This window comes from Streptomyces tuirus (assembly GCF_014701095.1).
GTDB classification, from domain to species: Bacteria; Actinomycetota; Actinomycetes; order Streptomycetales; family Streptomycetaceae; genus Streptomyces; species Streptomyces tuirus.
In genome coordinates, this window is sequence record NZ_AP023439.1 from 4508516 (window position 1) to 4562340 (window position 53825).

Genomic DNA, 53825 nt, shown 5'->3' on the forward strand with positions numbered 1-53825 from the left:
GAATACCTCTGCGCAAGGCCCATCGGGCCCGCGAGCCCCGCTCAGAGCCGAGCCGGAGAGGCCTTCCGTGATGAAGGTCATAAAGAGCTGCCGTTCGGCCTTCAGTCCGCCCCACCAACCCACGCGGCCACCCGGCCCGTCGTGCCCCACGGCATTGGCTCTGCCCGACGACCGGACGACCCGAGGGTCCGAAGGCCCGAAGCCCCAACCACCCGAAGACCTCACGACCCGAAGGCCCGAGGGCCCGGGCGATCGGAGGGCATGAACGCGTCAGATAAGCTGCCGCCCTTTCCAACAGCATTCTCTTGATGAGGTGTGAATGAAAACAGGCAGACGGACCGTCGCGGTGGCCACGCTCGTGGGGGCGCTGGGGCTTTCGGTGCTGAACGCGCCGGCGGCTTAGGCGGCGGATACCGGTATCACCGTGTCGGGCATCGTCATCAACAACGGCAAGCCGATCGTCGTCGGCACGACGAAGGAGGTGGAGCCGCCGATCCGTTTCGACATCGCCCTGCCTTCCGGCTACAGCACCTCCGACCCCTCCCGTTACGACGCCTACCCCTTCCTCTACCGCGGCAGCATCAATACGGCGGCCGACACAGGCGAGAACTTCATCCAGCCGGGCAGCTACACCTGCTACGAGACCGACTCCAAGCACGCTCACTGCGAGGGCAACCTCTACATCGACCCGCACCCGAGCCAGGAGCACGTCGACTCCAACAGCGACGCCACGACCTGGAAGGTCGGAGTCTCGCTGAAGCTGTGGAAGGCCGACGGCGGCCTCAAGACCGGGGAGTTGGAGACGCGGTCCGCGACCGCCCAGCTCAAGCGCGCGGCCAAGGCCACCACCAACGCCTCGCCGGAGCCGGTCACCAAGGGCAAGCCGATCACCGTCACGGGCAAGGTGACCCGGGCGAACTGGAGCACGAAGAAGTACGACGCCTACAGCGGCCGTACCGTCAGCCTGCAGTTCCGCGCCAAGGGCACCGACAGCTACAAGACGCTCAAGAAGGCCACCGCCAGCAGCACCGGACGGCTGAAGACCACGGTCACCGCCTCGGTCGACGGCTACTACCGCTGGGTGTACTACGGCAACTCCACGACCGGCGTCGCCACCAGCACGGCCGACTACGTCGACGTACGCTGACGCCCTGGCCCACAACGCGAACGGGCCTCTTTCAACTGCGGAGAGCGGTTGAAAGAGGCCCGTTGGCTTTGTGCCGTTACCCCGAATGAACGGCTGGGCGCGGCAAAAGGCATGGATGTCATTACGGTGTTCAGTGTTCAGTGCGACACGCAGAGCGAAGAACGCCCGCCCGGCGAGCGAACGCCGGGAAAAGAAGAACGCAGCGAGCGGCACGCCGAGAAAGATGAACGCAGCGAGCGGAACGCCGGGAAAAGAAGAGGGAGACGATGACCGGGATGCGCAGGGCCGCGCTCGCTCTGGGAGCCACCCTTTTCGCGTGGGCCGGGCCGCCTCTGCCGATGCCGCCGCCCTACCGGGAGTCGCCCTCGTGGCCCCTGCCGGCGCCCGGGCCGGTCCACCCGCGGGACAGCTCCCCGCACACCCGCCCGGACCAGGTCCGTGACGATACGGCGGCCGAGGTCGTCGACGCCGTCAACCGGCAGCGCGCCCACGCCGATTGCAGGCCCCTGCGGCTCCGCACCGCCCTCAACCGCGCCGCCCAAAGGCACAGCGCCGACATGGCCCGTGAGCAGCGCCTCACCCACAACGGAAGCGACGGCAGCAGCCCGGCCGCCCGGATGCGGGACGCCGGCTACCACCCCGGCTACATCGCCGAGAACATCGCCGCCGGTCCCGGCACCCCGGAGTCCGCAGTCCGCACCTGGATCGACAGCCCCGAGCACCGGGACATCATGCTGACCTGCCGTTACATCCACGCGGGCGTCGGTGTCGCGCACGGCCGCGGGGGACCCTGGTGGACGCTGGACCTGGCCACCGGTTACTGAGCCGGGCACTGCCCTACGCACCCCACCCGCACCTACTCCCCGGCGTGGGCGAGTTCGATGTCGTGGTCGCCCACGCCCGCGCCCGGGACCCTCAGCGACGCCGCCCGGGGCGGGTAGCCGGTCGCGATGACCGTGTACGCGCCGGTGTCCAGGTCGGACAAGGCGTACGCCCCGTCGGGACCGGTCTCCGTCGTGGCGACCACGTTGCCCGCCGCGTCCACCAGGGTCACCCGCGCGTCGCTCAGCGGCGCGCCCCCTCCGCGCACCGTGCCCCGCACCTGTGCGCCGGGCCGCAGTTCGAGCTCGACCCGGGTGATCCCGGCCGCGCCGATCTCGACGACGTGGGCCAGTGGCCGGTGCATGGGGGAGTTGACCGCGAGGGTCACCGGGCCCGGCACGAGGTCGGTGACCGTGAACTCGCCCAGGACGTCCGTCAGTCCGGTGGCCAGCACCTCCCCGCGCACGTCCGTCACGATGACCACGGCTTCGGCGACCGGTGTCCCGCCGTCCGGGGACCGCACCACACCGGCGAGGCCGCTGGTGCCGCTCAGCAGGACGTCGTACGCCACCTGCTCGCCGGCCACGACGATCGTGGAGGCCTGCGGCTGGTAGCCCTCCGACGAGGCGATCAACACGTACGTTCCGGTGCCCGGAGCGTCCACGCCGTACGTCCCGTCACCCCGCGCGACCGACCGCCCGAGCTGCTTCCCACCGAGCGAGATCAACGTCACCGTGGCCCCGCCGACGGCGGCCCGGTCGGCCCCCAGCACACGGCCCCGCACGGGAATTCCGCCCTGATCGGCTGCCACGGGCACGCCAACCACAGCGGCCGGCACGGCAACCACAGCGGCCGCCTCGGCCACCCCGACTTCCGCACCCCCGCCCTCCGCCACCTCGGCAACCACAGCGGCCACCTCGGCCACCACAGCGGCCGACACGGCCACCACAGCGGCCGGTTCAGCCACCCCGGCTTCCGTACCCCTGGCCTCCACCCCGGCTTCCTCCACCCCGGCTTCCGCCGCCCCGGCTTCCGCCACCTGGGTCACCCCCGCCCCCCACCCCCCGCTGCCCCGGAACGAACGAGGCGACCGCGAAGGCGAGCAGTGCGGCGCCGGCCCCGATGGCCAGGACGACCTTGAACCCCTCCTGGGACGGCAGGGGCGTCCCCCCGAAGTCAGTCGTCAGCTGCGCCAGGATCACCCCGGCCACCGCGCTGGCGGTCGACGTACCGATGGACCGCATCAGCGTGTTGAGACTGTTCGCCGCACCCGTCTCCGAGGCCGGCACGGCGCTCATGATCAGCGCGGGCATCGAACCGTAGGTGAAGCCGATGCCGGCGCCGATGACACAGGTGACGAGCACGAAGTGCCAGAGCTCGGACATCAGCACGATGTTCAGCCCGTGTCCGCCGGCCACGACGAGGGCGCCGACCATCAGCGTGGTCTTCGGGCCCTTGGCCTTGGACAGGGCGGCGGAGACGGGAGCCGTGGCCATCATGACCAGCCCGGAGGGTGCCATCGTCAGACCGGCGACGAGCAGCGACTTGCCTAGACCGTAGCCGGTCGCCTCAGGCAACTGCAGAAGCTGCGGAATGACCAGGGACATGGCGAACATCGCGAACCCGACGGCGATCGAGGCCAGGTTGGTGACCAGCACCTGACGGCGGGCGGTGGTCCGCAGGTCGACCAGCGGCTCCTTGACGCGCAGCTCCCACCACCCCCAGGCGGGCAGCACGACGACGGCCGCCGCGAAGAGGCCGAGCGTGGTGCCGCTGCCCCAACCCCAGTCACCGCCCTTCGAGATGGCCAGCAGCAGGGACACCAGGCCGGCCGCCATGCCGATGCCTCCGACCAGGTCGAAGCGCCCGCCGGTGCGCACCTCCGACTCCGGCACGAGGGCCGGCACCAGCACGAGGGCGACGACACCCAGAGCGGCGGAGACCCAGAACAGGGCGTGCCAGTCGAAGTTGTCCGCGATCAGGCGCCCTGCGATGGGCCAGCCCCGCAGGGGAGAGGCATGTACAGCCCGCCCGCGCGGCACACTTGCCCCATGTCCTCCCGCCGCAGAGTCTGCCCCGAGTGCCGCCGCGAGATCGCCGTCGTCGCCGGGCGGTACGCGCGCCACGACCCGCCCGGCGCCCGCGAGCACGGCGAACTCACCTCATGCCCGGGCTCCCGCCGCCAGGCCCGCCCCGGCCCTGAACAGCCCTCGCTGGACGGCTACACGGTCCCGGACTTCCCCGGCCAACTTCCCCTGTTCTAGGCCGACCTCGACCGGGCGGCCACGGTCAGACGGCCGGCCGCCGACGTCAGTTCCCAGCCACCGACTTCACCGCCACCGACACCGGCGTCGAGCCGCTGATCAGCTCCAGAGTGAGCCCGGCCGTCGCGGGGGTGTCCACCAGCTCCGCCAGTACGGCGGCCACGTCGTCGCGCGGGATCGGGCCGCGGCCGGTGCGCGCCTCCAGGCGGACGAGACCGGTGCCGGCGTCGTCGGTGAGCTGGCCGGGGCGCAGGACCGTCCAGTCCAGGGCGTTCAGACCGCGCACATACGCGTCCGCCTCGCCCTTGGCGCGCAGATACACGTCGAAGATCTCGTCCCCCTGGTGGTGCGGGTCGGCGCCCATGGACGACACGATCACGAAGCGCCGTACGCCCGCCTTCACCGCCGCGTCCGCGAAGAGGATCGCCGCAGCCTTGTCCACCGTGTTCTTGCGGTCCACCCCGCTGCCCGGGCCCGCGCCCGCCGCGAAGACCGCCGCGTCGGCGCCCCGCAGCCGCTCCGCGACCTCGTCCACGGACGCCGACTCCAGGTCGAGCACGACCGCTTCGGCACCGGCCTCCCGCAGATCGTCGGCCTGTTCGGCCTTGCGGATGATCCCCGCGACCTCGTCCCCGCGCGCGGCGAGCAGCCGCTCCAGCCGCAACGCGATCTGACCATGACCACCAGCGATGACAATGCGCATGCCTTCGACCGTACGCCTGGACACCACCGCCCGCCGCGCGACCTCACCCACACCACGCCACCCGCCCCCGGCACTTCGCCCCGCCCCACCCCAGGCCCTGCCCTACGACGCTCCTCCTGCTCCCGCTCCCCGCCCCTCTACGGCGCGTCACCCCGCCCGTTTACGGCACGTCACCCCGCCCCTCTACTGCGCGTCACCCCGCCCCTGCCGCGGCAGCCCCAGTTCCGCCGAAGCCGCCGAACTGCAGTACTCCCGCACCGCGCTGGTCCGCGCCACCACGCGCCCCTGGTGCACGACGATCCGGCTGTACGCCAGCGACAGCACCCCCGCGAGCCGCTCCCCGCGCACCGCGAGCAACTCGGCCGGGAAGCCCGCCTCCACCCGCACCTCGGGCAGCCCCAGCACCTCCCGCGCCGACGCGCTCACCGCGTCGTACGCCTCCTCGGGCGGCAAGCCGTAGCGCGAGGCCAGCAGGAAGGCCGCCTCCAGCGGGTCGCCACGCCCCACCGGGTTCGCCACGTCCCGCAGTGCACCGCTCCCGGCGGCCACCCGCACCCCGGCCGCCCGCAGCAGCCGTACCGGAGCCGCACCCCGACGGTCGACGCCGCCGCAGCCGCCCTGCGGCAGGCACACCACCGCCACTCCCGCTGCCGCGAGTTGGTCCGCCGTCCGGGAGGCCACCTCGGAGGGCAGCCGGCCGAGGTCGCCGCACGGGCTGAGGGTCACGCCGGGGCGCAGGCCGCCCGCCATCGCCGCGAGCCGGGCCAGCCGGGCCGGGTCACCGGCGTCCGTGTGCAGGTCGACCGGGCAGCCGTGCTCGGAGGCCAGCTCCAGGACCGCCTCCACGTACCCCGTCGGATCCGGGTCGAGGTCCGGCCGCCCGCCCACCACCGAGGCGCCCATCTTCACGGCGTCCCGCAGCATCGCCAGGCCGTCGGCGCCGGCGACCCCGGTCAGCACCCGGGGCATCGCCACCGTCGTCAGCTCCGCCAGCCCGCGCAGCGCGCGCCGCGCCTGCAGCACGGCCGTCAGCGCGCCCAGCCCCTGGACGTCGCCCACGCGCACGTGCGCCCGCATCGCGGTCGCGCCGTGCCCGAGCTGGAGCAGCGCGGCCTCCGTCGCCCGGCGCTGCACGTCCTGCGGTTCGTAGGAGACGGGACCTTCGGCGTCGGCCGACAGGGCCGTGTCGGCGTGGGCGTGCGGCTCGGCCGGGGCCGGCAGCAGCAGATAGCCGCCGAGGTCCACTCGTGCCCGGCACGCGCGTGTGCCGCCCGCTCCCAGGCTGCCGGCCGTGCCGACCGCTTCGATGCGCCCGCCGCCCAGCCGTACGTCCACGGTCCGGCCGTCGGTGAGCCGCGCACCGCACAGCAGCAGCGAGGACGGGTCCGCCGGGCCGGGCGAGGACGACGGGGGCGGTGGGGGCTGCGGCCGGCTGTCGGGCATCGCACTCCAGGGGCTCGGGGGCTGCGCGCGGGAGGACGCGTGATCACGCAGAGTGAGACGAGCCTAGGACGGCCTCCCGTCCGTGGCCGGGAGGAGCGCAATAGTCGTACCGGCGTGGTCCGCTCGCGGGGCGGGAGGTGCCCCACGGGGCTGCCGGGAGGACGGGCCGGGCGCCCGGGGTGGGTGCCTCGAAACGGATTTGGGTGAACGGCCGCGGAGCGTGTAATGTCTTCATCGCTCGCCCCAATAGCTCAGTCGGCAGAGCGTCTCCATGGTAAGGAGAAGGTCAACGGTTCGATTCCGTTTTGGGGCTCTGGTGTGACTGGCTCCCGTCGCAAGACGGGGTCCGGACCACATCAAAGCGGTGTAGCTCAGTCGGTAGAGCAAGCGGCTCATAATCGCTGTGTCACCGGTTCAAGTCCGGTCACCGCTACTGACAGTAGCCGATTGCGGGGTCGGTCCTTCGATCGGCTACTCTTTCTTGCGTTGAATCAGTCCATCCGTTCGTCTTAGGAGCACTCACGTGGCTGCCACCGACGTCCGCCCGAAGATCACGCTGGCCTGCGTGGAGTGCAAGGAGCGGAACTACATCACCAAGAAGAACCGGCGTAACAACCCGGATCGCCTTGAGATGAAGAAGCACTGCCCGCGTTGCAACGCGCACACCGCGCACCGCGAAACGCGATAATTCAGGCTCGTACACGAGGCCGTTCCCGAGAGATCGGGGGCGGCCTCGCGTCGTTGAGGGACCCGTACCGGTCAGTAGAGCTACCAGGAGGTACCGAGCCATGGCGCTCGACCAGTCCTTCGTGGGGCGGACGTACCCGCCCACCGCGCCCTACGAGGTGGGCCGGGAGAAGATCCGTGAGTTCGCCGAGGCGGTCGGGGACGCCAACCCGGCGTACACGGACGCGGAGGCCGCCAAGGCACTCGGTCACCCCGATGTGATCGCCCCGCCGACCTTCGTCTTCGCGATCACCTTCAAGGCCGCCGGCGAGGTCGTCCAGGACCCGCAGCTCGGCCTGGACTACAGCCGCGTGGTGCACGGCGACCAGAAGTTCGCCTACCGCCGCCCGGTCCGCGCCGGCGACCGGCTCACGGTCACCTCGACCATCGAGGCGATCAAGTCCCTCGCGGGCAACGACATCGTCGACATCCGTGGCGAGGTCCACGACGAGGCAGGCGAGCACGTCGTGACCGCCTGGACCAAGCTGGTGGCCCGCGCGGCCGAGGAGGCGTGAGCGACCCCATGACCGCGAAGATCTCCTACGCCGACGTCGAGGTCGGCACCGAACTGCCCGCGCAGACCTTCCCCGTGACCCGCGAGACCCTCGTCCGCTACGCGGGCGCCTCCGGCGACTTCAACCCGATCCACTGGAACGAGAGGTTCGCCAAGGAGGTCGGCCTGCCCGACGTCATCGCGCACGGCATGTTCACCATGGCCGAAGCGATCCGCGTGGTCACCGACTGGACCGGCGACCCGGGCGCGGTCGTCGAGTACGGCGTCCGCTTCACCAAGCCCGTCGTCGTCCCGAACGACGACCAGGGCGCCGTGATCGAGGTGGCCGGCAAGGTCGCCGCCAAGCTCGACGACAACACCGTCCGCGTGGACCTGACGGCGACCTGCGCCGGGCAGAAGGTGCTGGGTATGTCCAGGGCGGTCGTACGACTGGCCTGAGGCGGACACGACACGATGTAAGGGGCTCTCTCCTGGAGGGTGCCCCTTACGCATGGCGCGTGCCGGAACATCGCTTGACAGAGTTAGTGATTGAACACTAACTTCGAATGTATGGCCAGGATGAGTGCGGAAGAGCGGCGCGAGAGCGTCATCCGGGCGGCGACGACCGAGTTCGCCCGTGGTGGCTACCACGGCACCTCGACCGAGGCGATCGCCCGTCGGGTCGGCGTGTCGCAGCCGTACCTCTTCCGGCTCTTCCCCGGCAAGAAGGCGATCTTCCTGGCGGCGGCTCAGCGCTGTGTGGAGGAAACCATCCGCACGTTCGCGGATGCCTCCGAGGGGCTTGAGGGCGAAGAGGCGCTGCACGCGATGGGGGAGGCGTACACCAAGGTCATCGAGGAGCGCCCCGAGCGGCTCATGATGCAGATGCAGATGTACGTCGCCGTGCGGGCCGCCGAGGAGGAGGGGGACCACGAGTTCGGCGAGTCGGTGCGGGCCGGCTGGATGCGCCTGTGGGACACCGTCCACATCCCGCTGGGGGCGGACGCGGGTGAGACCACGACGTTCATGGCGTACGGGATGCTCATCAACTGCCTGACGGCCATGGGATTCCCGCCCGAGCACCGCGTCTGGGAGGGCATGTACCCGTCGGCGCGCCGCAAGGCCCGGCCGGAGGACTGACAGGGAAGGGCGAGGATGCGGCGCATTTTCATGACCGCGAAAGTTAGTAATCAATAACTAATCGATCACGGCACACACTCCATGGGGGAGCGATGTCACAGCAGACCGCACGTCGCGGGGGAGCCGCCTGGGCCCTCGTCATCACCAGCGTCGCCGGATTCATGGCGGCCCTCGACAATCTCGTCGTCACCACCGCCCTGCCCTCCATCCGCGAAGATCTCGGCGGCGGACTGCACGACCTGGAATGGACCGTGAGCGCCTACACGCTCACCTTCGCCGTCCTGCTGATGTTCGGCGCGGCCCTCGGCGACCGCTTCGGCCGCCGCCGGCTGTTCATCGCCGGACTCGCCGTCTTCACCGGCGCCTCCGCCGCCGCGGCCATGGCGCCCGGCATCGACTCCCTCATCGCCGCCCGCGCGATCCAGGGCGTCGGCGCGGCCGTGATGATGCCGCTGACGCTCACCCTGCTGACCGCCGCCGTGCCCGTCGCCAAGCGCGGCATGGCCTACGGCATCTGGGGCGCGGTCAACGGACTCGCCGTCGCCTCCGGGCCGCTCGTCGGCGGCACCCTCACCGAGCACATCTCCTGGCAGTGGATCTTCTGGCTGAACGTCCCGCTGGGCCTGGCCCTGCTGCCGCTCGCCCGGCTGCGCCTCGCCGAGTCCCACGGCACCGGAGCCCCGCTCGACGTCCCCGGCACCCTGCTCGCCAGCGGCGGCCTCTTCGGCATCGTCTACGGCCTGGTCCGCGGGCCCGTCGACGGCTGGACCGGGTCCCTCGTGCTGACGGGCCTGTTCGCGGGCTCCGCGCTGCTCGCCGGCTTCATCCTCTACAGCACCCGCGCCAAGAACCCGATGCTTCCCATGCGGCTGTTCCGCTCCCGTGCCTTCGCCGGCATCAACGCGGCGAGCCTGCTGATGTTCCTCGGCATGTTCGGCTCGATCTTCCTGCTCAGCCAGTACATGCAGGGCGTCCTCGGCTACTCGCCCACCGAGGCGGGCCTCAGGATGCTGCCCTGGACCGGCATGCCGATGCTGGTCGCCCCCATCGCCGGCATCCTGGCCGACCGCATCGGCGGCCGCCCGGTCGTCGCCACCGGCCTCTTCCTGCAGGCCCTCGGCCTCGGCTACATGGCGGTGGTGGCCACGACCGACGCCTCCTACGCCTCGCAACTGCCCGCCCTGATCGTCAGCGGCATCGGCATGGCGCTCTACTTCGCCCCCGCTTCGCACCTGGTGATGTCCAGCGTGCGGCCGTCGGAGCAGGGCATCGCCTCCGGGGCCAACAACGCGCTGCGCGAGGTGGGCGGGGCGCTCGGCATCGCCGTCATGGCGTCGATCTTCGCCGCCCAGGGCGGCTACGAGACCGGCCAGACCTTCGTCGACGGCATGCGGCCCGCCCTGGTGACGGGCTCCGCGGTGGTCGCCCTCGCCGGCATCGCCGCCCTGCTGATACCGACCCGGCGCCGCACGGAACGGCAGGAGGACCCGGCCGAACCGGCACCGGTGCTGGAGACGGCCGCCCACTGACCCCGAAGGACCCCAACAAGGAGAAGCGGCCATGCCCACTCTTCCCTGGACCGTCCCGACCACGCCGCCCCGCGACACCGAGGTGCACGTCTTCGCCTCCCGCTTCGAGACCCGCACCCTGTGGGGAGCCCTGAAGTTCCTCGCGGGGACGCCCGCCGTCTGGCGGCAGGTCCGCCGCAGCCCCGGCGCCTACGGAGCGACCCTGAAGGCGAAGCCCCTGCAACGGACCTTCTGGACCCTGTCGGCCTGGGAGTCCAAGGACGCCCTCCACGCCTTCGTCCGCGCGGGTGCCCACGGCCCCTCCTCCCGTGGCCTCGCCCCGCAGATGAGGGACTCCGCCTTCACCACCTGGCAGGCGAGCAGCGAGGACCTCCCGATCTCCTGGGACGAGGCACTCCGTCGCCTCCCCTGACAGCCCACGCGCGCGTGCGGCCCCGATCCCCCCGCGGAACGGGGCCGCACGCACGCGTGCCCGACCCTGTCAGTGCCGTCTCGTAGTCTTGAGCCCGTGCAGGAACTCCACGACGCCCCCCTCGCCCCGCTGACGACCTTCCGGCTGGGCGGCCCCGCGACCCGGCTGGTCACCGCGACGACGGACGACGAGGTGATCGCCGCCGTCCGCGAAGCCGACGAGGCGGGCACCCCGCTGCTGCTCATCGGCGGCGGCTCGAACCTGGTCATCGGCGACAAGGGCTTCGAGGGCACCGCCCTCGTCCTCGCCACCAAGGGCTACTCCCTCGACGGCACGCACCTGGAGCTCGCGGCCGGCGAGACCTGGACCGACGCCGTCGCCCGCACGGTCGAGGCGGGCCTGGCCGGCATCGAGTGCCTGGCCGGCATCCCCGGCTCGGCGGGCGCGACCCCCATCCAGAACGTCGGGGCGTACGGCCAGGAGGTCTCCTCGACGATCACCGAGGTCGTCGCCTACGACCGCCGCACCGGCGAGACGGTCACCCTGGCCAACGAGGACTGCGCCTTCTCCTACCGCCACAGCCGCTTCAAGTCCGACCCCGAGCGCTACGTGGTCCTGCGCGTGCGCTTCTCCCTGGAGGACGCCGAGGGCCTCTCCGCGCCCCTCCGCTACGCCGAGACGGCCCGAGCCCTCGGCGTGGAACCGGGCGACCGCGTCCCCCTCGCCTCGGCCCGCGAGACGGTGCTCAAGCTGCGGGCCGGCAAGGGCATGGTCCTCGACCCCGAGGACCACGACACCTGGTCGGCCGGCTCCTTCTTCACCAACCCGATCCTCACAGACACGGACTTCGAGACGTTCCGCGCCCGTGTCCGCGACCGGCTGGGCGACGGTGTGGAACCCCCGGCATACCCGGCCGGCGAAGGCCGTACCAAGACCTCCGCGGCCTGGCTGATCGACAAGTCCGGCTTCACCAAGGGCTACGGCGACGGACCGGCCCGCATCTCCACGAAGCACACGCTGGCGCTCACGAACCGGGGGAGTGCGACCACCGAGGATCTCCTCGCCCTGGCCCGCGAGGTCGTGGCCGGAGTCCACGAGACGTTCGGAATCACCCTGGTCAACGAGCCGGTGACGGTAGGAGTCAGCCTGTAGCCACCCGGCGTTGTTGCCAAGGCCGGGTGGGTCCGCAGCCCGGCGTAGCGGGGTGCCGCTGCGCCCACCCGTGCCGCCCTTAGCGGCACGCATGCCCGCAGCTAGCCCCCCCGGCGCGGCCCCGACCCACCACCCGCCGGTCAGGCGCAAGACGTCAGCTAGGACGCCAGCCAGTCGTCCACCCCCGCCAGCAGCCTCGTCTTCACATCCTCCGGCGCCGCCGACCCCCGCACCGACTGCCGAGCCACCTCCGCCAGCTCCGCATCCGTGAACTCATGATGCCGCCGCGCGATCTCGTACTGCGCCGCAAGCCGCGACCCGAACAGCAACGGATCGTCCGCGCCCAGCGCCAACGGCACCCCCGCCTCGAACAGCGTCCGCAGCGGCACATCCTCCGGCTTCTCGTACACCCCCAGCGCCACGTTCGACGCCGGACACACCTCGCACGTCACCTGCCGGTCCGCCAGCCGCTTCATCAGCCGCGGATCCTCCGCAGCCCGCACCCCGTGCCCCACCCGGTTCGCCCCCAGGTCGTCCAGGCAGTCCCGCACCGACGACGGCCCCGCGAGCTCACCCCCGTGCGGCGCCGACAGCAACCCGGCCTCACGCGCGATCCCGAACGCCCGGTCGAAGTCCCGCGCCATCCCCCGACGCTCGTCGTTCGACAGCCCGAACCCGACGACCCCCCGGTCCGCGTACCGCGTCGCCAGCCGCGCCAGCGTCCGCGCGTCCAGCGGATGCTTCATCCGGTTCGCGGCGACCAGCACCCGCATCCCGAGCCCGGTCTCCCGCGACGTCGTCTCCACCGCGTCGAGGATGACCTCGAGCGCCGGAATCAGCCCACCCAGCCGCGGCGCGTACGACGTGGGGTCGACCTGGATCTCCAGCCATCCCGACCCGTCCCGCAGATCCTCCTCCGCGGCCTCCCGCACCAGCCGCTGGATGTCCTCCGGCTCCCGCAGACACGAGCGCGCCGCGTCGTACAGCCGCTGGAAGCGGAACCAGCCCCGCTCGTCCGTCGCCCGCAGTCTCGGCGGCTCTCCGCCGACCAGGGCCTCGGTCAGCGCGTCGGGCAACCGCACCCCGTACTTGTCGGCCAGTTCCAGCACGGTCGAGGGCCGCATCGACCCGGTGAAGTGCAGATGCAGATGGGCCTTCGGCAGCTCAGAGACATCACGTACACGCTCCATCCCAAGATCCTGCCGCACGCCTCAGCCGTCCCGGTAGCCGTTTCCCCTTTCGTGGTCTTGCTCGCACAAACAAATGGGGCACATACCGGACCCGGTATGTGCCCCATGTCGCGGGAGCGGCGAAGCGGACGTCAGTCCCGCGCCTCCGCCAGCAGCTTCTGGATCCGGCTCACACCCTCGACCAGATCCTCGTCACCCAGCGCGTACGACAGCCGCAGGTACCCGGGCGTACCGAACGCCTCACCCGGCACCACCGCGACCTCGGACTCCTCAAGGATCAGCGCGGCGAGCTCGACCGTGTCCTTGGGCCGCCGGCCCCGGATCTCCTTGCCGACCAGCGCCTTCACCGACGGGTAGGCGTAGAACGCGCCCTCCGGCTCCGGGCAGACCACGCCGTCGATCTCGTTCAGCATCCGCACGATGGTCTTGCGCCGCCGGTCGAACGCCTCACGCATCTTCGCGACGGCGTCCAGCTCACCCGAGACGGCGGCCAGCGCGGCCGCCTGGGCGACGTTGGACACGTTCGACGTGGCGTGCGACTGCAGGTTGGTCGCGGCCTTGACGACGTCCTTCGGGCCGATGATCCACCCGACACGCCAGCCGGTCATCGCGTACGTCTTCGCGACACCGTTGACCACGACGCACTTGTCGCGCAGCTCCGGCAGCACCGCCGGCAGCGACACGGCGGAGGCGCCGCCGTAGACGAGGTGCTCGTAGATCTCGTCGGTCATCACCCACAGGCCGTGCTCGACGGCCCAGCGGCCGATGGCCTCGGTCTCCTGCTCGCTGTAGACCGCGCCGGTCGGGTTGGACGGCGAGACGAAGAGGACGACCTTCGTCTTCTCCGTGCGCGCCGCCTCCAGCTGCTCGACGGACACCCGGTAGCCGGTCGTCTCGTCGGCGACGACCTCCACCGGCACACCCCCGGCCAGCCGGATCGACTCGGGGTACGTCGTCCAGTAGGGCGCGGGCACGATGACCTCGTCGCCCGGGTCGAGGATCGCGGCGAAGGCCTCGTAGATGGCCTGCTTGCCGCCGTTGGTGACGAGGATCTGCGACACGTCGGGCTCGTAGCCGGAGTCCCGCAGCGTCTTCGCGGCGATGGCGGCCTTCAGCTCGGGAAGACCGCCGGCCGGCGTGTAGCGGTGGTACTTCGGGTTCTTGCAGGCCTCGATCGCGGCCTCGACGATGTAGTCCGGGGTGGGGAAGTCGGGCTCACCGGCGCCGAAGCCGATCACCGGCCGCCCTGCGGCCTTGAGGGCCTTGGCCTTGGCGTCCACGGCGAGGGTGGCGGACTCGGAGATCGCGCCGACTCGGGCGGAGACCCGGCGCTCGGTGGGAGGGGTTGCAGCGCTCATGGGGCCCATCGTTTCAGACCGGAAACGCGCGCGGCACGGGGGTTTCACAGACTGAACAACGTCGGGCAAACCCCTGAACAACAGTGCGGATCACCCGCACGGCCTGGGCGATCTTCAGCGGATTCACGTCAGTCCGCCCCCGGTTCCGCAGGCGATCTTGCGCCGACGAGGCCTCCCGCGGGCCCTTTCTGTTCGACGACCGGCCGCCGAGCACGTACACTCACACCTCGTTGGCCTTCAGCAGGCCGCGCCCGTTCGGTGCACACCAAGCATCCGGATGGATGCGGTACGTTGGGTGGCACACAAAGGGTCGTAGCTCAATTGGTAGAGCACTGGTCTCCAAAACCAGCGGTTGGGGGTTCAAGTCCCTCCGGCCCTGCTACACACACCTTCGCCAGGATGTGTGCGCATGTACGTACAGCAATGCACCGCCGTGCGGCTCAGACCGGGCGCGGCACGGCCACGACCCGGAATCAGGTGAGGACGAGTGACGGACGCCGTGGGCTCCATCGACATGCCTGATGCCCAGGACGAGGCGCCGGAGTCCAAGAAGACTCGCAAGGGCGGCAAGCGCGGCAAGAAGGGCCCGCTCAAGCGGCTCGCCCTCTTCTACCGTCAGATCGTCGCGGAACTGCGCAAGGTCGTCTGGCCGACCCGCAACCAGCTGACGACCTACACGACCGTGGTGATCATCTTCGTCGTCATCATGATCGGCCTGGTCACCGTGATTGACTATGGGCTCAGCAACGCCGCCAAGTACGTGTTCGGCTGAGCAGTCCGCGAAGAGCGCCGAGGTACCCGGCGCTCCTTTCGCATGTTCCACCCCTATGTATCCAGGAAGAAGCAGCCACCGTGTCTGACCCGAACGTGAACGACGCCATCGAGCCTGTCGAGTCCGTCGAGGACGAGCTCGACATCGTCGAGGGCGCGGACAGCGAGGACACCGAGGCCTCTGCCGAGGTCGAGGCTGCCGACGCCGTCGCGGACGACGCCGCCGAGGCGGAGACCGAGGACGCCGAAGAGGCCGCGGAAGAACTCGAGGAAGAGCCCGAGGACGACCGCGACCCGATCGAGAAGCTCCGCGAGGAACTGCGGGTCCTGCCCGGCGAGTGGTACGTCATCCACACCTACGCCGGCTACGAGAACCGCGTGAAGACCAACCTCGAGCAGCGCGCCGTCTCGCTGAACGTCGAGGACTACATCTTCCAGGCCGAGGTGCCGCAGGAAGAGGTCGTCCAGATCAAGAACGGCGACCGCAAGACGATCAAGCAGAACAAGCTCCCGGGCTACGTCCTCGTCCGCATGGACCTGACGAACGAGTCCTGGGGCGTCGTCCGCAACACCCCCGGCGTCACCGGCTTCGTGGGCAACGCCTACGACCCGTACCCGCTGACCCTGGACGAGATCGTCAAGATGCTCGCCCCCGAGGCCGAGGAGAAGGCCGCCCGCGAGGCCGCCGAGGCCGAGGGCAAGCCGGCTCCGCAGCGCAAGGTCGAGGTCCAGGTGCTGGACTTCGAGGTCGGCGACTCGGTCACCGTCACCGACGGCCCGTTCGCCACGCTGCAGGCGACCATCAACGAGATCAACCCCGACTCCAAGAAGGTCAAGGGCCTCGTCGAGATCTTCGGCCGCGAGACGCCGGTCGAGCTCTCCTTCGACCAGATCCAGAAGAACTGACTTCCGGATTCACCGCTTCCGCGCAGGTCAGGCGATCGCTCGAGCGTCCGCCTGACCTGCGCGGTTTTTGGCCGCGCATCTATACCCGTTATCGTTGTGCGGTATGCCTGCGTCCGGGTGGTCCCCGTACGCAGGCAGGACCCGAATCGAAAGGACCCGGAGAGCTATGCCTCCCAAGAAGAAGAAGGTCACGGGGCTCATCAAGCTCCAGATCCAGGCCGGTGCCGCCAACCCGGCCCCGCCGGTCGGCCCCGCGCTGGGTCAGCACGGCGTGAACATCATGGAGTTCTGCAAGGCCTACAACGCCGCGACCGAGTCGCAGCGTGGCTGGGTGATCCCGGTGGAGATCACGGTCTACGAGGACCGTTCCTTCACCTTCATCACCAAGACGCCGCCGGCCGCGAAGATGATCCTGAAGGCCGCGGGCATCGAGAAGGGCTCCGGCGAGCCGCACAAGACCAAGGTCGCGAAGATCACGCGTGACCAGGTCCGTGAGATCGCCACGACCAAGATGCCCGACCTCAACGCCAACGACCTGGACGCCGCCGAGAAGATCATCGCCGGCACCGCCCGCTCCATGGGCGTCACGGTCGAGGGCTGAGCCCCAACCACCACCAGCAGTAGTGGCGGGGCCTGCTCGGCCCGGACCACGACTCCTAAGAATCCACAGGAGCAGTAGTGAGCAAGCGCAGCAAGTCCCTTCGCGCTGCGGACGCCAAGGTCGACCGGGAGAAGCTCTACGCCCCGCTCGAGGCCGTCCGTCTCGCCAAGGAGACCTCCACGACCAAGTTCGACGGCACCGTCGAGGTCGCCTTCCGCCTGGGTGTCGACCCGCGCAAGGCCGACCAGATGGTCCGTGGCACCGTGAACCTTCCGCACGGCACCGGTAAGACCGCCCGGGTCCTGGTCTTCGCGACCGGTGACCGTGCCGAGGCCGCGCGTGCCGCGGGCGCCGACATCGTCGGCGCCGACGAGCTGATCGACGAGGTGTCGAAGGGCCGTCTGGACTTCGACGCCGTCGTCGCCACCCCGGACCTCATGGGCAAGGTCGGCCGCCTCGGCCGGGTGCTCGGTCCGCGTGGTCTGATGCCGAACCCGAAGACCGGTACCGTCACCCCCGACGTCACCAAGGCCGTCACCGAGATCAAGGGCGGCAAGATCGAGTTCCGCGTCGACAAGCACGCGAACCTGCACTTCATCATCGGCAAGACGTCGTTCGACGACACCAAGCTGGTGGAGAACTACGGCGCGGCCCTGGAGGAGATCCTCCGTCTGAAGCCGTCCGCCGCCAAGGGTCGCTACATCAAGAAGGCCGCCATCAGCACCACGATGGGCCCCGGCATTCCGGTCGACTCCAACCGCACCCGCAACCTCCTCGTCGAGGAGGACCCGGCTGCGGTCTGAGCCTGACGGCTCACCCAACCGGTCACGGGCCCCGCACCTCTTACAGGTGCGGGGCCCGTTCCCTTTTCCGGTACGTACGCCGGTGGCCTGGGTTAACGTGCGGGAACCGGATGCGAACGGGGGGACGTATGCAGGGCTCGACCGTGCGCCGCGTGGGCCTGGTGCTCGCGGTGGCGACCGCGCTGACGGGGGTGGCCTCCTGCACGTCCCAGGACCCCTTTGACGGCCCCGGCCACGAGAAACGGGCTCCGCACGGGCGCACCCTGGCGGCCCTGCGCTCCGCGGAGCGCGCCACCGAGCACGCGGAGTCCGCCCGGGTCGAGTCCACGACCACCATGGGCTCGCTGATGTCGATGACCGCCGACGGCACTCTCGGCTGGAGCGACGGCATCACCGGCACCCTCACCATCAGGTACACCGGCGGCACCGTGGCCGACACCATGCGCCGGCTCGGCACCACCTCGATGGAGGCCCGCTACCTGCCCGACGCGTACTACGCGCGCATGGGCGAGAGATTCGCCGAGAAGGCGGGCGGCAAGCGGTGGGTCCGGTACGCCTACGAGGACCTCGAAGCCCTCGCCGGCGGCTCCGGCGGCCACCTGGGCGACCGGATGCGCAGCACCACGCCCAACCAGTCCGTGAAGCTCCTGCTGTCCTCCGGCGACGTCAGGAAGGTCGGCCGGGAGAGCGTCCGCGGCCGGTCGGCCACGCACTGGTCCGGCACCGTGGCGGCGGCCGACATCGCCGACGCCGGCCTGCGCAAGCAGCTCACCGAGGCCGGTGTGACCACCGAGACGGTCGACATCTGGATCGACGAGCGGAACCTGCTGGTCAAGAAGGTCGAGAAGGCGCGGACGGCCACGGGCCTGATGACCCAGACGGCGCACTACACCGACTACGGCGCGACCGTCCGGGCCGAGCGCCCCCCGCGGTCCGACACCGGGGACTTCGACGACCTGATGCGCAAGCAGACCGCCCCGCGCTGATCAGCCGTACGGGCGGATTTGCTTGACGGCGATCCGTTCCCGTACTCTCCTACAGAAGCCAAAGACCGCTGGTCGTTACCGCGTGCTCATCAGAGGGCGCGGTGGCCGAAGGATCCGCTGAACGGCGGACGACCCGCGCAGGTGACACTGGAGAAGTTCCCGGAGCCCGCCGCCTCGTGCGTGTGTGAAACCGGTTGAGCTACGCCCCGTGCGCTTGCGCCGGGGCGTTTCGTTTTCCCCAGTCCTCCTTCGGGTCCGCGCGGTCCGACACACCCGGAAGGAGGCCGAGGCTCATGGCGAGGCCTGACAAGGTCGATGCCGTCGAGGAGATGCGGGACAAGTTCCGCAACTCCAACGCTGCCGTCGTTACCGCGTACACCGGTCTCACCGTCGCGCAGCTCCAGCAGCTGCGTCGTTCACTCGGTGAGAACGCTCAGTACCGTGTGGCGAAGAACACGCTGACCAAGATTGCGGCCAACGAGGCCGGGATCACGACGCTGGACGACCTCTTTGCGGGTTCGTCGGCCGTCGCCTTCGTGACCGGTGACCCGGTCGAGGCGGCGAAGGGTCTCCGTGACTTCGCCAAGGACAACCCCAACCTCGTCATCAAGGGCGGCGTCCTTGACGGCAAGGCGTTGTCCGCCGATGAGATCAAGAAGCTTGCGGACCTCGAGTCCCGCGAGGTTCTGCTCTCCAAGCTGGCGGGTGCCTTCAAGGGCAAGCAGTCCCAGGCTGCTCAGCTCTTCCAGGCGCTTCCCTCGAAGCTCGTCCGCACCGTGGACGCGCTCCGTGCCAAGCGGGACGAGCAGGGCGGTGCCGAGTAACTCGGCTCGCATCCCGGCCGCCGCTGCCTGAACGCGGCGACCGTCGCGGGCCAGTAGTACGCCCGCCTCACATGTACATCCGGCACCTGCCGATTTAGTGGAAGGACCGCCATCATGGCGAAGCTCAGCCAGGAAGACCTGCTCGCGCAGTTCGAGGAGATGACCCTCATCGAGCTCTCCGAGTTCGTGAAGGCGTTCGAGGAGAAGTTCGACGTCACCGCCGCCGCGGCCGTCGCCGTCGCCGGCCCGGCCGGCCCGGCCGCCCCGGCCGAGGCCGCTGAGGAGCAGGACGAGTTCGACGTCATCCTCACGGGTGCCGGCGACAAGAAGATCCAGGTCATCAAGGTCGTGCGTGAGCTGACCTCCCTGGGTCTGAAGGAGGCCAAGGACCTCGTGGACGGCGCCCCGAAGCCCGTTCTCGAGAAGGTCGCCAAGGACGCCGCCGAGAAGGCCGCCGAGTCCCTCAAGGGCGCCGGCGCCTCCGTCGAGGTCAAGTAACACCCTCGGATCCGTCAGGATCCACAACACGTCCCGTTGGACGTGTAACGCGTAAGCGCGGAAGAGCGATCATCCATCCGGGTGGTCGCTCTTCGGCGTTCTCGGGGGCGGGCCGCGGTTGCCTTGAAGCCCCGGTGACGGGGGGTATGGTGATCTTCGTCGTGTCTCCGGGCGGCCCCGGATCGGGCAGAGGGGCCTTGACGAACCGCACGCAGCGCGCAATTCTCAGGACGCGTCGTCACAGGATCCGAATCCGAGGCATGGATCGGCGACGAAGAGGGCAGTACTAACGTGCGTTGAGGGCAGCGCCTTGTCGCAGGAGTGGAACAACGAGGGTGAACACGGGTTCCAGGACCCGCACTGGACATCAGTGTGCCAAGTGGCTACACTGACCCTTTGCGCTGCCTGTTAGCTGTCCCCTGCCCGTCACCAGGGGTCTGCCCTCGCCCGAGCATCGATGACAAGACATGCCTGACCTGGCCTTTCGGCCCTCACGGCACAGCTTGTCTCCATGTACGGGAGAGGGGCCGGTACGCGCGTAGTGAGTCCGAGCCCTCGGAAGGACCCCCTCTTGGCCGCCTCGCGCAACGCCTCGACCGCGAATACGAACAACGCCGCCAGCACTGCCCCGCTGCGCATCTCTTTTGCAAAGATCAAGGAGCCTCTCGAGGTTCCGAACCTGCTCGCGCTGCAGACCGAGAGCTTCGACTGGCTGCTCGGCAACACCGCCTGGCAGAGTCGGGTCGAGGAGGCTCTCGAGAACGGTCAGGACGTCCCCACCAAGTCCGGGCTCGAGGAGATCTTCGAGGAGATCTCCCCGATCGAGGACTTCAGCGGGTCGATGTCGCTGACCTTCCGCGACCACCGCTTCGAGCCGCCGAAGAACTCCATCGACGAGTGCAAGGACCGCGACTTCACGTACGCGGCCCCGCTCTTCGTCACCGCTGAGTTCACGAACAACGAGACCGGCGAGATCAAGTCCCAGACGGTCTTCATGGGCGACTTCCCGCTCATGACGAACAAGGGCACCTTCGTCATCAACGGCACCGAGCGTGTCGTGGTGTCGCAGCTCGTCCGTTCGCCCGGTGTCTACTTCGACTCCTCCATCGACAAGACGTCCGACAAGGACATCTTCTCCGCCAAGATCATCCCGTCCCGGGGTGCCTGGCTGGAGATGGAGATCGACAAGCGCGACATGGTCGGTGTGCGCATCGACCGCAAGCGCAAGCAGTCCGTCACCGTCCTGCTCAAGGCGCTCGGCTGGACCACCGAGCAGATCCTCGAGGAGTTCGGCGAGTACGAGTCGATGCGCGCCACCCTGGAGAAGGACCACACCCAGGGCCAGGACGACGCGCTGCTCGACATCTACCGCAAGCTGCGTCCGGGCGAGCCCCCCACGCGTGAGGCCGCGCAGACGCTGCTCGAAAACCTCTACTTCAACCCCAAGCGCTACGACCTGGCCAAGGTCGGCCGCTACAAGGTCAACAAGAAGCTGGGTGCGGACGCTCCGCTGGACGCGGGCATCCTGACCGTCGAGGACATCATCTCGACGATCAAGTACCTGGTGAAGCTGCACGCGGGCGAGACCGAGACGGTCGGCGACAGCGGTACGAACATCGTCGTCGAGACCGACGACATCGACCACTTCGGCAACCGCCGCCTGCGCAGCGTCGGCGAGCTCATCCAGAACCAGGTCCGTACGGGTCTGGCGCGTATGGAGCGTGTCGTCCGCGAGCGGATGACGACCCAGGACGTCGAGGCGATCACGCCGCAGACCCTGATCAACATCCGGCCGGTCGTCGCCTCCATCAAGGAGTTCTTCGGTACCAGCCAGCTGTCGCAGTTCATGGACCAGAACAACCCGCTGTCGGGTCTCACCCACAAGCGCCGTCTGTCGGCTCTTGGCCCGGGTGGTCTCTCCCGTGAGCGGGCCGGCTTCGAGGTCCGTGACGTGCACCCCTCGCACTACGGCCGCATGTGCCCGATCGAGACGCCCGAAGGCCCGAACATCGGTCTGATCGGCTCGCTCGCCTCCTACGGCCGGGTCAACGCGTTCGGTTTCGTGGAGACCCCGTACCGCAAGGTGTTCGAGGGCCAGGTCACCGACGAGGTCGACTACCTGACCGCCGACGAGGAGGACCGCTTCGTCATCGCGCAGGCCAACGCGCAGCTGACGGACGACCTCCGCTTCGCCGAGGCCCGGGTGCTCGTCCGCCGTAAGGGCGGCGAGGTCGACTACGTCACCGGCGAGGACGTGGACTACATGGACGTCTCGCCGCGCCAGATGGTGTCGGTCGCGACCGCCATGATCCCCTTCCTCGAGCACGACGACGCCAACCGTGCCCTCATGGGCGCGAACATGATGCGTCAGGCCGTGCCGCTGATTAAGTCCGAGTCCCCGCTCGTCGGCACCGGCATGGAGTACCGCTCCGCCGTCGACGCCGGCGACGTGGTCAAGGCCGAGAAGCCCGGTGTGGTCCAGGAGGTCTCTGCGGACTACATCACCACCGCCAACGACGACGGCACGTACATCACGTACCGGCTGGCCAAGTTCGCCCGCTCCAACCAGGGCACCTCGGTCAACCAGAAGGTCATCGTCAACGAGGGCGACCGGATCATCGAGGGCCAGGTCCTGGCCGACGGTCCGGCCACCCAGAACGGCGAGATGGCGCTGGGCAAGAACCTGCTCGTGGCGTTCATGCCGTGGGAGGGTCACAACTACGAGGACGCGATCATCCTGTCGCAGCGCCTCGTGCAGGACGACGTCCTCTCCTCGATCCACATCGAGGAGCACGAGGTCGACGCCCGTGACACCAAGCTCGGCCCCGAGGAGATCACCCGGGACATCCCGAACGTCTCCGAGGAGGTCCTCGCCGACCTCGACGAGCGCGGCATCATCCGTATCGGTGCCGAGGTCGTCGCCGGCGACATCCTCGTCGGCAAGGTCACGCCCAAGGGTGAGACCGAGCTGACGCCGGAGGAGCGCCTGCTGCGCGCCATCTTCGGTGAGAAGGCCCGTGAGGTCCGTGACACCTCGCTGAAGGTGCCGCACGGCGAGATCGGCAAGGTCATCGGCGTCCGCGTCTTCGACCGCGAGGAGGGCGACGAGCTTCCCCCCGGTGTGAACCAGCTGGTGCGCGTCTACGTCGCGCAGAAGCGCAAGATCACCGACGGTGACAAGCTCGCCGGCCGTCACGGCAACAAGGGCGTCATCTCGAAGATCCTGCCGATCGAGGACATGCCGTTCCTGGAGGACGGCACCCCGGTCGACATCATCCTCAACCCGCTCGGTGTGCCGTCCCGAATGAACCCGGGTCAGGTCCTGGAGATCCACCTCGGCTGGCTCGCCAGCCGCGGCTGGGACGTCTCCGGCCTCGCGGACGACTGGGCCCAGCGCCTGCAGGCCATCGAGGCCGACCAGGTCGCGCCGGGCACCAACGTCGCCACCCCCGTCTTCGACGGTGCGCGTGAGGACGAGCTGGCCGGTCTGCTGAACCACACCATCCCGAACCGCGACGGCGAGCGCATGGTGCTCCCGACCGGTAAGGCGCCGCTGTTCGACGGCCGCTCCGGCGAGCCGTTCCCGGAGCCGATCTCGGTCGGCTACATGTACATCCTCAAGCTGCACCACCTGGTCGACGACAAGCTGCACGCCCGGTCGACCGGTCCGTACTCGATGATCACCCAGCAGCCGCTGGGTGGTAAGGCCCAGTTCGGTGGCCAGCGCTTCGGTGAGATGGAGGTGTGGGCGCTGGAGGCTTACGGCGCCGCGTACGCCCTCCAGGAGCTGCTGACCATCAAGTCCGACGACGTGACCGGCCGCGTGAAGGTCTACGAGGCCATCGTCAAGGGCGAGAACATCCCCGAGCCCGGCATCCCCGAGTCCTTCAAGGTGCTCATCAAGGAGATGCAGTCCCTGTGCCTCAACGTGGAGGTGCTGTCCTCGGACGGCATGTCCATCGAGATGCGCGACACCGACGAGGACGTCTTCCGCGCTGCGGAGGAGCTTGGCATCGACCTGTCCCGGCGCGAGCCGAGCAGCGTCGAAGAGGTCTGACGGGAGTCCGGAGGCCTTCGCGATGAAGGCCTCCGGCCCCAGGACCCCCGTATCAGACCCCATGACTTACAACCCTGAGAGGGATTGACGCATAGTGCTCGACGTCAACTTCTTCGACGAGCTCCGGATCGGTCTGGCCACCGCTGACGACATCCGTCAGTGGAGCCACGGCGAGGTCAAGAAGCCCGAGACGATCAACTACCGCACGCTCAAGCCCGAAAAGGACGGACTCTTCTGCGAGAAGATCTTCGGTCCGACCCGGGACTGGGAGTGCTACTGCGGCAAGTACAAGCGTGTCCGCTTCAAGGGCATCATCTGTGAGCGGTGTGGCGTCGAGGTCACCCGCGCCAAGGTGCGCCGTGAGCGGATGGGCCACATCGAGCTGGCCGCGCCGGTCACGCACATCTGGTACTTCAAGGGCGTGCCGTCGCGTCTGGGCTACCTGCTCGACCTGGCCCCCAAGGACCTCGAGAAGGTCATCTACTTCGCGGCGTACATGATCACGTACGTCGACGAGGAGCGCCGTACGCGCGACCTGCCCTCGCTGGAGGCCCACGTCTCCGTCGAGCGTCAGCAGATCGAGCAGCGTCGCGACGCCGACCTGGAGGCCCGCGCCAAGAAGCTCGAGACCGACCTGGCCGAGCTGGAGGCCGAGGGCGCCAAGGCCGACGTGCGCCGCAAGGTGCGCGAGGGTGCCGAGCGCGAGATGAAGCAGCTGCGCGACCGCGCGCAGCGCGAGATCGACCGCCTCGACGAGGTGTGGAACCGCTTCAAGAACCTCAAGGTCCAGGACCTCGAGGGCGACGAGCTGCTCTACCGCGAGCTGCGTGACCGCTTCGGCACGTACTTCGACGGCTCGATGGGTGCCGCGGCGCTGCAGAAGCGCCTGGAGTCCTTCGACCTCGACGAGGAGGCCGAGCGCCTCCGCGAGATCATCCGTACCGGCAAGGGCCAGAAGAAGACCCGTGCGCTCAAGCGCCTGAAGGTCGTCTCCGCGTTCCTGCAGACCAGCAACAGCCCCAAGGGCATGGTGCTCGACTGCGTGCCGGTCATCCCGCCGGACCTTCGCCCGATGGTGCAGCTGGACGGTGGCCGCTTCGCGACCTCCGACCTGAACGACCTGTACCGCCGTGTGATCAACCGGAACAACCGCCTGAAGCGCCTTCTCGACCTCGGTGCGCCCGAGATCATCGTGAACAACGAGAAGCGCATGCTCCAGGAGGCCGTCGACGCGCTGTTCGACAACGGCCGCCGTGGCCGTCCGGTCACCGGTCCCGGTAACCGCCCGCTGAAGTCCCTCAGCGACATGCTGAAGGGCAAGCAGGGCCGCTTCCGTCAGAACCTGCTCGGTAAGCGTGTGGACTACTCCGCGCGTTCCGTGATCGTCGTCGGTCCGCAGCTCAAGCTGCACCAGTGCGGTCTGCCGAAGGCGATGGCGCTGGAGCTCTTCAAGCCGTTCGTGATGAAGCGCCTGGTCGACCTGAACCACGCGCAGAACATCAAGAGCGCCAAGCGCATGGTCGAGCGCGGCCGCACGGTCGTGTACGACGTGCTGGAAGAGGTCATCGCGGAGCACCCGGTTCTGCTGAACCGCGCGCCCACGCTGCACCGCCTCGGCATCCAGGCCTTCGAGCCGCAGCTGGTCGAGGGCAAGGCCATCCAGATCCACCCGCTCGTCTGCACCGCGTTCAACGCGGACTTCGACGGTGACCAGATGGCCGTGCACCTGCCGCTGTCCGCGGAGGCGCAGGCCGAGGCCCGCATCCTGATGCTGTCCTCGAACAACATCCTCAAGCCGGCCGACGGCCGTCCGGTGACGATGCCGACCCAGGACATGGTCCTCGGTCTGTTCTTCCTCACCACCGACGGCGAGATGCGCGACCTCAAGGGCGAGGGCCGTTCCTTCGCCTCGGTCGCCGAGGCGATCATGGCCTTCGACGCGGGCGAGCTGTCGCTCCAGTCGAAGATCGACGTCCGCTTCCCGGTCGGCACCATCCCGCCGCGTGGCTGGACCCCGCCGGCGCGTGAGGAGGGCGAGCCCGAGTGGCAGCAGGGTGACAGCTTCCGGCTGAACACCACCCTGGGCCGTGCGCTCTTCAACGAGCTGCTGCCCGAGGACTACCCGTTCGTCGACTACGAGGTCGGCAAGAAGCAGCTCTCCGAGATCGTCAACGACCTCGCCGAGCGCTACCCCAAGGTCATCGTGGCGGCGACGCTCGACAACCTGAAGGCGGCCGGCTTCTTCTGGGCGACCCGCTCCGGCGTGACCGTGGCCATCTCCGACGTCGTCGTTCCCGAGGCGAAGAAGGAGATCGTCAAGGGCTACGAGGCGCAGGACGAGAAGGTCCAGAAGCAGTACGAGCGCGGTCTGATCACCAAGGACGAGCGCACGCAGGAGCTCATCGCGATCTGGACCAAGGCGACCAACGAGGTCGCCGAGGCGATGAACGACAACTTCCCGAAGACCAACCCGATCTTCATGATGGTGAACTCGGGTGCACGAGGCAACATGATGCAGATGCGTCAGATCGCCGGTATGCGTGGTCTGGTGTCGAACGCGAAGAACGAGACGATCCCGCGTCCCATCAAGGCCTCCTTCCGTGAGGGCCTGTCCGTGCTGGAGTACTTCATCTCCACGCACGGTGCCCGTAAGGGTCTGGCGGACACCGCTCTGCGTACCGCCGACTCGGGTTACCTCACGCGTCGTCTGGTCGACGTCTCCCAGGACGTCATCATTCGCGAGGAGGACTGCGGCACCGAGCGCGGTCTGCGTCTGAAGATCGCCGACCGGAACGCCGAGGGCGCGCTGATCAAGACGGAGGACGTCGAGACCTCCGTGTACGCGCGCTGCCTCGCCGAGGACATCGTGGTCGACGGGCAGGTGCTGGCCCCGGCCGGCACCGACCTGGGCGACGTCCTCATCGAGGAGCTCGTCTCCCGCGGCGTCGAGGAGGTCAAGACCCGCTCGGTCCTGACCTGCGAGTCCGCCGTCGGCACCTGCGCGATGTGCTACGGCCGTTCGCTGGCCACCGGCAAGCTGGTCGACATCGGTGAGGCGGTCGGCATCATCGCCGCCCAGTCCATCGGTGAGCCCGGTACCCAGCTGACGATGCGTACCTTCCACACCGGTGGTGTGGCCGGTGACGACATCACCCAGGGTCTGCCGCGTGTCGTCGAGCTCTTCGAGGCCCGTACCCCGAAGGGTGTCGCCCCGATCTCCGAGGCCTCCGGCCGCGTGCGGATCGAGGAGACCGAGAAGACCAAGAAGATCGTCGTCACCCCGGACGACGGCAGCGACGAGACGGCCTACCCGATCTCGAAGCGTGCCCGGCTCCTGGTCAGCGAGGGCGAGCACGTCGAGGTGGGCCAGAAGCTCACCGTGGGTGCCACCAACCCGCACGACGTGCTGCGCATCCTGGGTCAGCGTGCCGTCCAGGTCCACCTGGTCGGCGAGGTCCAGAAGGTCTACAACTCGCAGGGTGTGTCGATCCACGACAAGCACATCGAGATCATCATCCGGCAGATGCTCCGCCGCGTGACGATCATCGAGTCCGGCGACGCCGAGCTGCTGCCCGGTGAGCTGGTCGAGCGTTCGAAGTTCGAGACCGAGAACCGTCGTGTGGTCCAGGAGGGCGGTCACCCGGCCTCCGGTCGTCCGCAGCTGATGGGTATCACCAAGGCCTCGCTGGCGACGGAATCCTGGCTGTCGGCCGCCTCCTTCCAGGAGACGACCCGAGTCCTGACGGACGCGGCGATCAACGCCAAGTCCGACAGCCTCATCGGCCTCAAGGAGAACGTCATCATCGGTAAGCTCATCCCGGCCGGTACGGGTCTGTCCCGCTACCGCAACATCCGGGTCGAGCCGACCGAGGAGGCCAAGGCCGCGATGTACTCGGCCGTCGGCTACGACGACATCGACTACTCGCCGTTCGGCACGGGCTCCGGCCAGGCCGTTCCGCTGGAGGACTACGACTACGGTCCGTACAACCAGTAAGCGAGTCGCTTGAGCCGAAGGGCGGTCATCCTGCGGGGTGGCCGCCCTTCGGCGTTCCCAGGGCCCGTGTCCGCGGTGGGCTGGGCCTGGCCCCGGACGCCGCTCCGGCGGGCCTCCCGTGCCTCCCCGGCGTACGGAGGCGGAACCGGGGCGCGTGCCTGCACCGGAGCGCGTCTGTCGGCCGTCTGGCCGAGATACGACGCCCTGCCGTCGACGCACCGGTGCCGATGCCTCCGCTTCGGCGCATGATGGAAGGACTCCGGCACCCGGGGAGGTGCTCCGTGTCGCAGCCGCACTATCCGTCCTGGCAGCCCTGGCAGGGTCCTGGTGCTCCCTCGATGCTCGCGTCGCACGCCGATCGGGAGCGGGCCGTGGACGTGCTCAGAGCCGGGTACGGCGAGGGGCGGATGGAGCAGGCCGAGTTCGAGAGGCGGGTCGGGCGGGCGTACGCGGCGCGGACCGTGGGGGAGCTGGCGCTGCTCGTCGCGGATCTGCCGCAGGGGCCGCTGCCGCAGCCGGCCTCGGTCGTGCCCGTGCCGGGGACGTTCCTGCCCGTGCCGCGGGCGCGGACCAACGGGAAGGCCGTCGCGGCCGGGGTGTGCGGGCTGCTGTGCGTGCCGACGATGGGGCTCACCGGGATCCCGGCGGTCGTGCTGGGGCATGTGGCCCGGGCCGAGATCCGCAGCCGGGGGGAGCTGGGGGACGGGCTCGCGCTGACCGGTCTGGTGCTCGGGTGGTTGTCCACGGCGGGTTGGGCACTCGTTCTGGTGTTGCTCACGGTGGTGTCCGTCGTAGCATCGTGAAGGTGTGTATTTCGGACACGGGCCGCCGAATTGAAGATCGACAAGGGCTCGGGGGCTTGACATGTCCCACATGGCGATGCGGGCGGTGCCCATTTGTTTTGACCGCAGCGAATGCGGTAGGTACGCTCAGACCTTGTGCCTGGGGTGTGCCCTGGCTCGCGTGTGTGCCATGAACCGCACGGCGAGCTGACACCGGCCACCGTAATCTGCGCAGTTTCTGCCTCGCGGCGGGAGTCCGCGGGTTCGACACACCCGACCGCGTGGGTCGGCGATGTTCCAGGTTAGCTTCACCATTCGGCACACAGAAACCGGAGAAGTAGTGCCTACGATCCAGCAGCTGGTCCGGAAGGGCCGGCAGGACAAGGTCGAGAAGAACAAGACGCCCGCACTCGAGGGTTCCCCTCAGCGCCGGGGCGTCTGCACGCGTGTGTTCACGACCACCCCGAAGAAGCCGAACTCGGCCCTGCGTAAGGTCGCGCGTGTGCGTCTGACCAGCGGGATCGAGGTCACCGCTTACATTCCGGGTGAGGGACACAACCTGCAGGAGCACTCCATCGTGCTCGTGCGCGGCGGCCGTGTGAAGGACCTGCCGGGTGTTCGCTACAAGATCATCCGTGGCTCCCTCGACACCCAGGGTGTCAAGAACCGCAAGCAGGCCCGTTCCCGCTACGGCGCCAAGAAGGAGAAGTAAGAATGCCTCGTAAGGGCCCCGCCCCGAAGCGCCCGGTCATCATCGACCCGGTCTACGGTTCTCCTCTGGTCACGTCGCTCATCAACAAGGTGCTGCTGAACGGCAAGCGCTCCACCGCCGAGCGCATCGTCTACGGCGCCATGGAGGGTCTGCGTGAGAAGACGGGCAACGACCCGATCATCACGCTGAAGCGCGCGCTGGAGAACATCAAGCCGACCCTCGAGGTCAAGTCCCGCCGTGTCGGTGGTGCGACGTACCAGGTTCCGATCGAGGTCAAGCCCGGTCGTGCCAACACGCTCGCGCTGCGCTGGCTGGTCGGTTACTCCCGCGCCCGTCGCGAGAAGACGATGACCGAGCGTCTGCTCAACGAGCTTCTCGACGCGTCCAACGGCCTCGGTGCCGCTGTGAAGAAGCGCGAGGACACCCACAAGATGGCCGAGTCCAACAAGGCCTTCGCGCACTACCGCTGGTAGTCGCTACCCACATCGAGACCGAGAGAAGACTGAAGCCTTATGGCTACCACTTCACTTGACCTGGCCAAGGTCCGCAACATCGGGATCATGGCCCACATCGACGCGGGCAAGACGACCACCACCGAGCGGATCCTGTTCTACACCGGTGTGTCTTACAAGATCGGTGAGGTCCACGACGGCGCTGCCACCATGGACTGGATGGAGCAGGAGCAGGAGCGTGGCATCACGATCACGTCTGCTGCGACCACCTGTCACTGGCCGCTCGAGGACAACGACTACACCATCAACATCATCGACACCCCGGGTCACGTCGACTTCACCGTCGAGGTGGAGCGCTCCCTGCGTGTGCTCGACGGTGCCGTGACGGTGTTCGACGGTGTCGCCGGTGTCGAGCCGCAGTCCGAGACGGTGTGGCGTCAGGCCGACCGTTACGGCGTGCCCCGCATCTGCTTCGTGAACAAGCTGGACCGTACCGGCGCCGAGTTCCACCGCTGCGTGGACATGATCTCGGACCGCCTGGGCGCCCAGCCGCTGGTCATGCAGCTGCCGATCGGTGCCGAGGCGGACTTCAAGGGCGTCATCGACCTCGTGACGATGAAGGCCCTGGTCTGGTCGGCCGAGGCGACCAAGGGCGAGATGTACGACACCGTCGACATCCCGGACACCCACGCCGAGGCTGCCGAGGAGTACCGCGGCAAGCTGCTCGAGGCCGTCGCCGAGAACGACGAAGAGCTGATGGAGCTGTACCTGGAGGGCACCGAGCCCACCGTGGAGCAGCTCTACGCCGCGATCCGTCGTATCACCATCGCGTCCGGCAAGAGCGGCGGCACCACCGTCACCCCCGTGTTCTGCGGCACCGCGTTCAAGAACAAGGGCGTTCAGCCCCTGCTCGACGCGGTCGTGCGCTACCTGCCCACCCCGCTCGACGTCGAGGCCATCGAGGGCCACGACGTCAAGGACCCGGAGCAGGTCATCGCGCGCAAGCCGTCGGAGGACGAGCCCCTCGCCGCGCTGGCGTTCAAGATCATGAGCGACCCGCACCTCGGCAAGCTCACCTTCGTCCGCGTGTACTCCGGCCGCCTGCTGTCCGGCACCGCCGTGCTGAACTCGGTGAAGGGCAAGAAGGAGCGCATCGGCAAGATCTACCGCATGCACGCGAACAAGCGTGAGGAGATCGAGTCGGTGGGCGCCGGTGACATCGTCGCCGTGATGGGTCTGAAGCAGACCACGACCGGTGAGACGCTGTCCGACGACAAGAACCCGGTGATCCTGGAGTCCATGGACTTCCCGGCGCCGGTCATCCAGGTCGCCATCGAGCCCAAGTCGAAGGGCGACCAGGAGAAGCTGGGCGTCGCGATCCAGCGCCTCGCCGAGGAGGACCCGTCGTTCCAGGTCCACTCGGACGAGGAGACGGGCCAGACCATCATCGGCGGTATGGGCGAGCTGCACCTCGAGGTGCTGGTCGACCGCATGCGCCGTGAGTTCAAGGTCGAGGCCAACGTCGGCAAGCCGCAGGTCGCCTACCGCGAGACGATCCGCAAGGCCGTCGAGCGCGTGGACTACACCCACAAGAAGCAGACCGGTGGTACCGGTCAGTTCGCCAAGGTGCAGATCGCGATCGAGCCGATCGAGGGCGGCGACGCCTCGTACGAGTTCGTGAACAAGGTGACCGGTGGCCGTATCCCGAAGGAGTACATCCCTTCGGTCGACGCCGGTGCGCAGGAGGCCATGCAGTTCGGCATCCTCGCCGGCTACGAGATGACCGGCGTGCGCGTCACCCTGATCGACGGTGGCTACCACGAGGTCGACTCCTCCGAGCTGGCGTTCAAGATCGCCGGTTCGCAGGCCTTCAAGGAGGCCGCGCGCAAGGCCAGCCCCGTGCTGCTCGAGCCGATGATGGCCGTCGAGGTCACCACGCCCGAGGACTACATGGGTGAGGTCATCGGCGACATCAACTCCCGCCGTGGTCAGATCCAGGCCATGGAGGAGCGGGCCGGTGCCCGCGTCGTGAAGGGCCTCGTGCCCCTCTCGGAGATGTTCGGCTACGTCGGAGACCTCCGCAGCAAGACGTCGGGTCGCGCAAGCTACTCGATGCAGTTCGACTCCTACGCCGAGGTTCCCCGGAACGTCGCCGAGGAGATCATCGCGAAGGCCAAGGGCGAGTAACGCACCGCGTCTACACGCCGTAGGCTTGACTCCGGTGCTCGAGGGGCATTCCGCCGCAATCGTGGTGCGAATGCCCCGAGGCCCGGGCTTTCCAGCAAAGATCACCTGGCGCCGATGAGTAAGGCGTACCAGAACCACTCTCAGGAGGACCCCAGTGGCGAAGGCGAAGTTCGAGCGGACTAAGCCGCACGTCAACATCGGCACCATCGGTCACATCGACCACGGTAAGACGACCCTCACGGCCGCCATTACCAAGGTGCTGCACGACGCGTACCCGGACCTGAACGAGGCCTCGGCCTTCGACCAGATCGACAAGGCTCCTGAGGAGCGCCAGCGCGGTATCACCATCTCCATCGCGCACGTCGAGTACCAGACCGAGACGCGTCACTACGCCCACGTCGACTGCCCCGGTCACGCGGACTACATCAAGAACATGATCACGGGTGCGGCGCAGATGGACGGCGCCATCCTCGTGGTCGCCGCCACCGACGGCCCGATGCCGCAGACCAAGGAGCACGTGCTCCTGGCCCGCCAGGTCGGCGTTCCGTACATCGTCGTCGCCCTGAACAAGGCCGACATGGTGGACGACGAGGAGATCCTGGAGCTCGTCGAGCTCGAGGTCCGTGAGCTCCTCTCCGAGTACGAGTTCCCGGGCGACGACCTGCCGGTCGTCAAGGTCTCGGCGCTCAAGGCCCTCGAGGGCGACAAGGAGTGGGGCAACTCCGTCCTCGAGCTGATGAAGGCCGTCGACGAGAACATCCCGCAGCCCGAGCGTGACGTCGACAAGCCGTTCCTGATGCCGATCGAGGACGTCTTCACGATCACCGGTCGTGGCACCGTCGTCACCGGTCGTATCGAGCGTGGTGTCCTCAAGGTCAACGAGACCGTCGACATCGTGGGCATCAAGCCGGAGAAGACCACCACCACGGTCACCGGCATCGAGATGTTCCGCAAGCTGCTCGACGAGGGCCAGGCCGGTGAGAACGTCGGTCTGCTCCTCCGTGGCATCAAGCGCGAGGACGTCGAGCGCGGCCAGGTCATCATCAAGCCGGGCTCGGTCACCCCGCACACCGAGTTCGAGGCGCAGGCCTACATCCTGTCCAAGGACGAGGGTGGCCGCCACACGCCGTTCTTCAACAACTACCGCCCGCAGTTCTACTTCCGTACGACGGACGTGACCGGCGTGGTGACCCTCCCCGAGGGCACCGAGATGGTCATGCCGGGTGACAACACCGAGATGAAGGTGGAGCTCATCCAGCCCGTCGCCATGGAGGAGGGCCTGAAGTTCGCCATCCGTGAGGGTGGCCGGACCGTGGGCGCCGGCCAGGTCACCAAGATCAACAAGTGAGTCTTCGGACTGGCTTGAGGGTCAACTGACCTGAGTGGCTCGAAGGGGCCCGTACGACTTCGGTCGTACGGGCCCCTTTGCCGTGTCCGGCGGTGTCCGGCGGTGTCCGGCCGGATCGGCGGTCCGATGCGGGGTGGAACGGCGACGCCCCCGGCTCATGGGGGAGCTGGGGGCGTCTGTGGGGGGAGGGGGGCCGGTGGGGGGCAGGCGGTCAGGGGGGCAGGCCGTCAGGCGGTTTCAGGGGGTCAGCCGACCGTCCACTTCTGGTTGGCGGCGCCGGTGCACGTCCAGATCTGCAGCGGGGTGCCGTCGGCCGAGGAGTTGCCCTTGGCGTCCAGGCACTTGTCCGCGCCGACGTTGACCAGGTCGCGGGCCGCGGTGTGGACCCACTGCTGGGCCTTGGTGCCGTTGCAGGTGTAGAGCTGGACCGCGGCTCCGTCGGCCGTGGAGCCGCCGCGCACGTCGAGGCACTTGCCGAGGGCGCGGACGGTGCCGTCGCCGCCGAGGGTCCACTTCTGGGCGTCGACTCCGGTGCAGTTGTGGAGCTGGATGGGCGTCCCGTCGGCGGAAGAGGCGCCGGCGACGTCGGCACACATGCCGCCGATGCCCTTGATGGCGCCGGTCGTGCCGCCGGAACCGCCGCCGTCGGAGGTGGAGACCCGGACGTAGTCCACGGTCATCGTCTGCGGGAACTGCGTGTTCCCGTCAGGGCTGCCGGGCCAGTTGCCGCCCACGGCGAGGTTGAGGATCAGGAAGAAGGGGTGGTCGTAGACCCACTTCCTGCCGCCCAGGTCGGCCGTGGTGCGCGTCTGGTACGTCTGCCCGTCGACGGACCACGTGATCTTCCCCGGCGTCCAGTCGACGGCGAAGACGTGGAAGTCGTCGGCGAAGGCCCGGCCGCCCGGGAGCGTATACGCCGCGCCGATGCCGCCGCTGCCGGAGTAGCCGGGGCCGTGCAGGGTGCCGTGGACGGTGCCGGGCTCGTAACCGACGTTCTCCATGATGTCGATCTCGCCGCTGTTGGGCCATCCGACGCTGCCCAGGTCGTTGCCGAGCATCCAGAACGCCGGCCACATGCCCTGGCCGCGCGGCACCTTGATCCGGGCCTCGAAGTGGCCGTACGCCTGCGTGAAGGTCCTGGCCGTGTTGAGCCGGGCGGAGGTGTACTGACAGGTGCCGTACCAGCACTGGAGTCCGGAGTCGGTGTTCTTGCGGGCGGTGATGACCAGGTTGCCGTTGCCGTCGTGGGCAACGTTGTCTCTGCTGTTCCTGTAGTACTGCAGCTCGTTGTTGCCGTTGCCGGAGCCGCCGGTCTCCACGGTCCACTTGCCCGCGTCCGGGGCGCTGCCGGCGGCGCCGTTGAACTCGTCGGACCAGGTCAGGGCGGCGGCGGCCGATGTGGTGGCGGTCCCCGCCTGTGCGGCGGCATCGGCCTGTGCGGCGGACGGGCCGAGGGTCGTCAGGGTGAACGCGGCGGCGACGGTGGCGCAGACCAGCGGGACGAGCCCGCCGAGCCTGCGCCGGCGTGTGCGATGAGCAGCCATGGCTGAACACACCTTGTCTGTGGGGGATGGGGGACTGGGCCGACGCTGTCGGCCGTGGAGGGATGCTACGAACGGTTCACCGCACAAACAACTGCCCGATCGGTCCAACCCCCGCTGAACGGGGTGGAGTTGGAGCCGACCGGCTGACCTTTGGTTCGCTTAAAGCGGGCTTAAGGCGGTGTTAAGGAGGGCCGGTGCCGGGGTCGGCCTCAGAGGTCGATCTCGGCCCAGACGGTCTTGCGGGGCGCAAGACCCGGGGTGACGCCCCAGCGGTCGGCGAGCGCGTCGACGAGGAGCAGGCCGCGGCCGGACTCGGCGTCGGGGGAGGGGAGCCGGGGTACCGGGTGCCGGTCGTCGCGGGTGTCGGTCACCTCGATGCGGAGGGTGTCGCCGGCCACGTAGAGGAGCAGGCGGAAGTCGCGGCCCGGGACCCGGCCGTGGGTGACGGCGTTGGCGGACAGTTCCGCGACGACCTGTGCCGCCCGGCCCGACGGCAGGCCCCAGAAGCGCAGTTGCTCGGCGGCGAGGAGCCGGGCGAGGCGGGCGCCGCGGGGAGTAGAGGAGAGCCGGAGGCTGAAGTTGCGGACCTGGCGGGCGAGTTCGGGTCCGGGATCGGTGAGGGAGTTCTGCTTCACGTCACCCAGCGTGGCCGGGGGCGCCTACCGTGAACAGTGACTCAGCGGGTGCGTACGGTGACTGTCCGGAACTTGTCCGGTCATGTCCGGGCTGTCGGCGCCGGGCGCACGGGTAGGGCGCTGAGGCAGGGTCGTACGACGGAAGGGGTGCGGGATGACGGCCGAGGCGGCGGAGACGGGACGGCTCAAGAGCGAGGCGGACGAGCCGGGTTGGGAGGTCGACCCCGACGACGAGTGGGGTGTCGCCGTCATCGCCACGGTGGGGAGGCAGCTGAAGCTGCGGCGGGAGGCGGTGGGGATGCGGGCCGCGGAGTTCGGGACGGCGGTGGGGTACGGGGAGGACATGGTCTACAAGATCGAGGGTGGGAAGCGGATTCCTCGGCAGGACTATCTGAGCCGCGCTGATGAGGTGTTGGGGGCGGGTGGGCTGATTGCGGCGACGTGGGAGGACGTGAAGAGGGTCCGCTATCCCAAGAAGGTGCGGGAGCTGGCGCAGTTGGAGGGGCGGGCGGTGGAGATCGGGGTGTACGAGAGCATCAGTGTCAGCGGGTTGTTGCAGACCCCGGAGCACGCGAGGGCCTTTTTCGAGTCGTGGCAACCGGCGTATTCGCCGGACGAGGTCGAGCAGCTGGTGGCGGCGCGCATGGCTCGCCGGTCCGTGTTCGAGCGGTCGCCTGCCCCCTCGCTCAATTTCGTCCAGGAGGAGGCCACGCTGCGACGCCCGGTCGGGGGCACAATGGTGTGGCGTCAGCAGCTTGAGCGTCTGCTGGAGGTGGGCCGGTTGCGTAACGTCAGGCTTCAGGTGATGCCGACGAGCAGCGAGGCCCATCCCGGTCTGAACGGAAGGATCGAGGTGCTGAAGTTCGGGGACGGCACTGCGGTTGGCCGGTCCGACGGGGCCTTCAACGGCCGGCCCACCACTGATCCCAAGCAGATCCAGATCCTCGAACTGCGGTATGGCATCATCCGCGCTCAGGCCCTTCCCCCTCGGGAGTCGCTGACCTTCATTGAGCAACTGCTGGGAGAGAGATGATCCGCAACGCCGAACTGACGTGGTTCAAGAGCAGCTACAGCAGCGGCCCTGACGGCAACTCCTGCGTCGAGATCGCGATAGCGACAGCCCCGAACACCGCGATCATCCACGTCCGGGACTCCAAGCACACGCAGGGTCCCCGGCTGGCCGTCTCCCCCACGGCGTGGACAGGCTTCGTGTCGGGTCTTTCGGCGTGACCGCGGACCGGGCCTGCGGTTGGTGCGCCCGGTGCCTGGACCCTGAAGACGTAGTGGCACGATGGCGCACGGAAACGAAGGATCGACTGATCCGCTGTACTGCGGCTGCATGGCGGAGAACTTCGGCGGGGACACGCCGAGCACGGGCTCGGTGACCGTCTCGCTCGTCGGCGGCCGCAACGAGCGGGGTGAGCCGCTTTCGAACGAACCTTCCGTCACCGCGAGCCAGCTCGCGGTGAAGGAGGCGAAGCGGGAAGGCGACTCCTGGCGGAAGGTCACGACCGTCGACATCCCGGGCGTCGGCCCGGCCGCGCGCACGCACGGCATCGAGGACATCGCCGTACCGGGCGACGAGCTCGACCGCACCGTCCGGGCCGTGCTGATGCAGACGTACATCCCGGTGCCGGGGCAGGAGGGCAAGGTCGCCCTGGTCGCGGGCAGCAGCCAGGTCCTCGACCTGGCGGACTCGTTCTTCGACATCTTCGACGCGATCACGTCTACCTTCCGGTTCACGAGCTGAACTGCGGGCCGGCGCCCCAGTCGGACGACTCGGATGCGCAGGACGCGCCGGCCGCGGCGAAGAAGATGGCCGAGGACGCGCGCAAGATGCGTGAGGAGGCGGCACGGGAGGCGAAGTCGAAGATCGACGAGGCCTCGGACGCGGGCATCCAGAACCGGTCGTGGTCGGAGAGGAATTCTCATGGATCTCACCGGTCACTCGACCGACTTCATCGCCGACGCGTCGTTCCCCGAGGCCATTCGCCGCTTCGTCGGGCTCGGTGAGCAGCGGTGGCCGGGGCTCTTCGTGTGCGGCGAACCGCTGACGGACGGCGCCGCAGCGGACTGGCGCCTGCCGGAGTCGGCCGACGATGACTTCCCGGGCATCATCACCTTTTCTTCCGGTAGGGAAATGGAGGAGTTCTGGGAGTCGAACGGCTACGCCCTCGACGCCGCGAGGCAAGGGCCGTATGCCGTCTTCTATCGCCATCACGGGCAACCGCTGCACGCGACCAGGGTCTCCGGCGTGCACGTCCGCTCCCCGGAACAGGAAGCGGCGGCCGAAGGGACCCGACTCCTGCTGTCCCAGTACTACGCGGTCAGCGTCGTAACCCCGGAAGATCCAGACACCGACCCGTTCTCCAGGGATGTCGTGCGTGACTTCGTGGCATCCTTCGACCCCTCGGCAGCCGACTCGTAGGGTCCCGAGATCACCGCCGCTGCGACCCGCGCCCGACGCGCCCGACGGGGGAAGGCCGCCATCGGGCCTGCGACGCAGTGCTGGAGCGGATCCCTCACGGGTGAGGCCCGGGGCCGCTCGGGCTTGTGTTTGACCTGCGTCACCCCCGGGGTATTCTCCTCGGCTCGATTGGCGTCGGCCCTGCCCCCTATGGCAGACTGTCCGAGTTGCTCGGTCGAGTGTTGATGCTGCGCGCCTCCCGCCGGGGGGACCGGAAGCGAGTCCCACAGTACTCGTCGCCCTAACTGCCACCACGGCAGCGCTGGGGCGGACGTACGGGAATCTTCCGGGAAGTGTCAGCGCGGCACCGACCAGGCACCCGGTGGGCCTTCGCCCCCGGCCTGCGGTTCCGGAAGGGCCGTGTGCATTCCCAGCAGGGATGTTCGGACAAGGGACATCTGTGTCAGCGGCAGTGCGACACGCCCGACCGCGTGGGTCGGAGGAACGAAGGCAGCAGAAGGAATCCGCCGGGTTCCAGAGCGTGAGAAGAGACAGGACTACTGAGTAGCCATGGCGGGACAGAAGATCCGCATCCGGCTCAAGGCCTACGACCACGAGGTCATCGACTCCTCGGCGAAGAAGATCGTCGAGACGGTGACCCGCACTGGTGCGTCGGTCGCGGGCCCGGTGCCGCTGCCCACTGAGAAGAACGTGTACTGCGTCATCAAGTCGCCGCACAAGTACAAGGACTCGCGCGAGCACTTCGAGATGCGCACGCACAAGCGCCTGATCGACATCCTCGACCCGACCCCCAAGACCGTTGACTCTCTGATGCGACTCGACCTCCCGGCCGGTGTCGACATCGAGATCAAGCTCTGAAGGCCGGTGATCTGAGAATGGCTAAGCAGATCAAGGGCATCCTGGGCGAGAAGCTCGGCATGACGCAGGTGTGGGACGAGAACAACCGTGTTGTTCCGGTCACCGTCGTCAAGGCCGGCCCCAACGTCGTGACCCAGGTCCGTACGAACGACGTCGACGGCTACGAGTCGATCCAGATCGCCTTCGGCGAGATCGACCCGCGCAAGGTGAACAAGCCCCTCAAGGGCCACTTCGCCAAGGCCGACGTCACCCCCCGTCGTCACCTCGTCGAGATCCGCACCGCGGACGCCTCCGAGTACACGCTGGGCCAGGAAGTCACCGCCGAGGTGTTCGAGTCCGGCGTGAAGGTCGACGTCACCGGCAAGAGCAAGGGCAAGGGCTTCGCCGGTGTCATGAAGCGTCACAACTTCAAGGGCCTCGGCGCCGGTCACGGCACCCAGCGCAAGCACCGCTCGCCCGGTTCCATCGGTGGCTGCGCCACCCCGGGCCGCGTGTTCAAGGGCCTCCGCATGGCGGGTCGCATGGGCAACGAGCGTGTCACCACCCAGAACCTGACCGTCCACGCCGTTGACGCGGAGAAGGGTCTGCTGCTCATCAAGGGCGCGGTTCCCGGTCCGAACGGCGGCCTCGTCCTGGTCCGCACCGCGGCCAAGGGGGCCTGAGGTACCGATGAGCACTGTTGACATCCTTTCGCCTGCCGGCGAGAAGACCGGTAGCGTCGAGCTCCCCGCGGAGATCTTCGGCGTGGAGAAGATCAGCATCCCGCTGATCCACCAGGTCGTCGTCGCGCAGAACGCCGCTGCCCGTCAGGGCACGCACAAGACCAAGACCCGCGGCGAGGTTCGCGGTGGCGGCAAGAAGCCGTACCGCCAGAAGGGCACCGGCCGCGCCCGCCAGGGTTCGACCCGTGCGCCGCAGTTCGCCGGCGGTGGCGTCGTCCACGGCCCGCAGCCGCGTGACTACTCGCAGCGGACCCCGAAGAAGATGAAGGCCGCGGCCCTGCGCCACGCCCTCACCGACCGGGCCCGCCACAACCGCATCCACGTCGTCTCCGGCGTGGTCGAGGGCGAGACCCCCTCCACGAAGGCCGCCAGGACGCTGTTCGGCAAGATCTCGGAGCGCAAGAACCTGCTCCTGGTCGTCGACCGCGCCGACGAGGCCGCGTGGCTGTCCGCCCGCAACCTGCCCCAGATCCACATCCTGGAGCCGGGCCAGCTGAACACGTACGACGTTCTCGTCTCGGACGACGTGGTCTTCACCAAGGCCGCCTTCGAGTCCTTCGTGTCCGGCCCGAAGGCCAATGACACCGAAGGGAGCGAGGCCTGATGGCTATCCGTCACCCCGCTATCGCCTCCAAGGCGGCGAAGAAGGCCAAGGCCGCGCGCGTCGCCAAGGCGCGCCGCCACGCCGCCGAGGGCAAGAACACCGTCGAGACGCCGCTGAGCAAGTCCTTCACGGACCCCCGTGACGTGCTGCTCAAGCCGGTCGTCTCCGAGAAGAGCTACGCGCTTCTCGACGAGGGCAAGTACACGTTCGTCGTGGACCCGAGCGCCAACAAGACCCAGATCAAGCAGGCCGTCCAGGCGGTCTTCTCGGTCAAGGTCACCGGGGTCAACACGATCAACCGCCAGGGCAAGCGCAAGCGGACCCGCACCGGCTTCGGCCAGCGCGCGTCCACCAAGCGCGCGATCGTGACCCTCGCTGAGGGCGACCGTATCGACATCTTCGGCGGTCCGACCGCCTAAGGGCGGTCCGGATCGTCCGATATCGGACGAGGACTGAGAAATGGGAATCCGCAAGTACAAGCCGACTACGCCGGGCCGTCGCGGCTCCAGCGTCGCCGACTTCGTCGAGGTCACGCGGTCCACGCCGGAGAAGTCGTTGGTCCGCCCCCTGCACAGCAAGGGTGGCCGTAACAACTCCGGTCGTGTGACCGTCCGCCACCAGGGCGGTGGCCACAAGCGCGCCTACCGCGTGATCGACTTCCGTCGTCACGACAAGGACGGCGTGCCGGCGAAGGTCGCGCACATCGAGTACGACCCCAACCGCACCGCGCGCATCGCGCTGCTGCACTACGCCGACGGCGAGAAGCGCTACATCCTCGCCCCGCGCAACCTGCAGCAGGGTGACCGCGTCGAGAACGGTCCCGGGGCCGACATCAAGCCGGGCAACAACCTTGCCCTGCGCAACATCCCGGTCGGTACCACGCTGCACGCCATCGAGCTGCGTCCGGGCGGCGGCGCGAAGTTCGCCCGCTCCGCCGGCGCCTCCGTGCAGCTGCTCGCGAAGGAGGGCTCCATGGCCCACCTCCGCATGCCGTCCGGTGAGATCCGCCTGGTCGACCAGCGCTGCCGCGCCACGGTCGGCGAGGTGGGCAACGCCGAGCAGAGCAACATCAACTGGGGTAAGGCGGGCCGTAAGCGCTGGCTGGGCGTTCGCCCGACCGTGCGTGGTGTGGTCATGAACCCGGTGGACCACCCGCACGGTGGTGGCGAAGGCCGTACCTCGGGTGGTCGTCACCCGGTGTCCCCCTGGGGCAAGAAGGAAGGCCGTACTCGTTCGCCCAAGAAGGCGTCGAACAAGTACATCGTCCGCCGCCGCAAGACGAACAAGAAGCGCTAAGGACGGGTTGAGATGCCTCGTAGCTTGAAGAAGGGGCCCTTCGTCGACGACCACCTGATCAAGAAGGTGGACGCCCAGAACGAAGCCGGCACCAAGAACGTCATCAAGACCTGGTCCCGTCGCTCCATGATCGTGCCGGCCATGCTCGGCCACACGCTCGCGGTGCACAACGGCAAGACCCACATTCCGGTGTTCGTCACCGAGTCGATGGTCGGCCACAAGCTCGGCGAGTTCTCGCCGACGCGCACCTTCCGGGGTCACGTCAAGGACGACCGGAAGTCGAAGCGCCGCTAAGCGCGGGGTGGAATGACCATGACAGACACTGGAAGGACAACCATGGAAGCCAGGGCCCAGGCGCGGTACATCCGCGTCACGCCCATGAAGGCCCGCCGCGTGGTGGACCTCATCCGTGGCCTGAACGCCACGGAGGCTCAGGCGGTCCTGCGTTTCGCCCCGCAGGCCGCGAGCCAGCCGGTCGGCAAGGTGCTTGACAGCGCCATCGCCAACGCCGCGCACAACTACGACCACACCGATGTCGACAGCCTCTTCGTCTCCGAGGCCTACGTCGACGAGGGCCCGACCCTGAAGCGGTTCCGGCCGCGTGCCCAGGGCCGTGCCTACCGGATCCGCAAGCGGACCAGCCACATCACCGTGGTCGTCAGCAGCAAGGAAGGAACCCGGTAATGGGCCAGAAGGTAAACCCGCACGGGTTCCGGCTCGGTGTCACGACCGACTTCAAGTCGCGTTGGTACGCCGACAAGCTGTACAAGGACTACGTCAAGGAAGACGTCGCCATCCGTCGGATGATGACGTCCGGCATGGAGCGCGCCGGCATCTCGAAGGTTGAGATCGAGCGCACCCGTGACCGCGTGCGTGTGGACATCCACACCGCTCGTCCGGGCATCGTCATCGGCCGCCGTGGCGCCGAGGCCGACCGCATCCGCGGTGACCTCGAGAAGCTCACGGGCAAGCAGGTCCAGCTGAACATCCTCGAGGTCAAGAACCCCGAGACCGACGCTCAGCTGGTTGCCCAGGCCGTCGCCGAGCAGCTCTCCTCCCGCGTCTCCTTCCGCCGCGCCATGCGCAAGAGCATGCAGTCGGCGATGAAGGCGGGCGCCAAGGGCATCAAGATCCAGTGCGGTGGCCGCCTCGGTGGCGCCGAGATGTCCCGCTCGGAGTTCTACCGCGAGGGCCGTGTGCCCCTGCACACGCTCCGCGCGAACGTGGACTACGGCTTCTTCGAGGCCAAGACGACCTTCGGCCGCATCGGCGTGAAGGTCTGGATCTACAAGGGCGACGTCAAGAACATCGCCGAGGTCCGCGCCGAGAACGCCGCGGCCCGTGCGGGCAACCGCCCGGCCCGTGGTGGCGCCGACCGCCCGGCCCGTGGTGGCCGCGGTGGCGAGCGTGGCGGGCGCGGTCGTAAGCCGCAGCAGGCTGCCGGCGCCGAGGCCCCCAAGGCCGAGGCTCCCGCCGCCGCTCCGGCTGAGAGCACCGGAACGGAGGCCTGACCGTCATGCTGATCCCCCGTAGGGTCAAGCACCGCAAGCAGCACCACCCCAAGCGCAACGGCATGTCCAAGGGTGGCACGCAGGTTGCGTTCGGCGAGTACGGCATCCAGGCGCTGACCCCGGCCTACGTGACGAACCGCCAGATCGAGGCGGCTCGTATCGCGATGACCCGCCACATCAAGCGTGGCGGCAAGGTCTGGATCAACATCTACCCGGACCGCCCCCTCACCAAGAAGCCCGCCGAGACCCGCATGGGTTCCGGTAAGGGTTCTCCTGAGTGGTGGATCGCCAACGTCAAGCCCGGACGTGTGATGTTCGAGCTGTCGTACCCCAACGAGAAGATCGCGCGCGAGGCTCTGACCCGTGCGGCTCACAAGCTGCCGATGAAGTGCAAGATCGTCAAGCGCGAGGCAGGTGAAGCGTGATGTCGGCCGGTACCAAGGCGTCTGAGCTGCGCGAGCTGGGCAACGAGGAGCTTCTCGCGAAGCTTCGCGAGGCCAAGGAAGAGCTGTTCAACCTCCGCTTCCAGGCGGCGACGGGTCAGCTCGAGAACCACGGTCGGCTCAAGGCCGTCCGCAAGGACATCGCGCGGATCTACACCCTGATGCGTGAGCGCGAGCTGGGCATCGAGACGGTGGAGAGCGCCTGATGAGCGAGAGCAACGTGACTGAAGAGACCAAGACGGGCCGCGGTTTCCGCAAGACCCGCGAGGGCCTGGTCGTCAGCGACAAGATGGACAAGACCGTCGTCGTCGCCGTCGAGGACCGCGTCAAGCACGCGCTGTACGGCAAGGTCATCCGCCGTACCAACAAGCTCAAGGCGCACGACGAGCAGAACGCCGCGGGCGTCGGCGACCGTGTCCTCCTCATGGAGACCCGGCCGCTGTCCGCGACCAAGCGCTGGCGCGTCGTCGAGATCCTCGAGAAGGCCAAGTAATCCCTCCTAGGGGGACCCCCTAGGCATCGTTCCGCCAGGCTCGGGGCGGGGTGTGCGCGTTGCGCAGCCCGCCCCGGGAACCGGCAGACAATCAGGAGATAGACGTGATCCAGCAGGAGTCGCGACTGCGTGTCGCCGACAACACTGGTGCGAAGGAGATCCTTTGCATCCGTGTGCTCGGCGGCTCCGGTCGCCGCTACGCGGGTATCGGTGACGTCATCGTCGCCACCGTCAAGGACGCGATCCCCGGCGGCAACGTGAAGAAGGGTGACGTCATCAAGGCGGTCATCGTTCGCACCGTCAAGGAGCGCCGCCGTCCGGACGGCTCGTACATCCGCTTCGACGAGAACGCCGCCGTCATTCTCAAGAACGACGGCGACCCTCGTGGCACCCGTATCTTCGGCCCGGTCGGCCGGGAGCTGCGCGAGAAGAAGTTCATGAAGATCATCTCCCTCGCGCCGGAGGTGCTGTGAGCATGAAGATCAAGAAGGGCGACCTGGTTCAGGTCATCACCGGTAAGGACAAGGGCAAGCAGGGCAAGGTCATCGCGGCCTTCCCCCGCGAGGACCGTGTCCTGGTCGAGGGTGTCAACCGGGTCAAGAAGCACACCAAGGCCGGTCCGACGGCTCGCGGTTCGCAGGCCGGCGGCATCGTCACCACCGAGGCGCCGATCCACGTCTCCAACGTCCAGCTGGTCGCGGAGAAGGACGGCAACAAGGTCGTGACCCGCGTCGGTTACCGCTTCGACGACGAAGGCAACAAGATCCGCGTTGCCAAGCGGACGGGTGAGGACATCTGATGACGACCACCACCAGCCCGCGTCTGAAGCAGAAGTACCGTGAGGAGATCACGGGCAAGCTGCGTGACGAGTTCAAGTACGAGAACGTCATGCAGATCCCCGGTCTCGTCAAGATCGTGGTCAACATGGGTGTGGGCGACGCCGCCCGCGACTCCAAGCTGATCGAGGGCGCCATCCGCGACCTCACCACGATCACCGGTCAGAAGCCGGCCGTCACCAAGGCCCGCAAGTCCATCGCGCAGTTCAAGCTGCGTGAGGGCCAGCCGATCGGTGCCCACGTCACGCTCCGTGGCGACCGCATGTGGGAGTTCCTGGACCGCACCCTGTCGCTCGCGCTGCCGCGCATCCGCGACTTCCGCGGCCTGTCCCCCAAGCAGTTCGACGGCCGTGGCAACTACACCTTCGGTCTCACGGAGCAGGTCATGTTCCACGAGATCGACCAGGACAAGATCGACCGCACCCGGGGTATGGACATCACCGTGGTGACCACGGCGACCAACGACGCTGAGGGCCGCGCGCTCCTTCGTCACCTCGGCTTCCCCTTCAAGGAGGCGTGAGCGAGATGGCGAAGAAGGCTCTGATCGCTAAGGCTGCTCGCAAGCCCAAGTTCGGTGTGCGTGGCTACACCCGCTGCCAGCGCTGCGGCCGCCCGCACTCCGTGTACCGCAAGTTCGGCCTGTGCCGCGTGTGCCTTCGTGAGATGGCTCACCGTGGCGAGCTGCCGGGCGTGACCAAGAGCTCCTGGTAATCCCCCCTATAAGGGATTTGCAGGGCTCTCGGTAAGCATCTGGGGCGGCAGGACGCCCAGCCCACATGCCTTAGGCTTGTGGGGTTGGGCGTCTGCCGCCGCCCTTACGACTTACTACGCCGTAGGTCCACCGCGCCGCACCCGTCCCGTCTCGGATCGGGGAGAGGGATGGCGCACCAGGAAACCCCGGCGAGAGAGGCCACAGGCCAATTCATGACCATGACTGATCCGATCGCAGACATGCTGACGCGTCTGCGGAACGCGAACTCGGCGTACCACGACTCCGTGACGATGCCGGCGTCCAAGATCAAGTCGCACATCGCGGAGATCCTCCAGCAGGAGGGCTTCATCACGGGCTGGAAGGTCGAGGACGCCGAGGTCGGCAAGAACCTCGTCCTGGAGCTGAAGTTCGGCCCCAACCGTGAGCGCTCCATCGCGGGCATCAAGCGGATCTCCAAGCCCGGTCTCCGGGTGTACGCGAAGTCCACCAACCTGCCGAAGGTTCTCGGCGGCCTGGGCGTGGCCATCATCTCCACGTCGCACGGGCTCCTGACCGACAAGCAGGCGCAGAAGAAGGGCGTGGGTGGGGAAGTCCTCGCCTACGTCTGGTAATTCGGGAACGGAGGAGAGACAGCAATGTCGCGTATCGGCAAGCTCCCCATCCCGGTTCCCGCCGGCGTGGACGTCACCATCGACGGCCGTACGGTCGCGGTCAAGGGCCCCAAGGGCGAACTGACCCACACCGTCATCGCGCCGATCGACATCGCTAAGGCCGAGGACGGCACCCTTCAGGTGCTGCGGCCGAACGACGAGCGGCAGAGCAAGGCCCTGCACGGCCTGTCCCGCACGCTGGTGGCGAACATGATCACCGGTGTGACCACGGGATACGTCAAGAAGCTCGAAATCAGCGGTGTCGGTTACCGTGTCGTGGCCAAGGGCTCCAACCTGGAGTTCTCCCTGGGCTACAGCCACCCGATCCTGGTCGAGGCCCCCGAGGGCATCACCTTCAAGGTGGAGTCCCCGACCCGTTTCTCGGTCGAGGGCATCGACAAGCAGAAGGTCGGCGAGGTTGCGGCCAACATCCGCAAGCTGCGCAAGCCCGACCCGTACAAGGCCAAGGGCGTCAAGTACGAGGGCGAAGTCATCCGCCGCAAGGTCGGAAAGGCGGGTAAGTAAGCCATGGCATACGGACAGAAGATCCTTAAGGGCGACGCCTACAAGCGCGCCGCGATCAAGCGCCGCCACATCCGGAGCCGTAAGCACATCAACGGAACGGCGGAGCGTCCGCGTCTGGTCGTTACCCGCTCGAACCGCCACATCGTGGCCCAGGTGATCGACGACATCAAGGGTCACACCCTGGCGTCGGCGTCCACCCTGGACACCTCGATCCGCGGTGGCGAGGGCGACAAGTCCGCGCAGGCCAAGCAGGTCGGCGCCCTGGTCGCCGAGCGCGCCAAGGCCGCCGGTGTCGAGGCCGTCGTGTTCGACCGTGGTGGTAACCAGTACGCGGGGCGCATCGCCGCCCTGGCGGACGCCGCCCGCGAGGCCGGACTCAAGTTCTGAGTCGGTTCCGTAGCTAGCGGAAACAGAGAGAGGTAATTCCAATGGCTGGACCCCAGCGCCGCGGTGGCGGTGCCGGTGGCGGCGAGCGGCGGGACCGGAAGGGCCGTGACGGCGGCGCTGCTGCCGCCGAGAAGACCGCGTACGTTGAGCGCGTTGTCGCGATCAACCGCGTCGCCAAGGTTGTGAAGGGTGGTCGTCGCTTCAGCTTCACCGCGCTGGTCGTGGTGGGCGACGGTGACGGCACCGTGGGTGTCGGTTACGGCAAGGCCAAGGAGGTGCCGGCCGCCATCGCCAAGGGTGTGGAGGAGGCCAAGAAGCACTTCTTCAAGGTCCCCCGTATCCAGGGCACCATCCCGCACCCCATCCAGGGTGAGAAGGCTGCCGGCGTCGTGCTCCTGAAGCCCGCGTCGCCCGGTACCGGTGTTATCGCCGGTGGTCCGGTGCGTGCCGTGCTCGAGTGCGCCGGTATCCACGACGTGCTGTCGAAGTCGCTCGGCTCCGACAACGCGATCAACATCGTGCACGCGACCGTGGAGGCCCTGAAGGGTCTGCAGCGTCCCGAGGAGATCGCGGCCCGCCGTGGTCTGCCGCTCGAGGACGTCGCTCCCGCGGCTCTTCTCCGTGCGCGTGCCGGGGCGGGTGCGTAATCATGGCGCAGCTCAAGATTACGCAGGTCAAGTCCTACATCGGCAGCAAGCAGAACCACCGTGACACCCTGCGTTCCCTTGGTCTCAAGGGCATCAACACGCAGGTCGTCAAGGAGGACCGCCCCGAGTTCCGCGGCATGGTGCACACCGTCCGCCACCTCGTGACGGTCGAGGAGGTCGACTGATCATGGCGGAGCAGAACCCGCTCAAGATCCACAACCTCCGTCCCGCCCCGGGCGCCAAGACCGCCAAGACCCGTGTGGGTCGTGGTGAGGCGTCGAAGGGTAAGACGGCCGGTCGTGGTACCAAGGGCACGAAGGCCCGTTACCAGGTTCCGGAGCGCTTCGAGGGTGGCCAGATGCCCCTCCACATGCGTCTCCCGAAGCTGAAGGGCTTCAAGAACCCGTTCAAGACCGAGTTCCAGGTCGTGAACCTCGACAAGCTGGCCGCGCTCTACCCCGAGGGTGGCGAGGTCACCGTCGAGGGTCTGGTGGCCAAGGGGGCCGTTCGCAAGAACAGCCTCGTCAAGGTCCTCGGCCAGGGCGAGATCTCCGTGGCGCTGCAGGTGACGGTCGACGCCGTCTCCGGCTCCGCCAAGGAGAAGATCACCGCCGCCGGCGGTTCCGTCACCGAGCTCGTCTGAACACCACAGGCGTCTCGATGACCTGAGCGATCCCGACCGGGGATACCCCACAAATGGGGTATCCCCGGTTGGTCGTTCCTAGGGCGGCAGTCTCGCCGGTAAGGTGGCCTGCACTGCCCACTTTTCACTGGGTGCTGTACTTCGGGCACTCACAGCGGCAGTTGACCGTTACCTATTCGTCGAACCTCAAGACCGTCACCCTTGACGCAGTTGCGCGGGGGTCGCAGGAGGCACCGTGCTCACCGCGTTCGCCCGGGCGTTCAAGACGCCCGACCTGCGCAAGAAGCTGCTCTTCACGCTCGGCATCATCGTGGTCTACCGGGTCGGTACGCACATCCCGATCCCAGGCGTCGACTACCGGAACGTCCAGACCTGTATCGACAACGCCCAGGCCAACCAGGGTCTCTTCGGCCTGGTCAACATGTTCAGCGGCGGCGCGCTGCTGCAGATCACGATCTTCGCCCTGGGCATCATGCCGTACATCACGGCGAGCATCATTCTGCAGCTGCTGACCGTGGTGATCCCGCGCCTGGAAGCCCTGAAGAAGGAGGGCCAGGCCGGTACGGCGAAGATCACGCAGTACACCCGTTACCTGACGATCGCCCTCGCTATTCTCCAGGGCACCGGCCTCGTCGCCACCGCCCGCAGCGGCGCTCTGTTCACCGGCTGCCCGGTGGCCAGCCAGATCGTCCCCGACCAGTCGATCTTCGTCACCATCACCATGGTCATCACGATGACCGCCGGTACGGCTGCCGTGATGTGGCTCGGTGAGCTCATCACCGACCGCGGCATCGGCAACGGCATGTCGATCCTGATGTTCATCTCGATCGCCGCCACCTTCCCGTCCGCCCTGTGGGCCATCAAGCAGGAGGGCTCCCTGGCCGGCGGCTGGATCGAGTTCGGCACGGTCATCCTGGTCGGCTTCGCCATGGTCGGCCTGGTGGTCTTCGTCGAGCAGGCCCAGCGCCGTATCCCGGTGCAGTACGCCAAGCGCATGATCGGCCGCCGTTCCTACGGCGGTACGTCCACCTACATCCCGCTCAAGGTGAACCAGGCGGGTGTGATCCCCGTCATCTTCGCCTCGTCGCTGCTCTACATCCCGGCACTGATCGCTCAGTTCGCCGGAGGCACCTCGGGCTGGAAGACCTGGATCGAGCAACACTTCGTCAAGGGCGACCACCCGTACTACATCATTACGTACTTCCTGCTGATCGTCTTCTTCGCGTTCTTCTACGTGGCCATCTCGTTCAACCCCGAGGAAGTCGCGGACAACATGAAGAAGTATGGTGGCTTCATCCCGGGCATCCGGGCTGGCCGACCGACCGCTGAGTACCTGAGCTACGTACTCAACCGGATCACCTGGCCGGGTTCGCTGTACTTGGGGCTGATCGCTCTCGTGCCGACGATGGCGTTGGCTGGTTTCGGGGCAAACCAGAACTTCCCGTTCGGCGGGACCAGCATCCTGATCATCGTGGGTGTCGGTCTCGAGACCGTGAAGCAGATCGAGAGCCAGCTCCAGCAGCGCAATTACGAAGGGTTCCTCCGCTGATGCGTATCGTCCTCGTCGGGCCGCCGGGTGCCGGCAAGGGAACGCAGGCCGCGTTCCTGGCCAAGAACCTGTCGATCCCGCACATCTCCACGGGCGACCTGTTCCGGGCCAACATCAGCCGGCAGACGGAACTCGGCAAACTGGCGAAGTCCTACATGGACGCGGGCAATCTCGTGCCCGACGAGGTCACCATCGCGATGGCGAAGGACCGCATGGAGCAGCCGGACGCCGAGAACGGTTTTCTGCTGGACGGCTTCCCCCGCAATGTCTCGCAGGCCGAGGCGCTCGACGAGCTGCTCGAGTCCGAGAGCATGCAGCTCGACGCGGTGCTGGACCTCGAGGTCCCCGAGGACGAGGTGGTCAAGCGCATCGCCGGCCGCCGCATCTGCCGTAACGACTCCTCGCACGTCTTCCACGTGACGTACAAGCAGCCGGGCAAGGACGGCGTCTGCGACGTCTGCGGCGGCGAGCTGTACCAGCGGGACGACGACTCCGAGGAGACGGTCCGCACGCGGCTGGAGGTCTACCACACCCAGACCGAGCCGATCATCGACTACTACAAGGCCCAGGGCCTGGTGGTCACGATCTCCGCGCTCGGCAAGGTGGAGGACGTCACGACGCGCGCCATGGAGGCGCTGAAGCGTGACGAGGACGGCAAGTAGTCGTCCGTGCACAGCTACGGCCGCGGTTCCCCTCGGGGGCCGCGGCTGCTGTGTGGGCGGGGCCGGCGCGCGGCCCCGTATCGTTGAAGGCGTTCGCCGTCCCCGAAGGTCCAGAAAGGCCGTAGCTCCCATGGTGCAGATCAAGAGCCCCGAGCAGATCGCCAGGATGCGTGAGGCGGGGCTGGTCGTCGCGGCCATTCACGCGGCGACCGGTGAGGCCGCGGTGCCCGGGGCGACGACGAGGGATCTGGACCAGGTGGCCCGCAAGGTCCTCGCCGAGCACAACGCCAAGCCGAACTTCCTCGGCTACGGCGGCTTCCCGGCGACGATCTGCACGTCCGTGAACGAGGTCGTCGTCCACGGCATCCCGTCCGACGACGTCGTCCTCAAGGACGGGGACATCATCTCCATCGACTGCGGCGCGATCGTCGACGGCTGGCACGGCGACGCAGCGTTCACGGCCTTCGTGGGCTCCGGTCACGCTCCGGAGCTCATCGAGCTCTCCCGGGTGACCGAGGAGTCGATGTGGGCCGGCATCGCCGCGATGAAGCAGGGCAACCGCCTGGTCGACGTCTCCCGGGCCATCGAGACGTACATCCGCCGCCAGCCCAAGCCCGGCGGCGGCAAGTACGGGATCATCGAGGACTACGGCGGCCACGGCATCGGCACCGAGATGCACATGGACCCGCACCTGCTGAACTACGTCGACCGCCGGCGCGGCAAGGGTCCGAAGCTGGTGCCCGGCTTCTGCCTCGCGATCGAGCCGATGGTGTCCCTGGGGACGCCGAAGACGGAGGTCCTCCAGGACGACTGGACCGTCATCACGACGGACGGTACGTGGTCGTCGCACTGGGAGCACTCCGTCGCTCTGACGGAGGAGGGGCCGCTCGTGCTGACGGCTCCCGACGGGGGCAAGGCGAAGCTCGCCGAGCTGGGGATCGTGGCCGCGCCGGATCCGCTGGGCTGAGCACCTGCCGGGGTGGGTAAGCGCCCCTGCAGGGGCGCTTAAAGATCTGCCCGCCGGGGCAGACTCTCCCGATTCGTGTTTCCGAGGGGCCTGACGTAGACTGACTCGTCGGCTCTTGTGTACCCGCATGCCTGCATGCGCCTCACACAGGGTCGATCAAGGTAGTCGATTCGAAGGGCGAAGCGTGGCCAAGAAGCAAGGTGCCATCGAGATCGAGGGCACTGTCGTCGAGTCTCTTCCGAACGCCATGTTCAAGGTCGAGCTCCAGAACGGCCACCAGGTCCTGGCACACATCAGCGGCAAGATGCGCATGCACTACATCCGCATCCTCCCTGACGACCGGGTCGTGGTGGAGCTGTCTCCGTACGACCTGACCCGTGGCCGGATCGTCTACCGCTACAAGTAGATCTTGCCTGTGCCCCGGCGCCGTGTGCGATGGGGCTGCCGGCACTGACCCGGAGAACCTCAACCCATGAAGGTCAAGCCGAGCGTCAAGAAGATCTGCGACAAGTGCAGGGTGATCCGCCGTCACGGCCGGGTCATGGTCATCTGCGACAACCCGCGCCACAAGCAGCGCCAGGGCTGACGCACGACCGATCCCTCTGCATCCATCGCAGAGATTCGCGCGACGCAAGCAGAACATGTTCATACGCAGGACCCAGGCGGACCCCGTTCCGTCTGACACCCCCGGTTCGGAGGCTGGGGACCCAGTTCGTACCTGGTACGGCGGCTGGGATCCGGTTCTGCGGAAGACCTCCGACAAGTAACTGGAGCCATTGAATGGCACGCGTTTCCGGTGTTGACATCCCGCGCGAAAAGCGCGTGGAGATCGCCCTCACCTACGTGTTCGGCATCGGCCGGACTCTCTCCCAGCAGACGCTGGCCGCCACCGGCGTGGACCCGAACACCCGTGTTCGGGACCTCTCCGAGGAGCAGCTGGTCGCGATCCGCGAGTACGTCGACAACAACATCAAGACCGAGGGTGACCTCCGTCGCGAGATCCAGGCCGACATCCGCCGCAAGGTCGAGATCGGTACCTACCAGGGTCTGCGTCACCGTCGTGGTCTGCCCGTCCGCGGTCAGCGCACCAGCACCAACGCTCGTACCCGCAAGGGTCCGCGTCGCGCCATCGCCGGCAAGAAGAAGCCGGGCAAGAAGTAGTCCACAGCGGACGACTGTCCACGGTCTTCGCTGTAGGACCGACCACCTCCCGTAGGAGTTATAGATGCCCCCCAAGGGTCGTCAGGGCGCTGCCAAGAAGGTGCGCCGCAAGGAAAAGAAGAACGTCGCTCACGGCCACGCGCACATCAAGAGCACGTTCAACAACACGATCGTCTCGATCACGGACCCGTCCGGCAACGTGATCTCCTGGGCCTCCGCCGGCCACGTCGGCTTCAAGGGCTCCCGGAAGTCCACGCCGTTCGCCGCGCAGATGGCCGCCGAGTCGGCTGCCCGCCGCGCCCAGGAGCACGGCATGCGCAAGGTCGACGTCTTCGTCAAGGGCCCGGGCTCCGGTCGTGAGACCGCGATCCGCTCCCTGCAGGCGACCGGCCTCGAGGTCGGTTCGATCCAGGACGTCACGCCGACCCCGCACAACGGCTGCCGTCCGCCGAAGCGCCGCCGCGTCTGACCCCTCGGGGCAGGTGCACGGCCGCTTGGCGGTCTGAGGTTTTCGGGCGGTATGGCTCTTCGGGGCCATATCGCCCGTACCCTTGTAACTGCAACACAGATCGGGCTGCCGCCCGGTGGCAAGGGCATCAAATAGTGGGTGCCCCTGACTGAAGGACTCACCACATGCTGATCGCTCAGCGTCCCTCGTTGACCGAAGAGGTCGTCGACGAATTCCGCTCCCGGTTCGTGATCGAGCCGCTGGAGCCGGGCTTCGGTTACACCCTCGGCAACTCCCTGCGCCGGACCCTCCTGTCCTCGATCCCGGGTGCGGCGGTCACGTCCATCCGCATCGACGGCGTGCTGCACGAGTTCACCACCGTGCCGGGCGTCAAGGAGGACGTCACCGACCTGATCCTCAACATCAAGCAGCTGGTCGTCTCCTCGGAGCACGACGAGCCGGTCGTGATGTACCTGCGCAAGCAGGGCCCGGGTCTGGTCACCGCCGCCGACATCGCGCCCCCGGCCGGTGTCGAGGTGCACAACCCCGACCTCGTTCTTGCCACGCTCAACGGCAAGGGCAAGCTGGAGATGGAGCTCACGGTCGAGCGCGGCCGCGGTTACGTCTCCGCCGTGCAGAACAAGCAGGTCGGTCAGGAGATCGGGCGCATCCCGGTCGACTCGATCTACTCGCCGGTTCTCAAGGTCACCTACAAGGTCGAGGCCACGCGTGTCGAGCAGCGGACCGACTTCGACAAGCTGATCGTCGACGTCGAGACCAAGCAGGCCATGCGCCCGCGTGACG

64 protein-coding genes, 3 tRNA genes and 2 pseudogenes (1 of these 69 cut by a window edge) are annotated in these 53825 nt (G+C 68.0%); 60 read left to right on the plus strand and 9 right to left on the minus strand.

The features are described 5' to 3' along the window. Positions 1–418: 418 nt before the first annotated feature. Both IGS69_RS20810 and IGS69_RS20815 read left to right on the plus strand, forming a co-directional pair. Positions 419–1147, plus strand: a complete 729-nt coding sequence (locus IGS69_RS20810; protein WP_232543784.1) for a hypothetical protein — start codon at positions 419–421, stop codon at positions 1145–1147. 266 nt (positions 1148–1413) lie between these two features. After that, the gene (locus IGS69_RS20815; RefSeq protein WP_190902024.1) at positions 1414–1971 is read left to right on the plus strand and encodes a CAP domain-containing protein; all 558 of its coding nucleotides are present in this window, start codon (positions 1414–1416) and stop codon (positions 1969–1971) included. A gap of 32 nt (positions 1972–2003) precedes the next feature. Here the strand turns inward: IGS69_RS20815 and IGS69_RS20820 are convergent, their stop codons facing one another. Then, a complete protein-coding gene (locus IGS69_RS20820) occupies positions 2004–2936 on the minus strand; it encodes an MSCRAMM family protein (RefSeq protein WP_385863260.1) in 933 nt (310 codons plus the stop codon). Next, positions 2929–3960, minus strand: a pseudogene (locus IGS69_RS20825) (MFS transporter); the annotation flags it as partial. The gene IGS69_RS20820 and the pseudogene IGS69_RS20825, both read right to left, overlap by 8 nt. Positions 3961–4020: 60 nt before the next feature. Here IGS69_RS20825 and IGS69_RS20830 point away from each other — a divergent pair. Then, positions 4021–4233 (plus strand): hypothetical protein, encoded by a 213-nt coding sequence (locus tag IGS69_RS20830; RefSeq protein ID WP_030839769.1) that lies wholly within the window; start codon positions 4021–4023, stop codon positions 4231–4233. Between the two features lie 46 nt (positions 4234–4279). Here the strand turns inward: IGS69_RS20830 and IGS69_RS20835 are convergent, their stop codons facing one another. Continuing rightward, positions 4280–4936: an NAD(P)H-binding protein gene (locus IGS69_RS20835; RefSeq protein WP_190902026.1), complete on the minus strand. Its 657-nt coding sequence runs from the start codon at positions 4934–4936 to the stop codon at positions 4280–4282. 183 nt (positions 4937–5119) lie between these two features. Continuing rightward, a complete protein-coding gene (locus IGS69_RS20840; protein ID WP_190902028.1) occupies positions 5120–6379 on the minus strand; it encodes an amidohydrolase family protein in 1260 nt (419 codons plus the stop codon). 240 nt (positions 6380–6619) lie between these two features. Between IGS69_RS20840 and IGS69_RS20845 the strand changes: the two genes are divergently transcribed. The 9 genes from IGS69_RS20845 to IGS69_RS20885 all read left to right on the plus strand — a co-directional run bounded on the left by IGS69_RS20845 (position 6620) and on the right by IGS69_RS20885 (position 11831). Further along, a tRNA-Thr gene (locus tag IGS69_RS20845) sits at positions 6620–6692 on the plus strand. A 47-nt stretch (positions 6693–6739) separates the two neighbouring features. Next, a tRNA-Met gene (locus tag IGS69_RS20850) sits at positions 6740–6812 on the plus strand. Positions 6813–6902: 90 nt separating this feature from the next. After that, entirely contained in the window at positions 6903–7067 is a 165-nt protein-coding gene (gene rpmG, locus IGS69_RS20855) for a 50S ribosomal protein L33 (protein WP_003948671.1), read from the plus strand. A gap of 100 nt (positions 7068–7167) precedes the next feature. Continuing rightward, positions 7168–7620: a MaoC family dehydratase N-terminal domain-containing protein gene (locus tag IGS69_RS20860; RefSeq protein WP_030839763.1), complete on the plus strand. Its 453-nt coding sequence runs from the start codon at positions 7168–7170 to the stop codon at positions 7618–7620. Positions 7621–7628: 8 nt separating this feature from the next. Next, positions 7629–8057 (plus strand): MaoC family dehydratase, encoded by a 429-nt coding sequence (locus IGS69_RS20865; protein ID WP_190904581.1) that lies wholly within the window; start codon positions 7629–7631, stop codon positions 8055–8057. 111 nt (positions 8058–8168) lie between these two features. Continuing rightward, complete coding sequence (locus tag IGS69_RS20870; protein ID WP_190902030.1) at positions 8169–8738, plus strand: TetR/AcrR family transcriptional regulator; 570 nt, start codon at positions 8169–8171, stop codon at positions 8736–8738. A gap of 92 nt (positions 8739–8830) precedes the next feature. Beyond that, positions 8831–10267 carry an MFS transporter gene (locus IGS69_RS20875; RefSeq protein WP_190902032.1) on the plus strand — a complete coding sequence of 479 codons (1437 nt, stop codon included), beginning with the start codon at positions 8831–8833 and terminating at the stop codon, positions 10265–10267. A gap of 31 nt (positions 10268–10298) precedes the next feature. Then, positions 10299–10679 carry a DUF3291 domain-containing protein gene (locus IGS69_RS20880; RefSeq protein WP_190902034.1) on the plus strand — a complete coding sequence of 127 codons (381 nt, stop codon included), beginning with the start codon at positions 10299–10301 and terminating at the stop codon, positions 10677–10679. Positions 10680–10775: 96 nt separating this feature from the next. After that, a complete protein-coding gene (locus IGS69_RS20885) occupies positions 10776–11831 on the plus strand; it encodes a UDP-N-acetylmuramate dehydrogenase (protein ID WP_190902036.1) in 1056 nt (351 codons plus the stop codon). Positions 11832–11989: 158 nt separating this feature from the next. Here the strand turns inward: IGS69_RS20885 and IGS69_RS20890 are convergent, their stop codons facing one another. Further along, on the minus strand, positions 11990–13021 hold the full coding sequence (locus tag IGS69_RS20890; protein WP_190902038.1) for an adenosine deaminase: 1032 nt from the start codon (positions 13019–13021) through the stop codon (positions 11990–11992). Positions 13022–13152: 131 nt separating this feature from the next. Then, positions 13153–14379, minus strand: coding sequence for a pyridoxal phosphate-dependent aminotransferase (locus IGS69_RS20895; protein WP_190902040.1), 1227 nt, complete (start codon positions 14377–14379; stop codon positions 13153–13155). A 306-nt stretch (positions 14380–14685) separates the two neighbouring features. Between IGS69_RS20895 and IGS69_RS20900 the strand changes: the two genes are divergently transcribed. The 15 genes from IGS69_RS20900 (at position 14686) to tuf (ending at position 33300) form a co-directional block, all read left to right on the plus strand. Further along, a tRNA-Trp gene (locus tag IGS69_RS20900) sits at positions 14686–14758 on the plus strand. A 108-nt stretch (positions 14759–14866) separates the two neighbouring features. Further along, a complete protein-coding gene (gene secE / locus IGS69_RS20905) occupies positions 14867–15151 on the plus strand; it encodes a preprotein translocase subunit SecE (RefSeq protein WP_030839741.1) in 285 nt (94 codons plus the stop codon). 80 nt (positions 15152–15231) lie between these two features. Beyond that, positions 15232–16056, plus strand: coding sequence for a transcription termination/antitermination protein NusG (gene nusG, locus IGS69_RS20910; protein WP_185012666.1), 825 nt, complete (start codon positions 15232–15234; stop codon positions 16054–16056). A gap of 166 nt (positions 16057–16222) precedes the next feature. After that, the gene (gene rplK / locus IGS69_RS20915; protein ID WP_003992325.1) at positions 16223–16657 is read left to right on the plus strand and encodes a 50S ribosomal protein L11; all 435 of its coding nucleotides are present in this window, start codon (positions 16223–16225) and stop codon (positions 16655–16657) included. 77 nt (positions 16658–16734) lie between these two features. Further along, positions 16735–17460: a 50S ribosomal protein L1 gene (rplA, locus tag IGS69_RS20920; protein WP_031102571.1), complete on the plus strand. Its 726-nt coding sequence runs from the start codon at positions 16735–16737 to the stop codon at positions 17458–17460. A 128-nt stretch (positions 17461–17588) separates the two neighbouring features. Beyond that, entirely contained in the window at positions 17589–18446 is an 858-nt protein-coding gene (locus IGS69_RS20925; RefSeq protein ID WP_190902042.1) for a LolA-like protein, read from the plus strand. A gap of 293 nt (positions 18447–18739) precedes the next feature. Continuing rightward, positions 18740–19270, plus strand: coding sequence for a 50S ribosomal protein L10 (gene rplJ, locus IGS69_RS20930; RefSeq protein WP_190902044.1), 531 nt, complete (start codon positions 18740–18742; stop codon positions 19268–19270). Between the two features lie 114 nt (positions 19271–19384). Beyond that, positions 19385–19768 carry a 50S ribosomal protein L7/L12 gene (gene rplL, locus IGS69_RS20935; protein ID WP_031141278.1) on the plus strand — a complete coding sequence of 128 codons (384 nt, stop codon included), beginning with the start codon at positions 19385–19387 and terminating at the stop codon, positions 19766–19768. 571 nt (positions 19769–20339) lie between these two features. After that, the gene (rpoB, locus tag IGS69_RS20940; protein ID WP_030839719.1) at positions 20340–23825 is read left to right on the plus strand and encodes a DNA-directed RNA polymerase subunit beta; all 3486 of its coding nucleotides are present in this window, start codon (positions 20340–20342) and stop codon (positions 23823–23825) included. Between the two features lie 94 nt (positions 23826–23919). Beyond that, on the plus strand, positions 23920–27819 hold the full coding sequence (locus IGS69_RS20945; protein WP_190902046.1) for a DNA-directed RNA polymerase subunit beta': 3900 nt from the start codon (positions 23920–23922) through the stop codon (positions 27817–27819). A gap of 281 nt (positions 27820–28100) precedes the next feature. Further along, a complete protein-coding gene (locus IGS69_RS20950) occupies positions 28101–28622 on the plus strand; it encodes a DUF1707 and DUF4190 domain-containing protein (protein ID WP_385863249.1) in 522 nt (173 codons plus the stop codon). Between the two features lie 319 nt (positions 28623–28941). Beyond that, entirely contained in the window at positions 28942–29313 is a 372-nt protein-coding gene (gene rpsL, locus IGS69_RS20955; RefSeq protein WP_003948652.1) for a 30S ribosomal protein S12, read from the plus strand. Positions 29314–29315: 2 nt separating this feature from the next. Next, complete coding sequence (rpsG, locus tag IGS69_RS20960) at positions 29316–29786, plus strand: 30S ribosomal protein S7 (RefSeq protein WP_003992340.1); 471 nt, start codon at positions 29316–29318, stop codon at positions 29784–29786. A 39-nt stretch (positions 29787–29825) separates the two neighbouring features. After that, the gene (gene fusA / locus IGS69_RS20965; RefSeq protein ID WP_030839709.1) at positions 29826–31952 is read left to right on the plus strand and encodes an elongation factor G; all 2127 of its coding nucleotides are present in this window, start codon (positions 29826–29828) and stop codon (positions 31950–31952) included. 154 nt (positions 31953–32106) lie between these two features. Then, positions 32107–33300, plus strand: coding sequence for an elongation factor Tu (tuf, locus tag IGS69_RS20970; RefSeq protein WP_016434619.1), 1194 nt, complete (start codon positions 32107–32109; stop codon positions 33298–33300). Between the two features lie 245 nt (positions 33301–33545). On the opposite strand, the gene IGS69_RS20975 is transcribed toward tuf, so the two are convergent. Together IGS69_RS20975 and IGS69_RS20980 are read right to left on the minus strand one after the other, a co-directional pair. Further along, the gene (locus tag IGS69_RS20975; RefSeq protein WP_190902048.1) at positions 33546–34844 is read right to left on the minus strand and encodes a glycoside hydrolase family 16 protein; all 1299 of its coding nucleotides are present in this window, start codon (positions 34842–34844) and stop codon (positions 33546–33548) included. Between the two features lie 209 nt (positions 34845–35053). Beyond that, positions 35054–35479 (minus strand): ATP-binding protein, encoded by a 426-nt coding sequence (locus IGS69_RS20980; protein ID WP_190902050.1) that lies wholly within the window; start codon positions 35477–35479, stop codon positions 35054–35056. 154 nt (positions 35480–35633) lie between these two features. On the opposite strand from IGS69_RS20980, the gene IGS69_RS20985 reads away from it, so the two are divergent. The 3 genes and pseudogenes from IGS69_RS20985 to IGS69_RS20995 form a co-directional block, all read left to right on the plus strand. Further along, positions 35634–36512 carry a helix-turn-helix domain-containing protein gene (locus IGS69_RS20985; RefSeq protein WP_190902052.1) on the plus strand — a complete coding sequence of 293 codons (879 nt, stop codon included), beginning with the start codon at positions 35634–35636 and terminating at the stop codon, positions 36510–36512. Continuing rightward, the gene (locus IGS69_RS20990) at positions 36509–36709 is read left to right on the plus strand and encodes a DUF397 domain-containing protein (RefSeq protein ID WP_190902054.1); all 201 of its coding nucleotides are present in this window, start codon (positions 36509–36511) and stop codon (positions 36707–36709) included. Before IGS69_RS20985 ends, IGS69_RS20990 begins: the two co-directional genes overlap by 4 nt. A 94-nt stretch (positions 36710–36803) precedes the next feature. Then, a pseudogene (locus IGS69_RS20995) lies at positions 36804–37229 on the plus strand (hypothetical protein); the annotation flags it as partial. Here the strand turns inward: IGS69_RS20995 and IGS69_RS21000 are convergent. Then, on the minus strand, positions 37219–37377 hold the full coding sequence (locus IGS69_RS21000; protein ID WP_190902056.1) for a hypothetical protein: 159 nt from the start codon (positions 37375–37377) through the stop codon (positions 37219–37221). The pseudogene IGS69_RS20995 and the gene IGS69_RS21000 overlap by 11 nt on opposite strands. 32 nt (positions 37378–37409) lie before the next feature. Here IGS69_RS21000 and IGS69_RS21005 point away from each other — a divergent pair, with 32 nt between their 5' ends. The 30 genes from IGS69_RS21005 to IGS69_RS21150 all read left to right on the plus strand — a co-directional run. Continuing rightward, positions 37410–37907 carry a hypothetical protein gene (locus IGS69_RS21005; protein WP_190902058.1) on the plus strand — a complete coding sequence of 166 codons (498 nt, stop codon included), beginning with the start codon at positions 37410–37412 and terminating at the stop codon, positions 37905–37907. Between the two features lie 549 nt (positions 37908–38456). Next, positions 38457–38765, plus strand: coding sequence for a 30S ribosomal protein S10 (gene rpsJ / locus IGS69_RS21010; protein WP_003948644.1), 309 nt, complete (start codon positions 38457–38459; stop codon positions 38763–38765). A 17-nt stretch (positions 38766–38782) separates the two neighbouring features. Further along, positions 38783–39427, plus strand: coding sequence for a 50S ribosomal protein L3 (gene rplC, locus IGS69_RS21015; protein WP_190902060.1), 645 nt, complete (start codon positions 38783–38785; stop codon positions 39425–39427). Positions 39428–39434: 7 nt separating this feature from the next. Continuing rightward, on the plus strand, positions 39435–40091 hold the full coding sequence (gene rplD, locus IGS69_RS21020; RefSeq protein WP_190902062.1) for a 50S ribosomal protein L4: 657 nt from the start codon (positions 39435–39437) through the stop codon (positions 40089–40091). Next, positions 40091–40510 carry a 50S ribosomal protein L23 gene (gene rplW / locus IGS69_RS21025; RefSeq protein ID WP_031105224.1) on the plus strand — a complete coding sequence of 140 codons (420 nt, stop codon included), beginning with the start codon at positions 40091–40093 and terminating at the stop codon, positions 40508–40510. Before rplD ends, rplW begins: the two co-directional genes overlap by 1 nt. Before the next feature lie 40 nt (positions 40511–40550). Then, positions 40551–41387, plus strand: coding sequence for a 50S ribosomal protein L2 (gene rplB / locus IGS69_RS21030; RefSeq protein ID WP_030839671.1), 837 nt, complete (start codon positions 40551–40553; stop codon positions 41385–41387). Between the two features lie 12 nt (positions 41388–41399). Further along, positions 41400–41681 (plus strand): 30S ribosomal protein S19, encoded by a 282-nt coding sequence (gene rpsS / locus IGS69_RS21035; RefSeq protein ID WP_003992359.1) that lies wholly within the window; start codon positions 41400–41402, stop codon positions 41679–41681. A 42-nt stretch (positions 41682–41723) separates the two neighbouring features. After that, positions 41724–42071 carry a 50S ribosomal protein L22 gene (rplV, locus tag IGS69_RS21040; protein ID WP_030839668.1) on the plus strand — a complete coding sequence of 116 codons (348 nt, stop codon included), beginning with the start codon at positions 41724–41726 and terminating at the stop codon, positions 42069–42071. Further along, entirely contained in the window at positions 42071–42898 is an 828-nt protein-coding gene (gene rpsC / locus IGS69_RS21045) for a 30S ribosomal protein S3 (RefSeq protein ID WP_030839666.1), read from the plus strand. Before rplV ends, rpsC begins: the two co-directional genes overlap by 1 nt. 5 nt (positions 42899–42903) lie before the next feature. Then, entirely contained in the window at positions 42904–43323 is a 420-nt protein-coding gene (gene rplP / locus IGS69_RS21050) for a 50S ribosomal protein L16 (RefSeq protein WP_003992362.1), read from the plus strand. Next, on the plus strand, positions 43323–43547 hold the full coding sequence (gene rpmC, locus IGS69_RS21055) for a 50S ribosomal protein L29 (protein ID WP_003974259.1): 225 nt from the start codon (positions 43323–43325) through the stop codon (positions 43545–43547). Before rplP ends, rpmC begins: the two co-directional genes overlap by 1 nt. Further along, entirely contained in the window at positions 43547–43834 is a 288-nt protein-coding gene (gene rpsQ / locus IGS69_RS21060; protein WP_190902064.1) for a 30S ribosomal protein S17, read from the plus strand. The genes rpmC and rpsQ overlap by 1 nt, the downstream gene beginning before the upstream one ends. Before the next feature lie 104 nt (positions 43835–43938). Next, entirely contained in the window at positions 43939–44307 is a 369-nt protein-coding gene (gene rplN, locus IGS69_RS21065) for a 50S ribosomal protein L14 (protein ID WP_003992364.1), read from the plus strand. Between the two features lie 2 nt (positions 44308–44309). Continuing rightward, positions 44310–44633, plus strand: a complete 324-nt coding sequence (gene rplX, locus IGS69_RS21070) for a 50S ribosomal protein L24 (protein WP_190902066.1) — start codon at positions 44310–44312, stop codon at positions 44631–44633. Next, positions 44633–45190, plus strand: coding sequence for a 50S ribosomal protein L5 (gene rplE, locus IGS69_RS21075; protein ID WP_030839657.1), 558 nt, complete (start codon positions 44633–44635; stop codon positions 45188–45190). Before rplX ends, rplE begins: the two co-directional genes overlap by 1 nt. A gap of 5 nt (positions 45191–45195) precedes the next feature. Then, positions 45196–45381 (plus strand): type Z 30S ribosomal protein S14, encoded by a 186-nt coding sequence (locus IGS69_RS21080; protein WP_003948630.1) that lies wholly within the window; start codon positions 45196–45198, stop codon positions 45379–45381. Positions 45382–45594: 213 nt separating this feature from the next. After that, a complete protein-coding gene (gene rpsH / locus IGS69_RS21085; protein ID WP_030839654.1) occupies positions 45595–45993 on the plus strand; it encodes a 30S ribosomal protein S8 in 399 nt (132 codons plus the stop codon). Positions 45994–46017: 24 nt separating this feature from the next. Further along, positions 46018–46557, plus strand: coding sequence for a 50S ribosomal protein L6 (gene rplF, locus IGS69_RS21090; RefSeq protein ID WP_030839651.1), 540 nt, complete (start codon positions 46018–46020; stop codon positions 46555–46557). A 3-nt stretch (positions 46558–46560) separates the two neighbouring features. Next, positions 46561–46944 (plus strand): 50S ribosomal protein L18, encoded by a 384-nt coding sequence (gene rplR / locus IGS69_RS21095; protein WP_190902068.1) that lies wholly within the window; start codon positions 46561–46563, stop codon positions 46942–46944. Positions 46945–46985: 41 nt separating this feature from the next. Continuing rightward, positions 46986–47591, plus strand: a complete 606-nt coding sequence (gene rpsE, locus IGS69_RS21100; RefSeq protein ID WP_009190144.1) for a 30S ribosomal protein S5 — start codon at positions 46986–46988, stop codon at positions 47589–47591. Between the two features lie 2 nt (positions 47592–47593). Then, the gene (gene rpmD, locus IGS69_RS21105; RefSeq protein WP_003974250.1) at positions 47594–47776 is read left to right on the plus strand and encodes a 50S ribosomal protein L30; all 183 of its coding nucleotides are present in this window, start codon (positions 47594–47596) and stop codon (positions 47774–47776) included. A 2-nt stretch (positions 47777–47778) separates the two neighbouring features. Further along, a complete protein-coding gene (gene rplO, locus IGS69_RS21110) occupies positions 47779–48234 on the plus strand; it encodes a 50S ribosomal protein L15 (RefSeq protein WP_030839644.1) in 456 nt (151 codons plus the stop codon). A gap of 235 nt (positions 48235–48469) precedes the next feature. After that, positions 48470–49783, plus strand: coding sequence for a preprotein translocase subunit SecY (gene secY, locus IGS69_RS21115; RefSeq protein WP_190902070.1), 1314 nt, complete (start codon positions 48470–48472; stop codon positions 49781–49783). Next, entirely contained in the window at positions 49783–50445 is a 663-nt protein-coding gene (locus tag IGS69_RS21120; protein ID WP_190902072.1) for an adenylate kinase, read from the plus strand. Before secY ends, IGS69_RS21120 begins: the two co-directional genes overlap by 1 nt. Positions 50446–50575: 130 nt before the next feature. Further along, a complete protein-coding gene (gene map, locus IGS69_RS21125) occupies positions 50576–51412 on the plus strand; it encodes a type I methionyl aminopeptidase (RefSeq protein ID WP_190902074.1) in 837 nt (278 codons plus the stop codon). Positions 51413–51596: 184 nt separating this feature from the next. After that, positions 51597–51818: a translation initiation factor IF-1 gene (gene infA, locus IGS69_RS21130; protein ID WP_003948620.1), complete on the plus strand. Its 222-nt coding sequence runs from the start codon at positions 51597–51599 to the stop codon at positions 51816–51818. Positions 51819–51884: 66 nt separating this feature from the next. Continuing rightward, a complete protein-coding gene (gene rpmJ, locus IGS69_RS21135; protein WP_003974245.1) occupies positions 51885–51998 on the plus strand; it encodes a 50S ribosomal protein L36 in 114 nt (37 codons plus the stop codon). A gap of 194 nt (positions 51999–52192) precedes the next feature. Next, on the plus strand, positions 52193–52573 hold the full coding sequence (gene rpsM / locus IGS69_RS21140) for a 30S ribosomal protein S13 (protein WP_004984507.1): 381 nt from the start codon (positions 52193–52195) through the stop codon (positions 52571–52573). Positions 52574–52637: 64 nt separating this feature from the next. Next, positions 52638–53042, plus strand: coding sequence for a 30S ribosomal protein S11 (gene rpsK, locus IGS69_RS21145; RefSeq protein WP_003956432.1), 405 nt, complete (start codon positions 52638–52640; stop codon positions 53040–53042). Between the two features lie 164 nt (positions 53043–53206). Beyond that, on the plus strand, positions 53207–53825 hold the 5' portion of the coding sequence (locus tag IGS69_RS21150) for a DNA-directed RNA polymerase subunit alpha (RefSeq protein ID WP_003966937.1). It continues 404 nt past the right edge of the window; only the first 619 of its 1023 coding nucleotides appear in the window; its start codon is at positions 53207–53209; its stop codon lies off the right edge, out of view.

Excerpts from the sequence above, each read along its gene's own strand:
- rplC (WP_190902060.1), top strand. The coding sequence starts at position 38,783 with ATGGCTAAGCAGATCAAGGGCATCCTGGGCGAGAAGCTCGGCATGACG.
- rpsS (WP_003992359.1), top strand. The coding sequence starts at position 41,400 with ATGCCTCGTAGCTTGAAGAAGGGGCCCTTCGTCGACGACCACCTGATC.
- IGS69_RS20895 (WP_190902040.1), bottom strand. The coding sequence starts at position 14,379 with ATGAGCGCTGCAACCCCTCCCACCGAGCGCCGGGTCTCCGCCCGAGTC.
- IGS69_RS21000 (WP_190902056.1), bottom strand. The coding sequence starts at position 37,377 with ATGCCCGCGTCCGAGGCCTCGTCGATCTTCGACTTCGCCTCCCGTGCC.
- rplJ (WP_190902044.1), top strand. The coding sequence starts at position 18,740 with ATGGCGAGGCCTGACAAGGTCGATGCCGTCGAGGAGATGCGGGACAAG.
- fusA (WP_030839709.1), top strand. The coding sequence starts at position 29,826 with ATGGCTACCACTTCACTTGACCTGGCCAAGGTCCGCAACATCGGGATC.
- rpmC (WP_003974259.1), top strand. The coding sequence starts at position 43,323 with ATGTCGGCCGGTACCAAGGCGTCTGAGCTGCGCGAGCTGGGCAACGAG.
- IGS69_RS20860 (WP_030839763.1), top strand. The coding sequence starts at position 7,168 with ATGGCGCTCGACCAGTCCTTCGTGGGGCGGACGTACCCGCCCACCGCG.
- IGS69_RS20975 (WP_190902048.1), bottom strand. The coding sequence starts at position 34,844 with ATGGCTGCTCATCGCACACGCCGGCGCAGGCTCGGCGGGCTCGTCCCG.
- IGS69_RS20830 (WP_030839769.1), top strand. The coding sequence starts at position 4,021 with ATGTCCTCCCGCCGCAGAGTCTGCCCCGAGTGCCGCCGCGAGATCGCC.
- rplW (WP_031105224.1), top strand. The coding sequence starts at position 40,091 with ATGGCTATCCGTCACCCCGCTATCGCCTCCAAGGCGGCGAAGAAGGCC.
- rpsM (WP_004984507.1), top strand. The coding sequence starts at position 52,193 with ATGGCACGCGTTTCCGGTGTTGACATCCCGCGCGAAAAGCGCGTGGAG.
- rplL (WP_031141278.1), top strand. The coding sequence starts at position 19,385 with ATGGCGAAGCTCAGCCAGGAAGACCTGCTCGCGCAGTTCGAGGAGATG.
- rplB (WP_030839671.1), top strand. The coding sequence starts at position 40,551 with ATGGGAATCCGCAAGTACAAGCCGACTACGCCGGGCCGTCGCGGCTCC.
- rplD (WP_190902062.1), top strand. The coding sequence starts at position 39,435 with ATGAGCACTGTTGACATCCTTTCGCCTGCCGGCGAGAAGACCGGTAGC.
- IGS69_RS20865 (WP_190904581.1), top strand. The coding sequence starts at position 7,629 with ATGACCGCGAAGATCTCCTACGCCGACGTCGAGGTCGGCACCGAACTG.
- rplK (WP_003992325.1), top strand. The coding sequence starts at position 16,223 with ATGCCTCCCAAGAAGAAGAAGGTCACGGGGCTCATCAAGCTCCAGATC.
- rpmD (WP_003974250.1), top strand. The coding sequence starts at position 47,594 with ATGGCGCAGCTCAAGATTACGCAGGTCAAGTCCTACATCGGCAGCAAG.
- rplP (WP_003992362.1), top strand. The coding sequence starts at position 42,904 with ATGCTGATCCCCCGTAGGGTCAAGCACCGCAAGCAGCACCACCCCAAG.
- IGS69_RS20990 (WP_190902054.1), top strand. The coding sequence starts at position 36,509 with ATGATCCGCAACGCCGAACTGACGTGGTTCAAGAGCAGCTACAGCAGC.
- IGS69_RS21005 (WP_190902058.1), top strand. The coding sequence starts at position 37,410 with ATGGATCTCACCGGTCACTCGACCGACTTCATCGCCGACGCGTCGTTC.
- IGS69_RS20880 (WP_190902034.1), top strand. The coding sequence starts at position 10,299 with ATGCCCACTCTTCCCTGGACCGTCCCGACCACGCCGCCCCGCGACACC.
- rplX (WP_190902066.1), top strand. The coding sequence starts at position 44,310 with ATGAAGATCAAGAAGGGCGACCTGGTTCAGGTCATCACCGGTAAGGAC.
- rplR (WP_190902068.1), top strand. The coding sequence starts at position 46,561 with ATGGCATACGGACAGAAGATCCTTAAGGGCGACGCCTACAAGCGCGCC.
- IGS69_RS20815 (WP_190902024.1), top strand. The coding sequence starts at position 1,414 with ATGACCGGGATGCGCAGGGCCGCGCTCGCTCTGGGAGCCACCCTTTTC.
- rpsK (WP_003956432.1), top strand. The coding sequence starts at position 52,638 with ATGCCCCCCAAGGGTCGTCAGGGCGCTGCCAAGAAGGTGCGCCGCAAG.
- map (WP_190902074.1), top strand. The coding sequence starts at position 50,576 with ATGGTGCAGATCAAGAGCCCCGAGCAGATCGCCAGGATGCGTGAGGCG.
- IGS69_RS20870 (WP_190902030.1), top strand. The coding sequence starts at position 8,169 with ATGGCCAGGATGAGTGCGGAAGAGCGGCGCGAGAGCGTCATCCGGGCG.
- rpsC (WP_030839666.1), top strand. The coding sequence starts at position 42,071 with ATGGGCCAGAAGGTAAACCCGCACGGGTTCCGGCTCGGTGTCACGACC.
- rplE (WP_030839657.1), top strand. The coding sequence starts at position 44,633 with ATGACGACCACCACCAGCCCGCGTCTGAAGCAGAAGTACCGTGAGGAG.
- rpsQ (WP_190902064.1), top strand. The coding sequence starts at position 43,547 with ATGAGCGAGAGCAACGTGACTGAAGAGACCAAGACGGGCCGCGGTTTC.
- IGS69_RS20925 (WP_190902042.1), top strand. The coding sequence starts at position 17,589 with ATGCAGGGCTCGACCGTGCGCCGCGTGGGCCTGGTGCTCGCGGTGGCG.
- rpsH (WP_030839654.1), top strand. The coding sequence starts at position 45,595 with ATGACCATGACTGATCCGATCGCAGACATGCTGACGCGTCTGCGGAAC.
- rpsG (WP_003992340.1), top strand. The coding sequence starts at position 29,316 with ATGCCTCGTAAGGGCCCCGCCCCGAAGCGCCCGGTCATCATCGACCCG.
- rplO (WP_030839644.1), top strand. The coding sequence starts at position 47,779 with ATGGCGGAGCAGAACCCGCTCAAGATCCACAACCTCCGTCCCGCCCCG.
- IGS69_RS20875 (WP_190902032.1), top strand. The coding sequence starts at position 8,831 with ATGTCACAGCAGACCGCACGTCGCGGGGGAGCCGCCTGGGCCCTCGTC.
- rpsE (WP_009190144.1), top strand. The coding sequence starts at position 46,986 with ATGGCTGGACCCCAGCGCCGCGGTGGCGGTGCCGGTGGCGGCGAGCGG.
- rplV (WP_030839668.1), top strand. The coding sequence starts at position 41,724 with ATGGAAGCCAGGGCCCAGGCGCGGTACATCCGCGTCACGCCCATGAAG.
- IGS69_RS20890 (WP_190902038.1), bottom strand. The coding sequence starts at position 13,021 with ATGGAGCGTGTACGTGATGTCTCTGAGCTGCCGAAGGCCCATCTGCAT.
- IGS69_RS20835 (WP_190902026.1), bottom strand. The coding sequence starts at position 4,936 with ATGCGCATTGTCATCGCTGGTGGTCATGGTCAGATCGCGTTGCGGCTG.
- IGS69_RS21080 (WP_003948630.1), top strand. The coding sequence starts at position 45,196 with ATGGCGAAGAAGGCTCTGATCGCTAAGGCTGCTCGCAAGCCCAAGTTC.
- IGS69_RS20985 (WP_190902052.1), top strand. The coding sequence starts at position 35,634 with ATGACGGCCGAGGCGGCGGAGACGGGACGGCTCAAGAGCGAGGCGGAC.
- rplF (WP_030839651.1), top strand. The coding sequence starts at position 46,018 with ATGTCGCGTATCGGCAAGCTCCCCATCCCGGTTCCCGCCGGCGTGGAC.
- rpsJ (WP_003948644.1), top strand. The coding sequence starts at position 38,457 with ATGGCGGGACAGAAGATCCGCATCCGGCTCAAGGCCTACGACCACGAG.
- IGS69_RS20840 (WP_190902028.1), bottom strand. The coding sequence starts at position 6,379 with ATGCCCGACAGCCGGCCGCAGCCCCCACCGCCCCCGTCGTCCTCGCCC.
- IGS69_RS21120 (WP_190902072.1), top strand. The coding sequence starts at position 49,783 with ATGCGTATCGTCCTCGTCGGGCCGCCGGGTGCCGGCAAGGGAACGCAG.
- rpmJ (WP_003974245.1), top strand. The coding sequence starts at position 51,885 with ATGAAGGTCAAGCCGAGCGTCAAGAAGATCTGCGACAAGTGCAGGGTG.